The 50,590-nt window shown below is 59.3% G+C and carries 50 protein-coding genes, 1 tRNA gene, 1 pseudogene and 1 riboswitch; of the genes and pseudogenes, 16 read left to right on the top strand and 36 right to left on the bottom strand.

Going from position 1 to position 50,590, the window contains the following annotated elements; all coding sequences use genetic code 11:
* Nucleotides 1-49 precede the first annotated feature (49 nt).
* A tRNA-Val gene (locus tag ACIOWA_RS13910) sits at nucleotides 50-125 on the bottom strand.
* A gap of 159 nt (nucleotides 126-284) precedes the next feature.
* Between ACIOWA_RS13910 and rdgC the strand changes: the two genes are divergently transcribed.
* The 3 genes from rdgC to sugE all read left to right on the top strand — a co-directional run bounded on the left by rdgC (nucleotide 285) and on the right by sugE (nucleotide 2,750).
* Nucleotides 285-1,205 (top strand): recombination-associated protein RdgC, encoded by a 921-nt coding sequence (rdgC, locus tag ACIOWA_RS13905; protein WP_339433677.1) that lies wholly within the window; start codon nucleotides 285-287, stop codon nucleotides 1,203-1,205.
* Nucleotides 1,206-1,350: 145 nt separating this feature from the next.
* Nucleotides 1,351-2,316 (top strand): bile acid:sodium symporter family protein, encoded by a 966-nt coding sequence (locus ACIOWA_RS13900; RefSeq protein WP_339466730.1) that lies wholly within the window; start codon nucleotides 1,351-1,353, stop codon nucleotides 2,314-2,316.
* A gap of 119 nt (nucleotides 2,317-2,435) precedes the next feature.
* Complete coding sequence (sugE, locus tag ACIOWA_RS13895) at nucleotides 2,436-2,750, top strand: quaternary ammonium compound efflux SMR transporter SugE (RefSeq protein ID WP_221732219.1); 315 nt, start codon at nucleotides 2,436-2,438, stop codon at nucleotides 2,748-2,750.
* A gap of 112 nt (nucleotides 2,751-2,862) precedes the next feature.
* Here sugE and ACIOWA_RS13890 read toward each other — a convergent pair whose 3' ends face one another.
* From ACIOWA_RS13890 to ACIOWA_RS13875, 4 genes are all read right to left on the bottom strand, one after another.
* Complete coding sequence (locus ACIOWA_RS13890; RefSeq protein WP_401160302.1) at nucleotides 2,863-4,737, bottom strand: MFS transporter; 1,875 nt, start codon at nucleotides 4,735-4,737, stop codon at nucleotides 2,863-2,865.
* A 97-nt stretch (nucleotides 4,738-4,834) separates the two neighbouring features.
* Nucleotides 4,835-5,986, bottom strand: coding sequence for a TDT family transporter (locus ACIOWA_RS13885; RefSeq protein ID WP_339433680.1), 1,152 nt, complete (start codon nucleotides 5,984-5,986; stop codon nucleotides 4,835-4,837).
* A gap of 105 nt (nucleotides 5,987-6,091) precedes the next feature.
* Nucleotides 6,092-6,403, bottom strand: coding sequence for a cupin (locus tag ACIOWA_RS13880; RefSeq protein ID WP_401160300.1), 312 nt, complete (start codon nucleotides 6,401-6,403; stop codon nucleotides 6,092-6,094).
* 52 nt (nucleotides 6,404-6,455) lie between these two features.
* A complete protein-coding gene (locus ACIOWA_RS13875) occupies nucleotides 6,456-7,643 on the bottom strand; it encodes an MFS transporter (RefSeq protein WP_401160298.1) in 1,188 nt (395 codons plus the stop codon).
* A gap of 91 nt (nucleotides 7,644-7,734) precedes the next feature.
* On the opposite strand from ACIOWA_RS13875, the gene ACIOWA_RS13870 reads away from it, so the two are divergent.
* Together ACIOWA_RS13870 and ACIOWA_RS13865 are read left to right on the top strand one after the other, a co-directional pair.
* The gene (locus ACIOWA_RS13870; protein WP_401160296.1) at nucleotides 7,735-8,277 is read left to right on the top strand and encodes a TetR/AcrR family transcriptional regulator; all 543 of its coding nucleotides are present in this window, start codon (nucleotides 7,735-7,737) and stop codon (nucleotides 8,275-8,277) included.
* A 177-nt stretch (nucleotides 8,278-8,454) separates the two neighbouring features.
* Nucleotides 8,455-11,925, top strand: a complete 3,471-nt coding sequence (locus ACIOWA_RS13865; protein ID WP_339433684.1) for a NahK/ErcS family hybrid sensor histidine kinase/response regulator — start codon at nucleotides 8,455-8,457, stop codon at nucleotides 11,923-11,925.
* Between the two features lie 93 nt (nucleotides 11,926-12,018).
* On the opposite strand, the gene rmuC is transcribed toward ACIOWA_RS13865, so the two are convergent.
* Both rmuC and ACIOWA_RS13855 read right to left on the bottom strand, forming a co-directional pair.
* On the bottom strand, nucleotides 12,019-13,383 hold the full coding sequence (gene rmuC / locus ACIOWA_RS13860) for a DNA recombination protein RmuC (protein WP_339433723.1): 1,365 nt from the start codon (nucleotides 13,381-13,383) through the stop codon (nucleotides 12,019-12,021).
* A 175-nt stretch (nucleotides 13,384-13,558) separates the two neighbouring features.
* Nucleotides 13,559-13,882: a sel1 repeat family protein gene (locus tag ACIOWA_RS13855; RefSeq protein WP_339494959.1), complete on the bottom strand. Its 324-nt coding sequence runs from the start codon at nucleotides 13,880-13,882 to the stop codon at nucleotides 13,559-13,561.
* A 965-nt stretch (nucleotides 13,883-14,847) separates the two neighbouring features.
* Between ACIOWA_RS13855 and ACIOWA_RS13850 the strand changes: the two genes are divergently transcribed.
* The 3 genes from ACIOWA_RS13850 to ACIOWA_RS13840 all read left to right on the top strand — a co-directional run bounded on the left by ACIOWA_RS13850 (nucleotide 14,848) and on the right by ACIOWA_RS13840 (nucleotide 17,249).
* The gene (locus ACIOWA_RS13850; RefSeq protein ID WP_221732211.1) at nucleotides 14,848-15,072 is read left to right on the top strand and encodes a hypothetical protein; all 225 of its coding nucleotides are present in this window, start codon (nucleotides 14,848-14,850) and stop codon (nucleotides 15,070-15,072) included.
* 276 nt (nucleotides 15,073-15,348) lie between these two features.
* Nucleotides 15,349-15,831, top strand: coding sequence for a hypothetical protein (locus ACIOWA_RS13845; protein WP_221732210.1), 483 nt, complete (start codon nucleotides 15,349-15,351; stop codon nucleotides 15,829-15,831).
* A 146-nt stretch (nucleotides 15,832-15,977) separates the two neighbouring features.
* Nucleotides 15,978-17,249, top strand: a complete 1,272-nt coding sequence (locus ACIOWA_RS13840) for an outer membrane protein transport protein (RefSeq protein WP_339433686.1) — start codon at nucleotides 15,978-15,980, stop codon at nucleotides 17,247-17,249.
* Nucleotides 17,250-17,326: 77 nt separating this feature from the next.
* On the opposite strand, the gene ACIOWA_RS13835 is transcribed toward ACIOWA_RS13840, so the two are convergent.
* The 14 genes from ACIOWA_RS13835 to cobO form a co-directional block, all read right to left on the bottom strand.
* Nucleotides 17,327-17,887 carry a glutathione peroxidase gene (locus tag ACIOWA_RS13835; protein WP_339466649.1) on the bottom strand — a complete coding sequence of 187 codons (561 nt, stop codon included), beginning with the start codon at nucleotides 17,885-17,887 and terminating at the stop codon, nucleotides 17,327-17,329.
* Nucleotides 17,888-17,941: 54 nt separating this feature from the next.
* Nucleotides 17,942-18,064 (bottom strand): hypothetical protein, encoded by a 123-nt coding sequence (locus ACIOWA_RS13830; protein WP_339433688.1) that lies wholly within the window; start codon nucleotides 18,062-18,064, stop codon nucleotides 17,942-17,944.
* Nucleotides 18,061-19,269, bottom strand: a complete 1,209-nt coding sequence (locus ACIOWA_RS13825) for an MFS transporter (RefSeq protein WP_401160292.1) — start codon at nucleotides 19,267-19,269, stop codon at nucleotides 18,061-18,063. The genes ACIOWA_RS13830 and ACIOWA_RS13825 overlap by 4 nt, the downstream gene beginning before the upstream one ends.
* A gap of 52 nt (nucleotides 19,270-19,321) precedes the next feature.
* Entirely contained in the window at nucleotides 19,322-19,726 is a 405-nt protein-coding gene (locus ACIOWA_RS13820; RefSeq protein ID WP_221732206.1) for a MarR family winged helix-turn-helix transcriptional regulator, read from the bottom strand.
* Between the two features lie 89 nt (nucleotides 19,727-19,815).
* Nucleotides 19,816-20,547 (bottom strand): adenosylcobinamide-GDP ribazoletransferase, encoded by a 732-nt coding sequence (locus ACIOWA_RS13815; RefSeq protein ID WP_401160290.1) that lies wholly within the window; start codon nucleotides 20,545-20,547, stop codon nucleotides 19,816-19,818.
* A gap of 1 nt (nucleotide 20,548) precedes the next feature.
* The gene (cobC, locus tag ACIOWA_RS13810; protein WP_339466651.1) at nucleotides 20,549-21,124 is read right to left on the bottom strand and encodes an alpha-ribazole phosphatase family protein; all 576 of its coding nucleotides are present in this window, start codon (nucleotides 21,122-21,124) and stop codon (nucleotides 20,549-20,551) included.
* Nucleotides 21,121-22,176, bottom strand: coding sequence for a nicotinate-nucleotide--dimethylbenzimidazole phosphoribosyltransferase (cobT, locus tag ACIOWA_RS13805; RefSeq protein ID WP_401160288.1), 1,056 nt, complete (start codon nucleotides 22,174-22,176; stop codon nucleotides 21,121-21,123). The genes cobC and cobT overlap by 4 nt, the downstream gene beginning before the upstream one ends.
* Nucleotides 22,173-22,694 (bottom strand): bifunctional adenosylcobinamide kinase/adenosylcobinamide-phosphate guanylyltransferase, encoded by a 522-nt coding sequence (cobU, locus tag ACIOWA_RS13800; protein WP_401160286.1) that lies wholly within the window; start codon nucleotides 22,692-22,694, stop codon nucleotides 22,173-22,175. The genes cobT and cobU overlap by 4 nt, the downstream gene beginning before the upstream one ends.
* 87 nt (nucleotides 22,695-22,781) lie before the next feature.
* The gene (locus ACIOWA_RS13795; protein WP_401160284.1) at nucleotides 22,782-24,233 is read right to left on the bottom strand and encodes a cobyric acid synthase; all 1,452 of its coding nucleotides are present in this window, start codon (nucleotides 24,231-24,233) and stop codon (nucleotides 22,782-22,784) included.
* A complete protein-coding gene (gene cobD / locus ACIOWA_RS13790) occupies nucleotides 24,230-25,222 on the bottom strand; it encodes a threonine-phosphate decarboxylase CobD (protein WP_339433696.1) in 993 nt (330 codons plus the stop codon). The genes ACIOWA_RS13795 and cobD overlap by 4 nt, the downstream gene beginning before the upstream one ends.
* The gene (gene cbiB, locus ACIOWA_RS13785) at nucleotides 25,215-26,123 is read right to left on the bottom strand and encodes an adenosylcobinamide-phosphate synthase CbiB (protein WP_401160282.1); all 909 of its coding nucleotides are present in this window, start codon (nucleotides 26,121-26,123) and stop codon (nucleotides 25,215-25,217) included. The genes cobD and cbiB overlap by 8 nt, the downstream gene beginning before the upstream one ends.
* Nucleotides 26,120-26,770, bottom strand: coding sequence for a 5,6-dimethylbenzimidazole synthase (gene bluB, locus ACIOWA_RS13780; protein ID WP_401160280.1), 651 nt, complete (start codon nucleotides 26,768-26,770; stop codon nucleotides 26,120-26,122). The genes cbiB and bluB overlap by 4 nt, the downstream gene beginning before the upstream one ends.
* 47 nt (nucleotides 26,771-26,817) lie before the next feature.
* The gene (locus ACIOWA_RS13775) at nucleotides 26,818-28,167 is read right to left on the bottom strand and encodes a cobyrinate a,c-diamide synthase (protein WP_401160278.1); all 1,350 of its coding nucleotides are present in this window, start codon (nucleotides 28,165-28,167) and stop codon (nucleotides 26,818-26,820) included.
* Nucleotides 28,164-28,775: a cob(I)yrinic acid a,c-diamide adenosyltransferase gene (cobO, locus tag ACIOWA_RS13770; RefSeq protein ID WP_339433700.1), complete on the bottom strand. Its 612-nt coding sequence runs from the start codon at nucleotides 28,773-28,775 to the stop codon at nucleotides 28,164-28,166. The genes ACIOWA_RS13775 and cobO overlap by 4 nt, the downstream gene beginning before the upstream one ends.
* A gap of 81 nt (nucleotides 28,776-28,856) precedes the next feature.
* Nucleotides 28,857-29,083, bottom strand: a riboswitch (cobalamin riboswitch).
* 153 nt (nucleotides 29,084-29,236) lie between these two features.
* Between cobO and ACIOWA_RS13765 the strand changes: the two genes are divergently transcribed.
* Together ACIOWA_RS13765 and ACIOWA_RS13760 are read left to right on the top strand one after the other, a co-directional pair.
* Nucleotides 29,237-29,821 carry a hypothetical protein gene (locus ACIOWA_RS13765; protein ID WP_339466660.1) on the top strand — a complete coding sequence of 195 codons (585 nt, stop codon included), beginning with the start codon at nucleotides 29,237-29,239 and terminating at the stop codon, nucleotides 29,819-29,821.
* A 66-nt stretch (nucleotides 29,822-29,887) separates the two neighbouring features.
* On the top strand, nucleotides 29,888-31,201 hold the full coding sequence (locus ACIOWA_RS13760) for a PQQ-dependent sugar dehydrogenase (protein WP_401160275.1): 1,314 nt from the start codon (nucleotides 29,888-29,890) through the stop codon (nucleotides 31,199-31,201).
* Between the two features lie 66 nt (nucleotides 31,202-31,267).
* Here the strand turns inward: ACIOWA_RS13760 and ACIOWA_RS13755 are convergent, their stop codons facing one another.
* The 5 genes from ACIOWA_RS13755 to ACIOWA_RS13735 form a co-directional block, all read right to left on the bottom strand.
* Complete coding sequence (locus ACIOWA_RS13755; protein WP_339433703.1) at nucleotides 31,268-31,804, bottom strand: C40 family peptidase; 537 nt, start codon at nucleotides 31,802-31,804, stop codon at nucleotides 31,268-31,270.
* Between the two features lie 221 nt (nucleotides 31,805-32,025).
* On the bottom strand, nucleotides 32,026-32,640 hold the full coding sequence (locus tag ACIOWA_RS13750) for an NlpC/P60 family protein (RefSeq protein ID WP_339433704.1): 615 nt from the start codon (nucleotides 32,638-32,640) through the stop codon (nucleotides 32,026-32,028).
* 214 nt (nucleotides 32,641-32,854) lie between these two features.
* Nucleotides 32,855-33,559 (bottom strand): DnaA regulatory inactivator Hda, encoded by a 705-nt coding sequence (gene hda / locus ACIOWA_RS13745; protein ID WP_007919828.1) that lies wholly within the window; start codon nucleotides 33,557-33,559, stop codon nucleotides 32,855-32,857.
* 217 nt (nucleotides 33,560-33,776) lie between these two features.
* Nucleotides 33,777-34,850, bottom strand: coding sequence for an AI-2E family transporter (locus ACIOWA_RS13740; RefSeq protein WP_339433705.1), 1,074 nt, complete (start codon nucleotides 34,848-34,850; stop codon nucleotides 33,777-33,779).
* Nucleotides 34,851-34,884: 34 nt separating this feature from the next.
* Nucleotides 34,885-35,943 (bottom strand): DUF2066 domain-containing protein, encoded by a 1,059-nt coding sequence (locus ACIOWA_RS13735; RefSeq protein ID WP_401160272.1) that lies wholly within the window; start codon nucleotides 35,941-35,943, stop codon nucleotides 34,885-34,887.
* Nucleotides 35,944-36,313: 370 nt separating this feature from the next.
* On the opposite strand from ACIOWA_RS13735, the gene purM reads away from it, so the two are divergent.
* From purM to ACIOWA_RS13720, 3 genes are read left to right on the top strand one after another with little or no spacing between them, the layout of a single operon-like run.
* Nucleotides 36,314-37,372, top strand: coding sequence for a phosphoribosylformylglycinamidine cyclo-ligase (purM, locus tag ACIOWA_RS13730; protein WP_221732188.1), 1,059 nt, complete (start codon nucleotides 36,314-36,316; stop codon nucleotides 37,370-37,372).
* The gene (gene purN / locus ACIOWA_RS13725) at nucleotides 37,372-38,022 is read left to right on the top strand and encodes a phosphoribosylglycinamide formyltransferase (protein ID WP_339433708.1); all 651 of its coding nucleotides are present in this window, start codon (nucleotides 37,372-37,374) and stop codon (nucleotides 38,020-38,022) included. Before purM ends, purN begins: the two co-directional genes overlap by 1 nt.
* Nucleotides 38,023-38,030: 8 nt before the next feature.
* Entirely contained in the window at nucleotides 38,031-38,744 is a 714-nt protein-coding gene (locus tag ACIOWA_RS13720) for a DUF3108 domain-containing protein (protein WP_401160270.1), read from the top strand.
* Between the two features lie 110 nt (nucleotides 38,745-38,854).
* Here the strand turns inward: ACIOWA_RS13720 and ACIOWA_RS13715 are convergent, their stop codons facing one another.
* The gene (locus ACIOWA_RS13715; protein ID WP_401160268.1) at nucleotides 38,855-40,480 is read right to left on the bottom strand and encodes a methyl-accepting chemotaxis protein; all 1,626 of its coding nucleotides are present in this window, start codon (nucleotides 40,478-40,480) and stop codon (nucleotides 38,855-38,857) included.
* A 130-nt stretch (nucleotides 40,481-40,610) separates the two neighbouring features.
* Nucleotides 40,611-41,666: an amidohydrolase family protein gene (locus ACIOWA_RS13710; protein ID WP_401160266.1), complete on the bottom strand. Its 1,056-nt coding sequence runs from the start codon at nucleotides 41,664-41,666 to the stop codon at nucleotides 40,611-40,613.
* Between the two features lie 128 nt (nucleotides 41,667-41,794).
* On the opposite strand from ACIOWA_RS13710, the gene ACIOWA_RS13705 reads away from it, so the two are divergent.
* The gene (locus ACIOWA_RS13705) at nucleotides 41,795-42,211 is read left to right on the top strand and encodes an OsmC family protein (protein ID WP_339433712.1); all 417 of its coding nucleotides are present in this window, start codon (nucleotides 41,795-41,797) and stop codon (nucleotides 42,209-42,211) included.
* A 61-nt stretch (nucleotides 42,212-42,272) separates the two neighbouring features.
* Nucleotides 42,273-43,136 carry a pirin family protein gene (locus tag ACIOWA_RS13700; RefSeq protein ID WP_401160264.1) on the top strand — a complete coding sequence of 288 codons (864 nt, stop codon included), beginning with the start codon at nucleotides 42,273-42,275 and terminating at the stop codon, nucleotides 43,134-43,136.
* 99 nt (nucleotides 43,137-43,235) lie between these two features.
* On the opposite strand, the gene ACIOWA_RS13695 is transcribed toward ACIOWA_RS13700, so the two are convergent.
* The 4 genes from ACIOWA_RS13695 to ACIOWA_RS13680 form a co-directional block, all read right to left on the bottom strand.
* A complete protein-coding gene (locus ACIOWA_RS13695) occupies nucleotides 43,236-43,964 on the bottom strand; it encodes a dienelactone hydrolase family protein (RefSeq protein WP_401160262.1) in 729 nt (242 codons plus the stop codon).
* Nucleotides 43,965-44,033: 69 nt separating this feature from the next.
* Nucleotides 44,034-45,938, bottom strand: a complete 1,905-nt coding sequence (htpG, locus tag ACIOWA_RS13690; RefSeq protein WP_339433715.1) for a molecular chaperone HtpG — start codon at nucleotides 45,936-45,938, stop codon at nucleotides 44,034-44,036.
* Between the two features lie 81 nt (nucleotides 45,939-46,019).
* The gene (locus ACIOWA_RS13685; protein ID WP_221732179.1) at nucleotides 46,020-46,472 is read right to left on the bottom strand and encodes a PaaI family thioesterase; all 453 of its coding nucleotides are present in this window, start codon (nucleotides 46,470-46,472) and stop codon (nucleotides 46,020-46,022) included.
* Complete coding sequence (locus tag ACIOWA_RS13680; RefSeq protein ID WP_339538434.1) at nucleotides 46,469-46,945, bottom strand: PaaI family thioesterase; 477 nt, start codon at nucleotides 46,943-46,945, stop codon at nucleotides 46,469-46,471. The genes ACIOWA_RS13685 and ACIOWA_RS13680 overlap by 4 nt, the downstream gene beginning before the upstream one ends.
* A gap of 158 nt (nucleotides 46,946-47,103) precedes the next feature.
* Here ACIOWA_RS13680 and ACIOWA_RS13675 point away from each other — a divergent pair, with 158 nt between their 5' ends.
* Nucleotides 47,104-47,340, top strand: coding sequence for a hypothetical protein (locus ACIOWA_RS13675; RefSeq protein ID WP_339433718.1), 237 nt, complete (start codon nucleotides 47,104-47,106; stop codon nucleotides 47,338-47,340).
* Nucleotides 47,341-47,417: 77 nt separating this feature from the next.
* Here the strand turns inward: ACIOWA_RS13675 and ACIOWA_RS13670 are convergent, their stop codons facing one another.
* The 4 genes and pseudogenes from ACIOWA_RS13670 to ACIOWA_RS13655 all read right to left on the bottom strand — a co-directional run.
* Nucleotides 47,418-47,819 carry an MAPEG family protein gene (locus ACIOWA_RS13670; protein WP_401160259.1) on the bottom strand — a complete coding sequence of 134 codons (402 nt, stop codon included), beginning with the start codon at nucleotides 47,817-47,819 and terminating at the stop codon, nucleotides 47,418-47,420.
* Nucleotides 47,819-48,556, bottom strand: a complete 738-nt coding sequence (locus ACIOWA_RS13665; protein ID WP_221732175.1) for a DUF599 domain-containing protein — start codon at nucleotides 48,554-48,556, stop codon at nucleotides 47,819-47,821. Before ACIOWA_RS13665 ends, ACIOWA_RS13670 begins: the two co-directional genes overlap by 1 nt.
* Nucleotides 48,557-48,751: 195 nt before the next feature.
* Nucleotides 48,752-50,065, bottom strand: a complete 1,314-nt coding sequence (brnQ, locus tag ACIOWA_RS13660; protein WP_401160257.1) for a branched-chain amino acid transport system II carrier protein — start codon at nucleotides 50,063-50,065, stop codon at nucleotides 48,752-48,754.
* A gap of 330 nt (nucleotides 50,066-50,395) precedes the next feature.
* Nucleotides 50,396-50,590, bottom strand: a pseudogene (locus tag ACIOWA_RS13655) (succinate--CoA ligase subunit alpha); the annotation flags it as partial.

The raw sequence follows: 50,590 nt of genomic DNA, 5'->3' as shown, positions 1-50,590 counted from the left end.
CGTTATTCTAACCGACTCAACCAGAGCTGCTCAAAACATGTGAAACGATTGGTGGGTGATGACGGGATCGAACCGCCGACATTCTGCTTGTAAGGCAGACGCTCTCCCAGCTGAGCTAATCACCCTTCGCTTCGGTGTGGCGCGCATTCTACGGAGCGACCCCACCTCTGGCAAGCACTTTTTTAAATAATTTTCTCAGGCCTTCCAAAGGCTTAGAGAAGGGTTGGCCTATGCCACGGCGAAGACAATAATGCCCCCCTTTGTATAAAGGAGAGACTCACCCCATGTGGTTCAAAAACCTGCTTATCTATCGCCTGACCCAAGACCTGCCTGTCGATGCCGAGGCGCTGGAAACTGCACTGGCCACCAAACTGGCGCGTCCATGTGCAAGCCAGGAGTTGACCACCTACGGTTTCGTCGCGCCATTCGGTAAAGGCGAAGATGCTCCACTGGTGCACGTCAGCGGTGATTTTCTGCTGATCGCTGCCCGTAAAGAAGAACGCATTCTGCCTGGCAGCGTCGTGCGTGACGCGGTCAAGGAAAAGGTCGAAGAGATCGAAGCCGAGCAGATGCGCAAGGTCTATAAGAAGGAACGCGATCAGATCAAGGATGAAATCATCCAGGCCTTCCTGCCGCGTGCCTTCATCCGTCGCTCGTCGACCTTTGCGGCCATTGCGCCGAAAACGGGTCTGATCCTGGTCAACTCGGCCAGCCCGAAACGTGCCGAAGACCTGCTCTCCACCCTGCGTGAAGTGATCGGCACCCTGCCCGTCCGTCCGCTGACCGTGAAGATGGCACCGACCGCTGTGATGACCGATTGGGTCACCACGCAAAAAGCCGCCGACGATTTCTATGTGCTGGACGAGTGCGAACTGCGCGACACCCACGAAGACGGCGGTATCGTGCGCTGCAAGCGCCAGGACCTGACCAGCGAAGAAATCCAGTTGCACCTGAGCACCGGCAAAGTCGTCACTCAGTTGTCGCTGGCCTGGCAGGACAAGTTGTCGTTCATGCTCGACGACAAAATGACCGTCAAGCGCCTGAAGTTCGAAGACCTGTTGCAGGATCAGGCGGAACAGGACGGCGGCGACGAAGCTCTAGGCCAACTGGACGCCAGCTTCACCCTGATGATGCTGACGTTCGGCGACTTCCTGCCGGCGCTGGTTGAAGCGTTGGGGGGTGAAGAGACTCCTCAAGGGATCTAACCCCGGGTGAAATCTCAATGTGGGAGCGGGCTTGCTCGCGAAAGCGGTGTGTCATTCAAATAAATATTGGCTGACCCGACGCCTTCGCGAGCAAGCCCGCTCCCACAATTGGTTTTGTGGTGTGACTAATAATAAGGATCGGGCCATGCGCGCACTGGCTGCACTCAGCCGCTTTGTCGGCAACACCTTCGCTTACTGGGTTCTGATTTTCGCCGTCGCGGCATTCCTGCAACCGGCATGGTTCCTTGGCCTCAAAGGCGCCATCGTGCCGTTGCTCGGACTGGTGATGTTCGGCATGGGCCTGACCCTCAAACTCGACGACTTCGCCGCCGTTGCCCGCCACCCATGGCGTGTGGCGCTGGGCGTGGTCGCGCATTTCGTGATCATGCCGGGCGTGGCGTGGTTGTTGTGCCAAGCGTTTCACCTACCGCCAGAAATTGCTGTCGGTGTGATTCTGGTTGGCTGCTGCCCCAGCGGCACCTCCTCCAACGTGATGACCTGGCTGGCCCGCGGCGACTTGGCGCTGTCGGTGGCCATCGCCGCCGTCACCACCCTCCTCGCCCCGCTGCTGACCCCGGCACTGATCTGGCTGCTGGCCTCGGCGTGGTTGCCGGTGTCGTTCATGGAGCTGTTCTGGTCGATCCTGCAAGTGGTGCTGCTGCCGATCATCCTCGGCGTCGTTGCTCAACGTTTGCTCGGCGATAAGGTTCGCCACGCGGTCGATGTATTGCCTCTGGTGTCGGTGGTCAGCATCGTTATCATCGTCACCGCTGTGGTGGCGGCCAGTCAGGCGAAGATTGCCGAATCCGGCCTGCTGATCATGGCCGTGGTGATGCTGCACAACAGCTTCGGCTACTTGCTGGGTTACTTCACCGGGCGCTTGTTCAAGTTGCCGTTGGCCCAGCGCAAATCACTGGCACTGGAAGTCGGGATGCAGAACTCCGGTTTGGGCGCCGCGCTGGCCAGTGCACATTTCTCGCCATTGGCGGCAGTGCCGAGCGCACTGTTCAGCGTTTGGCACAACATTTCCGGGGCACTGCTTTCGACATACTTCCGGCGAATGAGTGAGAAAGAAGACCGTCAAATGCTGTCACGACAAACAGCGGACTGATTTCAAAACTTGATCCCGGGGTTAATGCTCGTCAGACTATTTCGCAACGCGGGGACGACCCTGCGGCTCGATCGAGTCATTAACCCGGGGACGACCCCATCAATCGATGGAGGTCTCCCATGTCCTGGATCATTCTGTTTTGCGCCGGCCTGTTTGAAGTCGGCTGGGCCGTCGGCCTGAAATACACTGACGGCTTCACCCGCCCGCTCCCCACCGCACTGACCGTTGCGGCCATGGCCATCAGCCTTGGCCTGCTGGGCCTTGCGATGAAGGAGTTGCCGCTGGGCACGGCTTATGCGATCTGGACCGGCGTCGGTGCCGTGGGCACGGTGATTGCCGGAATCATTTTGTTTGGCGAGTCGATGGCGCTGATTCGGTTGGCCAGTGTGGCGTTGATCATTACCGGGTTGATTGGCCTCAAGGTCAGCGCTTAGGCCACTACCGCTTTCGCGAGCAAGCCCGCCTACATTCAGCCGCGTTCTGCCAGAGGAATACGGTCAACTGAGGGAGCGGGCTTGCTCGCGAAGGGGCCCTTGAAGTCAGCGACTATCTGATTGTCCCGCGCAACGCCCCCACCAACTCCTGCAATTTCGCCGGCTGCGCGGCTTCCACAGCCACCGCCGGTCCGGCCACCAACGTCACCCGCGACCACAACCGGCGGAACACGCCCTTGTTCGGATCGCGGCTGAAGAAACTCCCCCACAACCCCTGCAATGCCAGCGGAATCACTGGCACCGGTGTTTCCTCCAGAATCCGCGTCAACCCGCCCTTGAACTCGTTGATCTCGCCATCGGCCGTCAACTTGCCTTCCGGAAAGATACACACCAGCTCACCATCCTTCAGATACTGGGCTATTCGGCTGAAGGCCTTTTCGTAGATCTGAATGTCTTCGTTGCGTCCGGCAATCGGAATTGTCCCCGCCGTGCGAAAGATAAAGTTCAGCACCGGCAAGTTGTAGATCTTGTAGTACATGACAAAGCGAATCGGCCGACGCACCGCGCCACCAATCAGCAAGGCGTCGACAAACGAAACGTGGTTGCACACCAGCAGCGCCGCGCCCTCATCCGGGATCGCTTCCAGATGGCGATGCTCGACGCGGTACATGGAATGGCTGAGCAGCCAGATCATGAAGCGCATGCTGAACTCGGGAACGATCTTGAAGATGTAGGCGTTGACGCCGATATTCAGCAGCGACACCACCAGGAACAGTTGCGGTATCGACAGTTTGACCACGCTCAACAACACGATCGAGACAATCGCCGAGACCACCATAAACAGTGCGTTGAGAATGTTGTTGGCCGCGATCACCCGCGCCCGCTCGTTCTCGGCGGTGCGCGACTGAATCAGTGCGTACAGCGGCACGATGTAGAAACCACCGAAAACGCCAAGACCGAGAATGTCGATCAACACTGCCCAGGTGTGTGCGAAGCCGAGCACTTCGGTCCAGCTATGGCCGGTGACGCTCTGTGGAATTCCGCCGGAATGCCACCACAGCAGAAGGCCAAACACAGTCAGGCCGAACGAGCCAAACGGTACCAGACCAATCTCGACCTTACGCCCGGAAAGCTTTTCACAAAGCATCGAGCCGAGGGCGATACCGACCGAGAACACCGTAAGAATCAGCGTAACCACGGTCTCATCGCCGTGCATCCACTCCTTGGCGTAGGCCGGGATTTGCGTCAGGTAAATCGCCCCGACGAACCAGAACCACGAGTTGCCGACAATCGAACGCGACACCGCTGGCGTCTGACCCAGACCCAGCTTCAAGGTCGCCCAGGACTGGCTGAAGATGTTCCAGTTCAAGCGCATTTGCGGCGATGCAGCCGCCGCACGCGGAATGCTGCGGCTGGCCAGATAGCCCAGCACCGCGATGCCGACGATGGCGGTCGACACCAGTGGCGCGTAATGAGTAGAAGACATGATGACCCCGGCACCGATGGTCCCGGCCAGAATCGCCAGAAACGTGCCCATCTCCACCAGCCCGTTGCCACCCACCAGCTCATCCTCGCGCAATGCCTGGGGCAGGATTGAATACTTCACCGGCCCGAACAAGGCCGAATGCGTGCCCATGGCGAAGAGCGCGACCAGCATCAGTGACAGATGATCGAAGAGGAAACCGACCGATCCCACCGCCATGATGGCGATTTCCGCCAGTTTGATCAGACGGATCAGCGCATCCTTGGCGAACTTCTCACCGAACTGTCCGGCCAGCGCCGAGAACAGGAAGAACGGCAGGATAAACAGCAGCGCGCACAGGTTGACCCAGATGGAGCGGTCACCTTCGATGGTCAGCCGATAAAGAATGGCGAGGATCAACGACTGCTTGAACACGTTGTCGTTGAACGCACCGAGCGACTGCGTGATGAAAAACGGCAAGAAGCGCCGGGTGCGCAGCAGGTTGAACTGTGAGGGGTGGCTCATCTTCCGTGTGTACCTGTTTTTGTAGAGGGAGGCCTGGATACTGTTTATTGGAATCTCGAACCGCGATCCAGGCCACACCTTACCTAAACTTTTCAGGTTATTTCTTCAAACCTGCAATGCACGGCGAGACAAACAGCTCGCCGCGCCAGGCGCCTTGCAGGGTTCGCTTGCCGACAATCAGCCACATCACCGCCAGCAAAGTAACCAACACCGTGCCGAAAATACTGAAAAATGTCAGGTTGAGCGTGCTCGCCAGTTTCAAGGTTGCCAGCGAATACACGCCCAACGGGAAGGTGAATCCCCACCAGCCGAGGTTGAACGGGATGCCGTCACGCAGATAGCGAACGGTGATCAGCAACGCCATCAACATCCACCACAAGCCAAAGCCCCACAAAGTGATCCCCGCCACCAGCCCCAAGCCCGCAGCGATTTCACCGATGCCTGGCAGACCGTTGGCCGCGAAGATCGCCGGCGCATCAGCGCCCAGCAGCAACATGCCCAACGCCCCGGTGCCGATAGGCCCGAGTGCCAGCCAGCTCGACGCTGCCATGTTTTCGTGAGGCAGTTTGTGCAGGGCCATACGCAGCAGCAGGATGGTCAGAATGCTGAACGCTACCGGTAGGGAAAATGCCCAAAGCACGTAACTTGTGGTCAACACCACCAGTTGCGAGTGGGCATCGGTCAGGTGCGGGGCGAGCAAACCACCGCTGGCCGCCGCGACTTCCGCAGCCACGACGGGCAACAGCCAAACGGCGGTCATCTGATCAATGCTGTGTTCCTGGCGCGTGAACATCATGTACGGGATCAACACGCCGCAGGCCAGCGACATCGCCACATCAACCCACCACAGCACTTCAGCAAGCTGAATCACCCCATCGCCCCAGCGCGGCAGACCGAACACCAGGAAGCCGTTGATGATCGTCGCCAGCCCCATGGGAATGGTGCCGAAGAACATCGACACGGTGGAATGGCCGAAAATCCGCCGTGCCTCGTCGAAAAACAGCATCCAGCGGGCGGCGTAAGCAGCGGTAAACAATGCGAACAACAGGATGTTGAACAACCACAACCCTTCGGCCACAGCGTGCATCCCGGGAAGGGTCAACGGCAATTGCGCCAGCGCCAACGCCAGCACGCCGGTGCCCATGGTCGCGGCGAACCAGTTAGGGGTGAATTGACGGATCACTTCACGCGGATGCTGAAGTTGATTGAACGGCTTGATGCCGGGTTTGGCGCTGTTGGGGCAAGTCATCGTGAACTCCTGTCCTCTGGTGAGGTTGAGTCCATGGTAGAACCGAATCGAATATCTATATAACGGGTAATATCTCTAACTGTTATCTGTTTTTCCAATAAGCAGTCAAACGCTACCTTCGCTCTCGATCACCAGAATCCGCGCCGCGCCTTGCGGATGGGCGACATGCTCGGTGCCAACCGAGGCGTAGAAGATGTCGCCAACGTCAAGCTGCACCTGTTTTTCTTCGCCCTCCTCGCGGTAATGCATCGACACTTGCTCATCGAGCACCACGAACACTTCCTCGCCATCATTGACGTGCCATTTATAGGGCTGATCGGTCCAATGCAGGCGTGTGGTGATGCCGTTCATGTTGGCGATGTCCAGCGCACCCCAGGCTCGGTCAGCAGTGAAAGTTTTGCTGCGAATAATCTTCATGAGTCGATCCGTGAGAAGAATGGCCGGGCAAGGCTAACCGAAACCGCGCCGGTTATGGAGCGTTGCACACCTTGGCCGGTTGAGCACGCAGACTGAGCAACAAAGCGCCTAGCGCCAACACGATCAGCACCGCACCATAGCCATCGGTGGTCGCGAGCAAACCAAAGCGGCGCGCCAGGTAGCCGGCGAGCAACGCTGGCAGGCAGAACGCCAAATAACTCAGCGCGTAGTACGCCGACATCAACCCGGCGCGCTCATGAGCCAAGGCCAGTGGCACCAGACTGCGCACGGCGCCGAGGAACCCGGCGCCAAAGCCGCAGCCTGCCACCAGCGTGCCGAGGAAAAACAGCGACAGACTGGCGCTGTGCACGCCAAGCAGAATCAGCACCAGCCCCATCGGCAGCAGACTCGCACCCAACTGCAAGGCCCGTTTGGCGCTGCGACTGCGCAGGGTGAAGATCATCAGTGCGCCGGTCACGGTCAATGCCGCCACGGTTGCGCCGCCGACCAGGTTGGAAGTGGAACCGGTGGCGGCGCGCACCAGCGATGGCGCGAGGGAGGCATAGAAACCGCCGAGCGCCCAGGTTGCGGTGTTCAGCGGCAACACTCGCCACAACGTTGCACGGGCCTGAATCGGTACATGCAACGTCGGCCGCAATGACGCCCACGCCCCGTCTTGCGGCGTTACACTTTCCGGCAAACGCCAGACGTACAGCGCCTGCACCACAAACAGCGCCAGCAGCAGCCAGTAAGTCAGTTGCAACGGCGCTGGGGCGAACTCGGCCAGCAACCCGCAGCCCATGCCGCCCAGCGCCATGCCCAGCAGCGGTGCAACGCTGTTGATCAACGGCCCTTGCTGGCGGTCGGTGTCCAGCAACGTGGCGCTTAAAACCGCGGTGGCCATGCCGGTGGCGAAGCCTTGCAGAACCCGCGCTGCAATCAACCCACTGACGCTGTCGGCATAAATGAACAGCAACATCGCCAGCGCATTGAGCAGCACAGCCGTGAAGATCACCGGTTTGCGCCCCAGGTGATCGGAGAGCAAACCGACGGTTAATAACGCCGCCAGCAGACTCAGTGCATAGACACCGAAAATCAGGGTCAGCACTGCTGCCGAGAAATGCAGCTTATCCTGATACAGGTGATACAACGGCGTCGGCGCAGTGGAAGCGGCGAGAAAACTGAGTAAGGTGATCGCCAGAAACCACAAGTTCGAACGATGGGAAACGGGACTATTCATGGGCACACTCCGCTAAAGCTAATTTTTTGCTTTTGCGGAGTGTGCTACCGCCCAACGCTTAAAGCAAATTCTTTGTGTTAAGGTCTGCCGCATGGCTATTAAAGAAGGTTTACGCCCCGGCGGTCGCAGCGCCCGGGTGCAAGAGTCGATTCACTCGGCTGTTCACGCACTCCTGCAAGAACAGGAGCGCTCGAGCGTGACCGTCCCGCAAATCGCGGCGCGCGCAGGCGTTACGCCGTCGACGATCTATCGGCGCTGGGGTGATTTGGCTGCGTTGCTGGCCGACGTCGCCCTCGCCCGCATGCGCCCCGACAGCGCGCCGGCTGAAACCGGTAGCCTGCGCAGCGATATTCGCGCGTGGGCCGAGCAGTATCTCGATGAAATGAGTTCCGAACCTGGGCGCAACATGATGCGCGACGTGCAAGCGAGCGCCACGCCAGGCTATTGCGTGACGATTATCGGGGCGCAGTTACAGACCATCATCGAGCGCCATCCTGACGAGCCGGCACCGAGCGTTGATCGGCTGATCAATCTGGTGGTGTCGCCCGTGGTGTTTCGCATCCTGTTTTCGGCGTCGGCGCTTGAGGTGGAAGAGTTGCATCGGTTGATCGATATTGCGCTGAAACAGGACTGATGCTGTCGCTGGCTTGCCAGCGATGAAGCCAGCCCAGTCACCATGAAAAACACCCGGTTCCCTACCCGCGACACCCCGCCACGCCAAGACCTTGGTCGACACTGACTAACCGCCACACTCATGCGAGACTGTCCGCCCGGGCAGGAGTGCCAGGGAGTCTTCTGTCGGGAGTGTTGCATGTCGTTGTCCACCGGGCTGATCGCCGCCGTCGCCCTGGCCTATATGGCCATCATGTTCGCCATCGCCTTCTACGGCGACCGTCGCAGCACACCGCTGCCACCGCGAATGCGTGCCTGGGTGTACAGCCTGTCGCTGGCCGTTTACTGCACCAGTTGGACATTCTTCGGCGCAGTCGGCCAGGCCGCCGAGCAATTGTGGGCATTTCTGCCGATTTACCTCGGGCCAATCCTGCTTTTAGTGGGCGCGCCGTGGGTTCTGCAAAAAATGGTGATGATCAGCAAACAGGAGAACATCACCTCCATCGCCGACTTCATCGCGGCGCGCTACGGCAAATCACAATCGCTGGCGGTGGTCGTGGCGCTGATCTGCCTGGTTGGCGTCCTGCCCTATATCGCCCTGCAACTCAAAGGCATCGTCCTGGGCGTGAACCTGTTGATTGGCGCCGGCGTCGACGCCATGGGCACTCGCGGCCAGGACACGGCGCTGATCGTGTCACTGGTGCTGGCGCTGTTCACTATCGTCTTCGGCACCCGCAACCTCGACGCCACGGAACACCACCGTGGCATGGTGTTGGCCATTGCGTTCGAATCGCTGGTCAAGCTGTTCGCGTTTCTGGCCGTCGGTGCCTTCGTGACCTACGGCCTCTACGACGGTTTCGACGACCTGTTCAACCAGGCGATGCTCGCGCCGCGCCTTGAGCAATACTGGAAAGAGACCATTAACTGGCCTTCGATGGTGGTGCAGACCGGCGTGGCGATGATGGCGATCATCTGCCTGCCCCGGCAGTTCCACGTCACGGTGGTCGAGAACATTGATCCGCAGGATCTGCGCCTGGCCAAATGGGTCTTCCCGGCGTACCTCGCCTTGGCCGCGCTGTTTGTCGTCCCGATCGCCCTCGCCGGTCAGATGTTGCTACCCAGCGACGTGCTGCCCGACTCGTTCGTGATCAGCCTGCCACTGGCGCAGGCCCATCCGGCACTGGCGTTACTGGCATTTATCGGCGGCGCATCGGCAGCCACCGGCATGGTGATTGTCGCCAGTGTGGCGCTGTCGACCATGGTCTCCAACGACATGCTGTTGCCGTGGTTGCTGCGGCGCAAAAACGCCGAGCGCCCGTTCGAAGTGTTCCGTCAGTGGATGCTCTCGGTGCGCAGGGTCACCATCGTGGTGATCTTGCTGCTGGCTTACGTCAGCTATCGCTTGCTGGGCTCGACGGCGAGCCTGGCGACCATCGGCCAGATCGCTTTCGCCGCGGTCACCCAACTCGCTCCGGCCATGCTCGGCGCCTTGTACTGGAAACAGGCGAACCGCCGTGGCGTCTTTGCCGGCCTCGCCGCCGGCACGTTCCTGTGGTTTTACACGCTGGTTCTGCCCATTGCCGCCCACAGTCTGGGTTGGTCGCTGAGCAGTTTCCCGGGGTTGGCGTGGCTGCACGGCAACCCATTGAACCTGCCGATCTCGCCCCTGACTCAGGGCGTAGTGCTGTCACTGGCGGGTAACTTCACCCTGTTTGCGTGGGTCTCGGTGTTATCCCGCACACGGGTGTCGGAGCACTGGCAGGCCGGGCGTTTCATCGGCCAGGAAATCAGCGCCCGCCCGAGTGCGCGCTCGATGCTGGCGGTGCAAATTGACGACCTGCTGCAACTGGCGGCGCGGTTTGTCGGGGAGGAACGCGCACGGCAGAGCTTCATTCGTTTCGCTTACCGTCAGGGCAAAGGCTACAACCCGAACCAGAACGCTGACGGCGAATGGATCGCCCACACCGAGCGCTTGCTGGCCGGCGTACTCGGCGCGTCTTCGACGCGCGCGGTAGTAAAAGCCGCTATCGAAGGTCGGGAGATGCAACTGGAGGACGTCGTGCGTATCGCTGACGAAGCTTCCGAGGTCCTGCAATTCAATCGTGCGCTGCTGCAAGGTGCGATTGAAAACATCACCCAAGGCATCAGCGTGGTCGACCAGTCACTGAAACTGGTGGCCTGGAACCGTCGTTATCTGGAACTGTTCAACTACCCGGAAGGCTTGATCAGCGTCGGCCGGCCGATTGCCGACATCATTCGCTACAACGCCGAGCGCGGTTTGTGTGGCCCGGGTGAAGCGCAAGTGCATGTTGCCCGACGCCTGCACTGGATGCGCCAGGGCCGAGCGCACACCTCTGAACGCTTGTTCCCCAATGGTCGGGTGATCGAGTTGATCGGCAACCCGATGCCCGGCGGCGGTTTCGTCATGAGTTTCACCGACATCACCGCATTCCGCGAAGCCGAGCAGGCTCTGACCGAAGCCAATGAAGGATTGGAGCAACGGGTCAGCGAACGGACGCAGGAATTGTCGCAACTCAACGTCGCATTGACCGACGCCAAGGGCACCGCCGAGGCGGCAAACCAATCGAAAACCCGTTTCCTCGCCGCCGTCAGTCATGACTTGATGCAGCCATTGAACGCCGCACGGTTGTTCTCTGCCGCCCTCTCCCATCAGGACGACGGCTTGAGCAGCGAGGCGCAGAAACTGGTCCAGCACCTCGACAGTTCGTTGCGCTCGGCTGAAGACCTGATCAGTGATCTGCTGGACATTTCCCGTCTGGAAAACGGCAAGATCAATCCCGATCGCAAGCCGTTTGCCGTCAATGAGCTGTTCGACACGCTGGGGGCGGAGTTCAAGGCGCTGGCCCAGGAACAAGGTTTGACGTTCCGCGTGCGCGGCAGTCAGTTGCGCATCGACAGCGACATCAAGTTACTGCGACGAATTTTGCAGAACTTCCTCACCAACGCTTACCGTTACGCAAAAGGCCCGGTTTTACTGGGTGTGCGGCGACGCGCCGGGGAATTGTGTCTGGAGGTCTGGGATCGCGGGCCTGGTATTCCGGAAGACAAGCAGCACGTTATTTTCGAGGAGTTCAAACGCCTTGACAGCCACCAGACGCGCGCCGAAAAGGGCCTCGGCCTTGGGTTGGCGATCGCCGACGGTTTGTGTCGCGTGCTCGGTCATACGCTGCGGGTGCGCTCTTGGCCGGGGCGCGGCAGTGTGTTCAGTGTCAGTGTGCCGTTGGCTCGCACGCAAACCACACCGGTGGGCGTCGTTGCCGAGATCAATGGCAAGTTGCCGAGCGGCGCGCAGGTGCTGTGCATCGACAACGAAGACAGCATTCTGATCGGCATGAACAGCTTGTTGAGCCGCTGGGGCTGCCAAGTGTGGACGGCGCGCAATCGTGAGGAATGCGCCGCGCTGCTCAGCGAGGGGGTGCGGCCGCAATTGGCGCTGGTCGACTATCACCTTGATCACGGCGACACCGGGACGGAGCTGATGGCGTGGTTGCGCACGACTCTGGGCGAGCCGGTACCGGGCGTGGTGATCAGCGCCGATGGGCGCCCCGAGATGGTCGCGCAGGTACACGCGGCGGGCCTGGATTATCTGGCCAAACCGGTGAAGCCGGCGGCGTTGCGGGCATTGCTGAGTCGGTATTTGCCGCTGTAAATCTCGGGTTTGCAGCGAAACGACTGATGCCTTCGCGAGCAAGCCCGCGCCCACCGGGTTGGGGTGCCCCTTGCAGGCGCGGGCTTGTGGTGATTATTCGGGTAGCTCGACCAGCCCATCGACGTCCGTCATCGCCCGCTCGAGCAAATCTGCCGGCAAGCTCTTGCTGGCCCGCGCGCCCAGCAGCTTGAGCTGTTCACTGCGACTGACCAGATTGCCGCGCCCTTCTGTCAGTTTGTTACGCGCCGAACTGTAGGCTTTGTCCAATTGCTGCAGGCGATTGCCAACCTCGTCCAGATCCTGAATGAACAGCACGAACTTGTCGTACAGCCATCCGGCGCGCTCGGCGATTTCCCGGGCGTTCTGGCTCTGGCGTTCCTGCTTCCACAGGCTGTCGATCACCCGCAGAGTCGCCAGCAACGTGGTCGGGCTGACGATGACGATATTGCGGTCAAATGCGTCTTGAAACAGGCTGGGCTCAGCCTGCAATGCAGCGGAAAACGCCGCTTCGATCGGCACGAACAGCAAGACGAAATCCAGGCTGTGCAAGCCCTCCAGGCGCTTGTAATCCTTGCCGGCCAAGCCTTTGACGTGATTGCGCAGGGACAGCACATGTTGCTTGATTGCCACCTGCCCCAGCGTGTCGTCATCCGCCGCCACATATTGTTGATAGGCCGTGAGGCTGACCTTGGAGTCGACCACCACTTGCTTGTCGCCCGGCAGGTAAATGATCACGTCGGGCTGGAAGCGCTCACCGTCCGGGCCTTTGAGGTTGACTTGGGTCTGATATTCGCGGCCCTTTTCCAGACCTGCGTGTTCCAGCACGCGCTCAAGAATCAGCTCGCCCCAGTTACCTTGGGTTTTCTGGCCTTTCAGGGCGCGGGTCAGGTTGGTCGCCTCGTCGCTCAAACGCAGGTTGAGCGCTTGCAGACGCTCCAGCTCCTTGGCCAGCGAGAAACGCTCACGGGCCTCGGCCTGATAGCTTTCTTCCACGCGTTTTTCGAAGGATTGAATACGTTCCTTCAGCGGATCGAGCAACTGGCCGAGACGCTGCTGGCTGGTTTCGGCGAAACGTTGTTCACGCTCATCGAAGATCTTGCCCGCCAGCTCGGCGAACTGCGCACGCAACTCATCGCGCGAGCCTTGCAGGTCGTTGAGGCGTTGTTGATGGCTTTCCTGCTGCTCACGCAGTTCGGCATTCAGCGAAGCCGCCTGAGCGTCGAGGCGGCGCAGTTCAGCCTCTTTGTTGGCACGCTCGATGTTCCAGGCATGGGAGGCGTCACGGGCGTCATCGCGCTCGATTTGCAGCAGTTCGACTTCGCGGCGCAGTGCCGCCAGATCGGCCTGTTTGGTCGCGTTGGCCTGACCGAGGTCAGCGACTTCGTCGCGGCTGGCATCAAGCTGAGCGCTGAGCCCGTCCTGCGCCAATTGCGCCATGGCCAGCCGCTCTTCGAGCAAGGCCACCTCGGCTTGTCCGGTACTCGCCCGGCGTTGCAGTTGCCAGGCCAACGCCAACAATGGCAGCCCAGCGCCTGCGAGACCGAGCAATACGCTGGTCAAGTCCATAGCCATAGCGACTCCTGCCGATCCGATAAAGCCTGAAGGGTAACGAAGGTGTCAGAACTTGGACAGCTCAGTCTTCGATGAGGCCAAGTTCCTGTTGCGCACGACGGTCGCCGGCGCGGGCGGCCTGACGCAGCAGATCCTGACCAATGCGACGGTCCCGGGCATTACCGCACTCGCGGCACATCAACTGACCGAGACGACTTTGTGCGGCGACCACGCCTTCACGCGCCGGTTGCTTGAGCAGGCGGCCAGCCAAGTGTTTGGCGTTATGGCTGTCACTCAGGCGCGGACTGTCGAGCAACCATTCGGCCACACGCACGGAAAATCGCTTGGGAGAGGTAACACGGAGATGTTCTGACGTAACAGAGTCTGGTACTGAGCGAAACTTCATAAAGCACTGTGGGACAGATCGGAAGGCGCGCCACTTTACTCTCTTTTTCTTACAGGTAAAGTCGAAAAACAACCCGGCACGCCCGTGCTAGAGCAAGCGCTCGGGACAATCCACAGAAGCTGTGGATAACTCAGTGGACAACCGCTCTCCAACCCTCGCAAAGCCTTGTGGAATGGGGCCCGCAGTCAAACTGACGATTTTTTCACCAACAAAAAAAAGCGATGTTTTTCATTGACTTAAACTTTCGATACAGGCAGCCACCGGAGTCAGGATTGATGTGACAGCGTCGTTACAGCTTGCGCAACTAATGTGCACAAGTGCCTGTTACCCGGTTATATCAATGCGCTTTTTCGGTTCGTTTTGGCACCCTGACTAACGAAAGAGGCCTCTGAGGCGCCGTTTCACGGATACGTCTTCGCCGACCGACGGTCGAGATGTGAGCCAATCCGGGGCGCCCCAGCGAGGTCGTTTCGCGAACTCCGCTCGCTACTGCAATCTTTTTCAACGCAGGGTTTGCTTTGTCCAATTCGATCCGTTAGTATCCGCGGCGTTAGTACCAAGCTGAAAGTCAATTCCGGTCGAACACATCCCCACGGTCAACCTTCTTCCAAGAAGCCACTACCGAAAAAAGCGGGATCGACCCCTCGATGGTTTCCAGGTAAATCTTGCGACAACACAGCCTTTGAATGAATGCAAAGGGTGTTGCGAAGGCCACTTACTCTGACCGAACCAACCTGCAAATTGATCAGGATCTTCACCCCGGGCCCAGAACCTTTGCCCTTGATGTGTTGCCTGCCCTCCTAAGTACCTACCTGCCAGCCCAAGCGCGCCAACTTAATAGCGCTTCAAACTGGCTGCTTTGTTCCAGTCGGGTTCTTCGTTCGACCAATGGTGGTCGACGTTACTGGAACGTTTTAACGTTGCACGGTTCTTATCCGTGTCATTTGTAGGAACACCTAATAACTATGTCTGCTCAAATTCATACTCAGGATGCCATTCGCACCCTAACCAACGCTTTTGCACCAATGAACTGCCTGATCATGGCCGCTCGCAAAGGCTGCTTCAGCTTCACCGTGGTCAATGAACACGGGATCGCCCGCCACAGCGAGCGTCTGTACCCCGATCAATACTCCAGCGCCGAACCGCTGCAGGCCGTGATCGATCGTACACGTCAGGCCCTGATTGCCTGAGAGCCGAAAAGGCTGCAAAAAGCAAAAGCCCTGCTTAAAACGCAGGGCTTTTTATTGCCTGATGTTTCACTTTTTACCCTCGACGCCTAAGCACTATCGGATATAACGGTTATAACTCACTGCCGGAAATATTTTAAAAACAGGCCTTTACGTCGCAAATATGACACTACACTTCAACTCAAGCGGCGTGATCCGCTTCCGGCGAGCCTGAGTCGATCCACCGCTGCCAAGGCCACCTTCAGGTATCGCCGCCCAATAACAAGATCCGAGGGCTTTATGGGTATCGCTGCCAGCGAACTGTGTCGCTACGTGATCCGTCCTACGCTGATTTATCTGGGACGCCATTGCGCAACCGCCGAATCCCTTTTGCTGGGCATTGCAGCCAGCCAGTCCGACCTCGGGTCCGCCCTGCATGACCGCCGAGGCCACGGCCTCTACCGCATCGCCGAGCATCGCCATCAGGCACTCTGGGATGACTATCTGGCGCTCGATCCGGAACGCGCCAGCCTGGTTCGCGGACTGGCCAGCCAGCATGCCTTTCTCAGCAGCCCGCACCTGGAATTGACCGTCAACCTGCGTTACGCCACGGCCATCGCCTGGCTGCTGGTGGAAGAACAAAACCCCACCCTTCCCGCCCCCAATGATCTGCTCGGCATGGCGCGGATCTGGCGTCAGACTTTTCAGCCCCAGGGTCGCCTGCGGGACTTCACTTATGCATGGCAAACCTGTGTTTCACCACTGAATCAGGTCGCTTGCTGACTGACCAGTTTTTCAAGATCGCCCATCATGTCGCCATTCTGGTCGGATTGTCCTACAAAACCGCTCTAACTCAACGCATACGGACTATAGCGCCGGAACGAAAATGTTGGTAATTTTCGCCCCGGTGATCACCAGGAGTTCTAATAATGAAAAAAGTAATGCTCAAAACCACCCTTAGCCTCGCCGTTGCCATGGCATCCACGCAGATTTTCGCCGCTGGCTTTGCCATCAACGAACACAGCATTAGCGGGATGGGGACGGGTTACGCCGGGCGATCTTCTTCTGCCGACGACGCAAGCACTGTTTATGGCAACCCTGCCGGCATGTCGCGCCTCAAGCGCGAACAAGTCACTGGCGGTGTTGCATTCCTCGATGCCAAGACCGATATCAGCGACGGTAGCTCCAGCCCTAACGGCGGCAGCAACAAAGGCGACATGGTGCCCTTCACCTCCGTACCTATGGGCTTCTACGTCAAACCGATCGATGAGCATTGGGCATTTGGTCTGGGGGTTTATGTACCGTTCGGCCTGATTACCGACTATGAAAAAGGGTTTGCCGGTCGTTACTTCGGCAGCAAGTCCGAAGTACAGGTCATCACCTTTCAGCCAACTGTCAGCTACGCCTTCAACGACAAGGTGTCGATCGGTTTCGGCCCGACCATCAACCGCATCGACGGCACGCTGGAATCCAACCTGTCGATCACTCAGGCCCTGCCGGATGGCAAGGTCAAGATCAAGGGCGACGACACCGCACTGGGCTACAACATCGGCGTGCTGGTACAAGCCACCGACACCACCCGACTGGGTCTGACGTATCACTCCAAAGTCGACTACAAGCTTGAAGGCAACACCAAGGTCAACTACGGCGCACTGGCGCTGGCCGGTCTTAGCGCCAGCCAGAAGTACGATGCTTCGCTGAAGATCACCACGCCTGAGTCCATCGACTTCTCGGTCACCCAAGCGATCAACGACCGCTGGAACGTCTATGCCGGTTCCACCTGGACCCGTTGGAGCCAACTGGAAAAAATCACCGTCAAGAACTCCGGCGTACAGCCTGCATTGGCCGGTCAGTTCGGTGAAATCACCGAAGACCAGAACTGGCACGACTCCTGGGCTTACGCCGTGGGCACGTCGTACCAGTTGAACAAGGAGTGGGTACTGCGTACCGGCCTGACGTTCGACCAGTCGCCGACCAACAACGTCGACCGTTCGCCACGCATTCCTACCGGCGACCGGACGATCTTCAGCATCGGCGCTGGCTGGAGCCCGACCGAAGACCTGACGATCGATGTCGCTTATTCGTACCTGAAGGAAGAGTCGGTCAAGATCCGCAACGAAAACGATCGCGGCCAGAGCTACAACTCCAAGTATGAAAACTCGGCAAACGGTTTCGGTCTCGGCGCAACCTACCGCTTCTGATGCTGTCAGGCGAGGCTAACCCCTCGCCCACTAAAAAGCCCCGCCTCGGTAAAGAGCGCGGGGCTTTTTCATTTAGATCAGGGTTTCAGCGGCTTTGAGGCAATGGCTTTCTCGATCGCGGCGAGAAACTGCGGATCATCCGGCTTGGTCAGGCTGGAGAAATTGGCGATCACTTTGCCCTGGCGATCCACCACGTATTTGTAGAAATTCCACTTCGGCGCACTGCTCTGCGCAGCCAACACCTGAAACATATGCGTGGCGTCATCACCCCGAACCTTCTGCGGCTCGGTCATGGCGAATGTCACGCCGTAGTTGGCATAGCAAACCTTGGCAGTCTCAGCGCTGTCCCTGGACTCCTGTTTGAAGTCGTTGGAGGGCACACCGAGCATTTCCAGACCTTGCGCCTTGTAGCGCTGATTGAGTGCCTCGAGGCCTTCGAACTGTGGCGCGAAACCACAGAAACTGGCGGTGTTGATCACCACCAGCGGTTTGTCGGCGTACTGCTTGCACAGATCAATGGAATCCTTGGCACGCAATTTCGGCAATGAGCCTTGCAACAATTCCGGACAGTCAGCGGCCTGGGCCAGGCCAGTCAACGCCATCAGCAACGCGGGAACCGCACACCAGCGCATCAGCATTTCGAGCCTCCTTGAGCAGTCGTCAGAGGTCGACGTTACTCGCCACGCCTGCTTCTAGCAAATACTCGTGCCCAACTGCATCAAAGCCAGGCCGCCCTGATGCCAGCCCCACCACACCAGCGCCAGCAAGGCGACGCCGAGCGCGGTGAGGGCAATTCGTGACCACAAACGACTCATGCAGCGCCCGCACTGGTTTGCAGGCGTGCGACAGGACGCTCGCGCACCGGCCAGTTCAACGCCGCCGCCAACAGGCTCAGAAGTATCGCCACTTGCCAGATCAAGTCATAACTCCCGGTACGGTCATACACCACCCCGCCCAGCCAGCCACCGAGGAACGCACCAAGCTGATGGAACAGAAACACGATGCCACCAAGCATGGACAGGTTTCGCACGCCGAACAAGGAAGCTACCGTACCGTTGGTCAACGGCACCGTCGACAGCCACAGAAAACCCATGGCCATGCCAAACACATACGCCGATGTCGTTGTCACCGGCAGCCACAGGAACAACGCGATCACCACCGCTCGCAGCAAATACAACGCTGTCAGCAACCGTGGTTTGGACATGCGGCCACCGAGCCAACCGGCGGTGTAGGTGCCGAAGATATTGAACAGTCCGATCAGCGCCAGCACCGTGGTGCCAACCGTGGCCGGCAAGTGCTGATCAACCAGATAGGCCGGTAGATGCACGCCGATAAACACCACCTGAAAACCACAGACGAAAAAGCCGAAGGCCAACAGCCAGAATCCAGAGTGCGAACAGGCTTCACGCAGGGCTTGCGAGAGTGTCTGTTCATGACCGAGTACTGGGAGCGGGTTGTCTTTGAGCATGCTCACCAGCGGCACAATAAGCGCCACCAACAGACCCAACACCAGCAGCGCAGCCGACCAACCGAGCCAGCCGATCAGACCCAGCGTGCCTGGCAACATGGCGAACTGGCCGAAGGAGCCGGCAGCGCTGGCAATGCCCATGCCCATGCTGCGTTTCTGCGGGGGTACCGCGCGACCGACGACGCCCAGGATCACCGAGAACGAGGTGCCAGAAAGGCCAATGCCAATCAACAGGCCCGCACTCAGGGACAACGTCAACGCCGAATCCGACAGGGCCATGCACACCAGCCCCGCGGCGTAGAGCACGCCACCGATCAGCACCACTTTCGCCGCGCCGAAGCGGTCCGCCAGTGCGCCGGTGAACGGCTGGGCGAGCCCCCAAATCAGGTTCTGCAAAGCGATGGCAAAGGCGAACACCTCACGCCCCCAGCCAAACTGCGCACTCATCGGCGACAGGAACAAGCCAAAACCGTGTCTTATGCCCAATGACAACGCCAAAATCAGCGCACTCCCCAGCAACACCCAACCGCACGTACGCCACATCGATGTCATTGTTGTTCTCCATTCGCGGGTATATACCCGCTTGAGCCCGAAAAAACCGGCGCTACGCCAGTTCGTCGAGCAATCTGAGCAAGGTTTCACGCTTCTCGGCGCCCAAACGATCAATCAATCGCTGCTGCGCCGCTTCCCAGGCTGGCAATGCCGCTGCCAGTCGCTGTACACCGGCCTCGGTGAGCCGGACGATGCGGTTACGCATGTCCTCGCCTTCGGCCAGCGCGACCAATCCCTCGCCCTCCAGCACGCGAACATTGCGTCCCAGGGTGCTGCGGTCCAGGCCCATGGCTTCGGCCAGTTCCGAGATGCTCGGTTGTTCCAGACGCTGCAGATTGCACAGCAAAGAATACTGGGCAACGTTGATCCCGAAGCCGTCGAGAGCGCCGTCGTAATGCCTGCTGACGCCACGCGCGGCGCGACGCAGGTTGGTGCACAAACACTGAGAAGGAAGCATGGTGCGTGTATATACCCGTGACTGTGTTAAATCAAGTTACACATCAGTTTATCAATACGGTTTGTGGCAAGTGATAAGCCAGCCATCCGTCAGACCAAGACCACCCCCACCAACACCGCCATCTCCAGCAATTCAAGCAACGCCCCCGCCGTATCCCCGGTCGTCCCGCCCAGCCGTCGCATCATCACTTGCCGCAGCCAGAAAAACACAACGAGCGCTACAACCAAAGCAACCATCGCTTTGAATCCGGCGATCAGCAAACACGCCGCCGCGCTCAACCCCAGCACCCGCCACCCCGTCTTGCGCGGCAGATGATCGGCCAGCGCTTGCCCCAAGCCACCGGCGCGCACATAGGGGGTGGTCAGAAACAGCCCGAGCAACGCCGCCCGCCCAAGCAACGGCACAATGATCAACGCCATCGCTTGCTGCTGCTCAATCAGCGCCAGCAAAGCCGCGAATTTCAGCAGCAACACCAGCACCAGCGTCACCACAGCGATCGGCCCGCTGCGCGGGTCTTTCATGATCGTTAACGTACGTTCGCGATCACCAAAGCCACCCAGCCAGGCATCGGCACTGTCGGCCAGACCATCAAGGTGCAACGCACCGCTGAGCAACACCCAAACCGTTAACAACAGCGCCGCGTGCAGCAGCAACGGCGCACCCGCCAGCGCCAGGTTCAGCGCCCAAAGGATCACGCCGAACAGCAACCCCACCAGCGGATAAAACAACAGCGAACGCCCAAGCTGTTCCGGCTCAGGCATGCCCGGCAAACGAATCGGCAGGCTGCTGAGAAATTGCAGGGCGATCCACAGCGCCAGCATGTCAGTGACCTTCCTTGAGCAAACCGTCAACCTCGACCGTCAGCGAGAAGAGCGCGCCGTGACCGACTTCAACATTGAGCAACTGTTCACGCGGCAATCCTCGCGCCTGCGCCAGCAACAGGCGCATCACGCCGCCATGACTGATCAGCAGCACCCGCTCACCCGCATACGCCGCTTGCAGCCGCGCCACCGCCGCCAATACCCGCGCAGAAAAATCACTGACCGGCTCGCCCTGCGGTGGCGTAAACCCATACGGGTCAGCCCAGAACAGCCCTAGCGCCTCGGCATCCGTCTCCATCAGCGCCGCCGCGCTCTGCCCTTCCCAAGCGCCGAAATGCAGTTCTTGCAGATCCTTGTCCAGTTGCACCGGCAGATTCAGTTGTTCACCGAGTTCAGCGGCAAACCGCGCGCACCGCTGCAATGGCGAGCTGACCAAACGATCCCACGGCCCGCCCGCGACGACAGCCGCACGCATCTGCGCCCAGCCCTTTTCGGTGAGCGCGTCATCGAGACTGCCGCGCAAGCCACCACCGAGTTCGGTCTCACCGTGTCGCAGCAGATCCAGACGCAACGTCATGCCGGACGATCCGCCACCGCAGCCTCAGCGAACGTCGCCATCTGTCCGTGCAGGTCGCAGGCCAGACGCAGCAGTGGCACCGCCAGCGCGGCGCCACTGCCCTCGCCAAGACGCAGGCCGAGTTCCAGCAACGGTTCGGCGCTCAGGGTTTCCAGCACATGCCGATGGCCCGGCTCAGCACCGCGATGTCCGAACAGCAACCACTCACGGCAAGCCGGATTCAAGCGCACCGCGACGAGCGCGGCGACGGTGCAGATAAAGCCGTCGACCAGCACGGCTACGCCTTCCTGCGCACAGGCCAGATACGCGCCGACCAGCGCGGCAATCTCGAACCCCCCAAGGTTGAACAGTGTCTGCAACGCGTCACCACGCTGCGCGGCGTGCAACGCCAATGCGCGCTCGATCACTTGCGCTTTATGGCTGACACCTTCGGCATTCAAACCGGTGCCGGGGCCGGTCAGGTGCGCCACCGGGCAATCGAGCAAAGCACAGGCGAGCGCACTGGCAGCGGTGGTATTACCGATGCCCATTTCGCCACCGATGAACAACTGCGTACCCGCCGCTTTGGCGCGCAACACGCTGTCGCGACCGGCCAGCAACGCGAGTTCGCCTTGCGATTGAGTCATCGCCGAACCCTGAACGAAATTCGCCGTGCCTGCGCCGATATTCAAGTGACGCACTCCCGGCAGATTCAGCGTCGGCGTTACCGTGCCCAGGTCCACCACTTCCAGTTGTGCACCGAGCGTGCGTGCCAGCACGCTGATCGCCGCGCCGCCGCTGACGAAGTTGAGCAGCATCTGCCCGGTCACTTCCTGCGCAAATGCCGACACACCTTCAGCCACAACACCGTGATCACCGGCAAAAATCGCAATCCAGACCTGTTCAAGCGTCGGCTTCACCTGCCCTTGCAGACCGGCCAACTGCACCGCCACCGACTCGAGCCGCCCCAGAGAGCCGGCTGGTTTGGTCAATTGCTGTTGCCGTGCTGCCGCTTGTTCAACGATATCGGCGTTCACCGGTTTGCACGGGTTCAACCACCAGGCTTGGGTCATAAGGCAGGTCCTTTCAGGGTCAGGGGCAGGCCGGCGACGGTCAGGACGACACGCTGACAGCGCTCAGCCAGAGCTTGATGCAGCCAACCGGCTTCATCGACGTAGCGGCGAGTCAATTCGCCCAGCGGCACGACACCCATTCCGGTCTCGTTGCTGACAAAAATGATTTCACCCGGCAAGGACGCCAGGCATTCGAGCAGGGCGTCGCGTTCAGCGACGAGACGCTCAACGTCATCGAGCATCAACAGGTTGGTCAGCCACAGGGTCAGGCAATCGACCAGCAGGCAACGCTCGGCATTGGCGTTTTCGCGCAGGACGCGGGCCAGTTCCAGCGGTTCTTCGATGAGCGACCATTGGGCAGGACGACGAGCGCGATGATGAGCGACGCGGTCATTCATTTCGCCGTCCAGCGGCTGGCTGGTGGCGATGTAGGTGACTGACAGGTTGCTGTCGGTGGCGAGCGTTTCCGCCAGGCGACTTTTGCCGGAGCGGGCGCCGCCGAGGATCAATTGGAGCATGGGAACATCCTGAAAATTATGCATTGAGGCCACCGGCCTCTACGCGAGCAAGCCCGCTCCCACAGAGACCGCGGTAGCCGAAACACCCTAGATCCCACAGAGCTGACGCAACAAATCGGTATCCAGATGCTTCTCCACCAGATCCGCCAACCGTTCGATATCGCGCTCGCGCAACCCGTGATAATCCACGTCCTGCACATCGCTCAGCCCCGCCCAGCGCAGCAACGCCGCACTGGCCGCCGGCGATTCGAACACGCCATGCAGATACGTACCGAACACCTGCCCATCAACACTCTGCGCGCCATCGCAACGACCGTCATCGAGCCGCACCGCTGCGTTTTCCAGCGCAGGGCCAGTGGTCACGCCAGCATGAATCTCATAACCGCTGACTTCGGCATCTTCCAGCGTCAGACGCCCGCGCACATTGCGTAATTGCTTCTCGGCCTCAAGCTGCGTTTCAAACGCCAGCAAACCGAAACCGGCACTGGACCCCGGCGAGCCTTCCAGCCCCAGCGGGTCATGCACCTGCTGACCGAGCATTTGCAGGCCACCACATATCCCCAGCACTTTGCCGCCGTAACGCAAGTGACGGTTGATCGCCGTGTCCCAGCCGTTGGCGCGCAGATAGGCCAGATCACTGCGCACGCTTTTCGAGCCCGGCAAGATGATCAGGTCCGCTGCCGGAATCGCCTGCCCCGGCCCCACAAATTGCAGATCAACCTGTGGATGCAAACGCAGCGGATCGAAATCGGTGTGGTTGCTGATGCGCGGCAGCACCGGCACCACCACTTTGAGCACTTGATCGGCCTTGTCGGTCTGGCGCTGGTCGATGCCGTCTTCCGCCTCCAGATGCAGATCCATCACATATGGCAACACGCCGACCACCGGCTTGCCGGTGCGCTGCTCAAGCCAGTCGAGGCCTGGCTGCAGCAAGGCGATGTCACCGCGAAAACGGTTGATGATGAAGCCTTTTACCCGCGCCTGCTCGCTCGGCGACAGCAACTCCAGCGTGCCAACCAAATGAGCAAAAACACCACCGCGATTGATGTCGGCAATCAGCAGCACCGGGCAATCGACCGCCTCGGCGAACCCCATGTTGGCGATGTCGCCAGCGCGCAGATTGATCTCCGCCGGCGAGCCGGCGCCCTCGACCATAACCAACGGGTACGTCGCGCTCAATCGTTCGTGCGAGGCCAGCACAGCCTTCATGGCGATGGCTTTGTAGTCGTGATAGGCCACGGCGTTCATGCTGGTGACGGCGCGCCCATGAATGATCACTTGCGCGCCGGTGTCGCTATTGGGTTTGAGCAGTACCGGGTTCATGTCGGTGTGCGGCTCAAGAAACGCCGCTTGTGCCTGCACAGCCTGCGCCCTGCCGATTTCGCCGCCGTCAGCGGTCACCGCGCTGTTGAGCGCCATGTTCTGCGGTTTGAACGGCACGACGGCGACACCCTGACGGGTCGCCCAGCGGCACAGCGCCGTCACCAACGTACTTTTGCCCGCGTCGGAGGTGGTGCCCTGCACCATCAGGGTTGTCATTTCAATTCCTTGGTAAAGGCCTGCAGCGCCTGTTCGAGACGCGCTTGCTCAGCCGCGTCGGCAGGCAAGCCGAAACGCAGGCTGCTGTTGTGGGTGAAGAGGCGCAGAAGGATGCCGCGACGGGCCATGAATTCGTATAGCGCGGCGGCATGCTCAGTGATCAGCCACTGGAACAAGGCGCAACCGCCGTGGGGTTTGAAGCCGTAACGCTCCAGCACAAGGGCAAGCCTTTCACTCGCCTCGTCACTGCGAATGCGTTGCCGGGTGTGACCTTCAGTATCGCGCAGACAGGCCCGACCCAACACCCGCGTCGGCCCGCTTACAGCCCACGGCCCGACTTGCTCGGCGAGCAATTTAAGCAACTTGCGCTCGGCCAGGACAAAACCCAGTCGCACCCCGGCCAGACCAAAAAACTTGCCGAATGAACGCAACACAATCAAACCGACCTGATGGGTATGTGCAGCCAGGCTCAACTGCGGGGTGTTGTCCATGAACGCTTCGTCGACCACCAGCCAACCACCGCGCTGGGCCAGCCGTGCATGCCAGTCGAGCAGCCGCGCCGGGCTCAGACTCAGGCCGGTGGGGTTGTTCGGATTGACCACCACCAGCACGTCAAGGTTGTCGATAAAGAAGTCGACTTCCTGTTCGAGCATTTCACGCACGATGTAGCCGCTGCGGCGCCAGGCTTCGGCGTGCTCGGCATAACACGGCGACAACACACCGACTTTGCCAGCCCGACGCAAGCGCGGCAGCAACTGGATGGCCATCTGCGAACCGGCCACCGGCAACACCTGCGAAGCGCCGTAATAATCGCACGCGGCTTGTTCCAGACCGTCGTCGGTCTCCGGCAATCGCGCCCAGGCTCGCAGCGGTATGTCGGGGATCGGAAACGGCCACGGCGCCAGACCGCTGGACAGGTCGAGCCAGTCGGCTTCGGCAATACCGTAATCGAGAGCAGCCTTGCGCAGCCGGCCACCGTGCTCAAGCATAGAATTCTGCCCCCAGGCAAAGAATCAGCAGCCATAACCATACGCCGCGCTGGACCAATTGCGAGCCACGGTCGATCGAATCGGCATCGGCCTGAGCGCCTTCGCCCAGTTGCGGACGCTCATGCAGTTCGCCGTGGTAAATCGCCGGGCCGCCAAGCTCGACACCGAGCGCACCGGCCCCTGCCGCCATCACCGGGCCGGCGTTGGGGCTGTCCCATTTCGGCGCCTGGGTGCGCCAGCATTTCAACGCCAGCCGGGTTTTACCGAGCAGTGCGTAGGTCAACGCCACCAGGCGTGCAGGAACGTAGTTGAGTACGTCGTCGATTTTGGCCGCGCACCAGCCAAAACGCTCAAAACGTTCGTTGCGATAGCCCCACATCGCATCGAGCGTATTACTCAAACGGTAGAGGACAACGCCCGGCGCACCCGCCACAGCAAACCAGAACAGCGCGGCGAACACCGCATCGCTGCCGTTCTCCAGTACTGACTCGGTGGCCGCGCGGGCGACGGCGGTGCTGTCCAGTTCATGGGTCTGGCGGCTGACCAGATAACCGACACGCTTACGCGCCTCTTCCAGATCATCGGCGCGCAACGCCTGGGCCACCGGCTCGACGTGTTCGCCGAGGCTGCGCATGCCAAGGGCGCAATACAACGCAAGGATCTCGACAACCCAGCCCACATACGGCGCCCAGGACAATGCAGTGGCCAGCAAGGTCAGCGGCAGCACCGCGATCACCCACGCGGTCACGCCGTGGCTTCGCCAGCCCCGGCCACCGGCGTTGAACCGTTGCTCGATGCGCCCGGCAAAATTGCCGAACGCTACCAGCGGATGCCAGCGTTTCGGTTCACCCAGCAGCGCATCCAGCGCGACCGCGGCGACACTCAACAACGCCACACTCATTGACTCACTCCCCAATAATTTTCATACAGCAACTCATTGAGCGGACGCGCCTGCGCCCACCCTTCGAGTACCAGCATCGGCGCCGGATAGAATTCCTTGACCGGGCCCAGGCACAAAACGGCCAAAGGCTTGGCCCCGGCCGGCAGTTTCAGCAGATCGGCGAGCGCTTGCGGCTCGAACAACGAGACCCAGCCCATGCCCAATCCTTCGGCACGGGACGCCAGCCACAGATTCTGAATCGCACAGGACAACGAAGCCATGTCCATTTCCGGCAGCGTGCGGCGCCCGAAAATGTGTTTCTCGCGATCATCCATCAGCGCCGCGACCAGCACTTCGGCGCAGTCGTTGATGCCTTCGACCTTGAGCTTCATGAACTCGTCACTGCGCTCACCGAGGGCCTCGGCGGTGCGGATGCGTTCTTCTTCTACGAGATTGCGGATCTGCCCGCGCAGTGCACGATCGCTGACGCGGATGAAACGCCAAGGCTGCATCAAGCCGACACTTGGTGCTTGATGTGCGGCGTCCAATAAACGGCGCAGCAACTGGGGCTCGACGGCGCCGCCAGTGAAGTGGCGCATGTCGCGGCGTTCGGCGATGGCTTTGTAGACCGCTGCGCGTTCGGCTTCGGAAAATGCGTTGTCCGTCACGGCCTCTTCGCGAGCAAGCTCGCTCCCACATGGGTCGGGGTGCTTGCTCAAGAAACGCGATCCCCTTTGGGCGCGAACTTGCTCGCGAAGGCGGCCTCGCGGTCAGGCAGCAATAGTGCAGCAATAGCCGCAGGATTCGACGGGAAGTAAAAATGCACATACGACGCCGTCATCCGCCCGTCCCGATAAACCGCCTCCGCACCACGCCCGCCATTCGGGCTCAGGCCTCGGGCAATCGGCGTCAATTCAGTCGTCGTCAGGGAATGGTGATAGGTGTGGCCGCGCAACGTGCCTTCCGGCAGATCAACCGCTTGCAGCGCCAATGCCGCCAGGCGTTTCTGCATCACCGCATCGCCTGCGAGCAAGCCGACCAGTTCGGCGCGACTGCCCTCAACATCCGTCAACGAGTCGAGCAGATACAGCATGCCGCCACATTCAGCGAGCAACGGTTTTCCGGCCGCATGATGGGCGCGGATGGCATCGAGCATTGCGCTGTTCTGCGATAACGCAACGTGGTGCAGTTCCGGGTAACCACCGGGCAGATAGAGGCTGTCGGCCTCTGGCAACTGCGTATCGCGGATCGGCGAGAAGAAACTCAACACAGCGCCCATCGCCCGCAACAGGTCGAGGCTGGCGCCATAGGTGAAGGCAAACGCTTCATCGTGGGCGACGGCGATTCGCACACCTTTTAACAAGGGCTCTACATTGATGACTTCAGGCGCGGCAAATTCCACGGCCGGTGGCAGCGCTACCTCGCAACTGCTGGCAAGCGCCTGTGCAGCGGCGTCCAGGCGCACATCGAGGTCATTGAGCTCACCGGCCTGAACCAGACCAAGATGACGGCTCGGCAATTCGATGCCGGTCTCGCGGGACAATGCGCCATACCAGCGCAAGCCTTCGGTCAGGCTGCCTTCGAGCAATTGTGCGTGACGCAACGTACCGACCCGGTTGGCCAGCACGCCAGCGAACGGCAGATCCGGCTGATATTTCGCCAAGCCCAGCGCCAACGCACCAAAGGTCTGCGCCATCGCCGTTCCATCAATCACACCCAGCACCGGCACGCCGAAATGCCGGGCCAGATCAGCGCTCGACGGCGTGCCGTCAAACAACCCCATCACGCCTTCGATCAGAATCAGATCGGCCTCGGCTGCGGCCTCCCACAGCAGACGACGGCTTTCCTGCTCACCGACCATCCACATGTCCAATTGATAGACCGGCGCACCGCTGGCGCGTTCGAGAATCATCGGATCGAGAAAGTCCGGGCCGCACTTGAACACGCGCACCTTGCGCCCTTGATTGCGGTGCAAACGGGCCAGCGCGGCCGTGACGGTGGTCTTGCCCTGACCGGAAGCCGGCGCGGCAATCAGTACCGCCGGGCAATGACGTGACTGATTCAAAGTTCGACGCCTTTCTGCGCTTTGATACCGGCCTGGAAGGCGTGTTTGATCATGCCCATTTCAGTGACGGTGTCGCCCATCTCGACCATTTCCGGCTTGGCGCCGCGCCCTGTGACAATCACATGCTGCATCGGCGCACGCGCCTGCAAGTCGCTGAGCACCTGATCGAGATCGAGGTAGCCGTGCTTGAGGGCGATATTCAGCTCATCCAGCACCACCAGGCCAATCGACGGATCGCGCAAAAGCTCGCGGGACACTTCCCAAGCGGCTTCGGCGGCGGCGATATCGCGCTGACGGTCCTGGGTTTCCCAGGTGAAGCCCTCGCCCATCACATGAAAGCGCACCTGCTCGGGGAAACGCCGAAAAAACAGCTCTTCGCCGGTGCTGTTGCGCCCCTTGATAAATTGCACCACGCCGCAGCGCATGCCGTGCCCCATGGCGCGGGCGAGCATGCCGAACGCCGAACTGCTTTTGCCTTTGCCATTGCCGGTGAGCACCAGCACCAGGCCGCACTCATCAGGCGAATTGGCGATACGTTCATCGATCACGGCTTTTTTGCGCTGCATACGCGCCAGATGGCGTTCGTCACGCTCAGGGGAATCAGTCATGGGGGAGCTCTCCGTTGAGGCTGGATAACGGCGGGCAGGCACAAGAATAGAAGGCAAAAAAGCCTGACATCGCCCACCGTGATGCCGTTGGATGAATCAGGCCGGTCTCCGGGCTCATGAGCGGCGAATCGCCTGGCTGCGCGCCTTCCCGCTTTGAGCAGTGGCATTCGACGCAGTTTTCACTCATTTACCGTTGCGGGGGCAGCGCCGGGATCGTGGTTGCTCTTCGTTTGAAGACGACCCTCACCGGCTTCCCTGTTTCACTCTGTCGACAGGGGTCACAGAGCACCTGAAACAAGCCGCGAAGGTTAGAGGGTTGGGGGTGGAGCGTCAATTAAAGAGGAGGCTGTCGGGCGAATAACTGCCGTCGATCAATGATCTGACGCCAATCTTGTGCCACACTCTCAAGAGTGATATCAAAGAGCCACAATCTCACATCACACAAGAATAAGGTGAGCCACATGCAAGGCATGATCATCAGCAACCCGCGCCTGGAATTTCTGCGCCCGGTACTGGAACGCTGGTTTGACTGTATCGACCGCTACAACGCCGTGCGCGGCGACAGCGACACACCCTACTGGCATGACGAGAAAGCCAATCTCGGATTGCTTTCCGCTGCGGCCTGGATGGCCGAGCTGGTGACGCTAGAGCAGACCGCTACCCGCAAGCAAAACGAGGATGGCGAGCGCAATGCCCGCGCCGACCTGTTCCTGGCCGGCGCCGAAGATCGCGCGTTCATTCAAGCCACCCAGCGCTGGCCACGCGTTAACAACCTCAACCTGACCCAAGCCCTGCTGGAGATCACCAGCGACGCCAAACGCATCAGTTTCGCCAGCGACCTCAAGCTCGGCTGCCTGTTTGTCGCCCCGCAAAAAGCCCAGCACAGCGCCACCCCCGAAGAACTGCAGGACATGGTCGACGACCTGCAAAAAGAACACACCTGCGCCGTGGCCTGGTATTTCCCTTACGCCTATCGCAAATTGCGCAGCGATGCCGGCAACTATCACCCGGGCATTGCCGTGCTCTTCAAGGAGGCCCGCGGCTAAGCGGTTGAACCATCGGGCTTGCGCGTGCCTCTATGATTACGAATGCATTCATAGGGAAGATCAGCAATGCGCAAGACCCAGCTCGCTCTCGTTATCGCGCTCGCCGGGGGGCTCACCGCCTGTGGTGAATCCTCAAGCCTTCAAGTCTCCGACGGCACCGGCCCGTCACCGAAACTACCCGAACCCAACAAAACCCTGATCCCAACCGTGAATATCGCCCCGGCGGTCGGCTGGCCAGATGGCGCAAAACCGACTGCCGCGGCAGGCACGCAAGTGGCGGCATTCGCCGAAGGTCTAGACCATCCGCGCTGGCTTTACGTGCTGCCCAACGGCGACGTGCTGGTGGCGGAAACCAATGCTCCGCCCAAACCTGACGACAGCAGCGGCATTCGTGGCTGGATCATGAAGAAAGTCATGGGCAAGGCTGGCGCCGGCGTACCGAGCGCAAATCGCATCACCCTGCTACGTGATGCCGATCACGATGGCGTGGCTGAGACGCGTACGGTGTTTGTGCAAAATCTCAACTCACCGTTCGGCATGACCCTGGTCGGCAATGACCTGTACATCGCGGACACCGATCGCCTGCTGCGCTTGCACTACGAAACGGGCGCGACAGAAATCAAAACGCAGCCGATCAAGGTCACCGACCTGCCGGGCGGCACGCTGAATCATCACTGGACCAAAAACGTCATTGCCAGCAAGGACGGCAGCAAGCTGTATGTCACTGTCGGTTCGAACAGCAACGTCGGCGAGAACGGACTGGATAAAGAAGAAGGTCGCGCAGCGATCTGGGAAGTGGATCGGGCCACCGGCGATCACCGGATCTTCGCTTCAGGCATCCGCAATCCCAACGGCCTGGCTTGGGAGCCAAGCAGCGGCGCATTGTGGACCGCAGTCAATGAGCGCGACGAGATTGGCAGCGACCTGGTGCCGGACTACATCACCTCGGTCAAGGATGGCGGTTTTTATGGCTGGCCGTTCAGCTATTACGGGCAGCATGTCGATGTGCGCGTCAGCCCGCAGAATCTCGACCTGGTGGCCAAGGCCATCGTCCCGGATTACGCCGTCGGCCCGCACACCGCCTCACTGGGCCTGACTTTCGCCGAAGGCAACACACTGCCCGCGCAATTCAAGGAAGGGGCGTTCATCGGCCAGCACGGCTCTTGGAACCGCAAGCCGCACAGTGGTTACAAAGTGATTTTCGTACCGTTTACCGGCGGCAAGCCGAATGGCAAACCGGTGGATGTGCTGACCGGTTTCCTCGACAAGGACGAAAACGCTCTGGGTCGCCCGGTAGGCGTGGTGATCGACCAGCAAGGTGGCTTGCTGGTGGCCGATGATGTGGGAAACAAAGTTTGGCGGGTGTCTTCCGCTCAATAAATCAGGGGCCGACACATAACAAATGTGGGAGCGGGCTTGCCCGCACCCACGTCTCTTTTCCCAGCGCTACGGGTTATGCGCCAGATGCTCAGGCTGCAACACCCGCTTGGCACTCAGGTACGCCTTCTGCCAATACGCTTTCGACAGGCTATCGAGCTTCACCGTACCGCCGGTAGCCGGCGCATGCACGAAACGCCCTTCCCCGACATAAATCCCCGCATGACTGACCTGCGAGCCGCCATTGGTGGCGAAGAAAATCAGATCGCCCGTCTGCAAGCCTTCTTTACTGACATTCGGCGCCTGCATGACGATCAGTTCGCGGGTAGAGCGCGGCAGAGAAATACCCGCAGCATCACGATAAACAAAACCGATCAAGCCACTGCAATCAAACCCCGAATCCGGGGTATTGCCGCCCCAGCGATAAGGCGTGCCGACCAGGCCAAGCGCGCGGAACAACACGTCGTCGGCAGCAGGTGAATAAGACTGAGAAGGGCCGAACGCTACCGGAGCGCGAACAACCGGCGCAGGTGGTGGCGTGCGACTGGCGCAGGCGCTGAGCAGCGCTGCGAAAAACATCATTGCAAGGCGGGCCGACATGGTCATAAGCAGAACATCCTGATCTGGCTGCGGCTTTCTCTGCCGGATGGACAGAAAACAAAACCGCCTGCGTGAGCACGCAGGCGGTTTGCCATCAATATAGGATCAGATTCTAGCGGCTACACGACAAACTTCAAGTAAGACTTTAACTTCACCTTGTAAAGTTTAGGTCTACTGCGTTGCCGAGGGCCGGATTGTCGCCGCGAATGCAGCGACAAAGGGCGGTATTACTTGCGAGCGGTGACCACGGTCGGCGCCATCGCGAGCGCACGCTTGGCCTCGATGAAGGTCTTGCTCCAGTAGCTGTCACCCAGGTTATCGATACGAACACCACCGCTACGACGACTGCTGGAATGAATGAACTGGTTGTCACCCAGGTAGATCCCGGCGTGACTGACACGACCGCGACGACCACTGGTGGCGAAGAACAGCAGATCACCCGGTTCGAGGTTGCTGCGCGATACCAGCGGTGCGTCAACGTTGATCATTTCGCGGGTGGAGCGAGGCAGATTCATGCCAGCTTCTTCGCGAAACAGATAACCGATGAAACCACTGCAGTCGAAACCAGCCTCCGAGGTACCGCCAAAACGGTAACGGGTACCGATCAGGGACATGCCGCGCTCAAGGATGCTGTCGGCCAGAACTGGCAACTCATAGGGCTTCTTGTTGAAGTCAGAGAGTTCTTTTTCGGTATCCAGCTCTTCCTGGTAAATAACGGAAGACTGGGCAGTAGCAGAATTTTTAACCTGTTGTGACTGCTCTTGAACTGGAGAATGAGCAGCGCAACCGTACAACAGGGTGACGAGTGCGAGAGGCACGAGGGGTGCGAAGCGCTTTAGCATGGGCACGACCGTGGCTGGTAGTTGTAAAGAAGCCGAGACTATGCCCGCTATCGACTTCATTTGCAAATTCAATCGATCTTTTTGTGACTTCCCGGTTTCTCGTTTACATCTAAGCGCTTAAGCCCATTTGAAACGAAACGCGGCCTGCACAGCCTGCAGGAAAGCGGATTTTCTGGCGCCTGAAATATGCCGAGCCCCAATGAAACCCAAAGCTTTACCAGCCCAAGGTTTCCTTGAGGAAAGGAATGGTCAGCTTGCGTTGAGCCTGCAATGAGGCCTGATCGAGTTGCTCGAGCAGATCAAACAGCGCGCTCATGCTGCGAGTGCCGCGAGTCAAAATAAAATGTCCGACCTCATCCGTCAGGTGCAGACCGCGACGCGACGCACGCAATTGCAGCGCACGCAACTTGTCTTCATCGGAGAGAGGACGCATCTGGAAAATCAGCGCCAGGGTCAGGCGTGATTTCAAGTCAGCCAGTTTCACTGGCAGCTCACGCGGAGAGGTTGAAGCGGCAATCAGCAAGCGCCGACCGCTGTCACGCAGACGGTTGAACAGATGAAACATCGCCTCTTCCCAGTCAGCCTTGCCGGCAATGACCTGCAAGTCATCCAGGCAGACCAGTTCGTACTGCTCAAGGTTGTCGAGGATTTCGACGCCACGATCCATCAACTCGGCCAACGGCAGGTACACCGCAGGTTCACCCATCTGCTCGAATCGCAAGCAAGCGGCCTGCAACAGATGCGTACGCCCTACGCCGTGTTTACCCCACAGGTAGATCAGGCTTTCTGTCCAGCCGGCGTCGGCTTCGCATAGGCGCTCGACATAGCCGAGTGCAGCGGCATTGGCGCCTGGGTAGTAGTTGATGAAGGTGGCGTCGTCGCGCAGACGCACACCTAGGGGCAGCTGAATCGGTTTCATGCTGACTGAACAGTTCTCAAGGAACCGTTAGTGGCCTCTGTGTAAAGTTTGCGAAGTTTATACCCGTGAAGCTGAGCGCACAATGCGACAGAGTCCAAGCAAAATCAAAGGTTTGCGTTAACGCATTGGTTTTATGACAGATTCTCTGACGCGGTCAGACCCGTATCACCCGCAAGACACGGGCCAACCCGGCGATCTGCCGGGTCGCCCGTCTCGATCACAGCTCGAGTTCGTCCACGCCACTATAAATGTCGGAATCCTTGTACAGATCGTGCACATGTCGCACCAGCACCATGATCACGGCCGCTACCGGCAACGCCAGCAGTACCCCGGTGAAACCAAACAACTCGCCGCCGGCCAGAATCGCAAAGATCACTGCCACCGGGTGCAATCCGATCCGGTCGCCCACCAGCAGCGGCGTCAGCACCATGCCTTCCAGCGCCTGACCAATCATGAATACCGCGACGATCCCGACCATCGGGTACAGATCCCCTCCGAACTGGAACAACCCGGCAATCAGCGCCGCACCAATGCCAATCACGAAACCCATGTACGGCACGATCGCCGCCAGACCCGCAATCAGACCGATCAACAGCCCCAACTCCAGACCGACGATCATCAGCCCAGCCGCGTAAATCACGCCCAGCGCCAGCATCACCAGCAACTGACCGCGCATGAATGCCCCTAGCACCTCATGGCATTCGCCAGCCAGCGTTACCACGCGCTCCTCACGATCACGCGGCAGCAGGCTGCGAATCTTGGCCATCATCAAGTCCCAGTCTCGCAGCAGATAGAAACCCACCACCGGGATCAGCACCAGATTGGCCAACCACCCAATCAGCGCGAGCCCCGAAGCCGTCGCCTGACTGAGCACCACACCGACAATGTCACTGGTCTGGCCCATGTGCTCGCTGATGGCCGCCTTGACCTTGTCGAATTTCCAGAAGCCATCCGCCAACCCCAGCTTCGACTGCGCCCATGGCACCGCCGTGTGCTGCAACCAGTCCAGCATTTGGGGGGTCAACTCATACAACCGCAGCATCTGTTTGGCCAGCATCGGCACCAACACCAACAACAGCGCCGTCACGATGAGCGAGAACAAGGCAAACACGGTGATTACGCCCCAGGTTCGGGACAGCCCGAGCTTTTCCAGTCGATCTACCAGCGGATCGAACAGATAAGCGAGCAGCAGCGCCACCAGAAACGGCGTGAGGATCGGGTGCAGCAACCACACAAACGCGCAAAGCAGGACCACCCCACCGAGCCAGAACCAACGCCGCGTATCGGCCATTTACCACTCCTGCTTCTTCTATATAAGGAAAGACTTACCAGCGAAACCGCAGAGACGGCGCCGCAGGTGTCGGGGCCGGAGCAGCAACCGGCGCTGCACCCTGGACCGACGCTTGCGGCGCAGCCACAGGCACCGGCGCTTCGGCCGGCAACTCCTGCAACTTCGCCAGCGACAACTGAGCACGCAACTGATCGGCACTGCCATTGACCCGATAGACGATACGATCGCCATCAACACTCTGCAGACGCACCCCATACGGCTCGAGCACCCGCAACAACGTCGCATAGCGCTCCAGATTCATGCCCTGCACCTCCAGCGTCTGCTGACCTGAAGTGCCGGGCTTGACCACATAACGCGGCGCCAGTCGCTCGGCAACCGCCAGCATCACGGCATCGGCCACGGAGGCCTGATCGGCACCCTGCACGCTCCCCACGTCTTTTTGATCGCCCAGCCACAAGTGCCATTTGGCCTGCCACTGCCCGCCCTCTTCACGGGCATGTACTGCCAGCAAGGCGTCAGCATTGTAGCGTTCCGAAGCGTCCTGCAATGGCGCCGGATCAGAGCCCTCCAGTACTGGCGCGCTAGCAACCAATTGTTCGCTGAGGTCCGCCAGCGGCAAACGCAATGGCAAACCGCGATGCTGAGCGGCTGCACGCAGCGGCGCAGCAGCGGCCTGACCATCACCGACCAGACTCGAACCCTCGGTCGAGTCACTCAGCCACCAACCCAGAATCGACGGCCGACTGGCCCCCCACAGGGATAACCCGGCGCGGCGCAAGGCCTGCTCGGTGGTATTGGGGTCGAAATCGACTTTCAGCACCTCAGGTGGACCGGCATCAAAGCCGAACCGGGTGATGATCTGCTGCGGATCTTTCCTGATCGGCGCCAACCCGGGATTTTGCGGGGCTTTAGGATCACCGGTCAGGCGCAACACCAGGGTGTCCAGCGCGGCCTGGGTCGCGCGATCACGCTCTTGCGGCGCTTGGCCGCTGACCGGCTCACGCACTTGATAAAGGCCTTTGAGGTTTTCGGCATGACTCGCCAGGCTGACCACAGACAAACAGGACACAAACAACAATTTACAAAAACGCATGGAAAATTCCCGTCGACAGGAGCGGCTGGAACAGGCCGCGTGAACCGATTGAGCAAGGCTGTGACCACCGGCCGTTGCAAAACATTCACACAGCGGCGGTAAGTTTTTGCACAGTGATAACGATAGACGGTTAATTGCAACACCTTATACAGGCACCCGGACGGCTCAATTGCAAAAAATTTCGGCCGATATGCCCCTGCCCGTCGGTGCGAGGATGGCCGCTGCCCCTCAAGCCTGATAAAATCGCGCGCCTTCGCAGACCGGCAACAGCCGGGCACCTCGAAACTCGCGTGAGGCAATCGCCCCATCGACTTCGGCGTTCCCGCTGAACTCGGTCGTTACCCCTGAATCCCCCCTAAAGGCCTGGATCATGAGCAAGCAACCCTCCCTGAGCTACAAGGACGCCGGTGTAGACATCGACGCCGGTGAAGCATTGGTCGAACGCATCAAGAGCGTCGCCAAGCGCACTGCGCGCCCGGAAGTCATGGGCGGCCTGGGCGGTTTCGGCGCCCTCTGCGAAATCCCGGCCGGCTACAAGCAGCCTGTGCTGGTCTCCGGCACTGACGGCGTCGGCACCAAGTTGCGTCTGGCACTGAACCTGAACAAGCACGACAGCATCGGCATCGACCTCGTTGCCATGTGCGTGAACGATCTGGTGGTGTGCGGCGCCGAGCCACTGTTCTTCCTCGACTACTACGCCACCGGCAAACTCAACGTCGAAACTGCAACCCAGGTCGTTACCGGCATCGGCGCTGGCTGCGAACTGTCCGGTTGCTCGCTGGTGGGCGGCGAAACCGCAGAAATGCCTGGCATGTATGAAGGCGAAGACTACGACCTGGCCGGTTTCTGCGTCGGTGTCGTGGAAAAAGCCGAAATCATCGACGGCTCGAAAGTCGCCACCGGTGACGCCCTGATCGCCCTGCCATCGTCCGGCCCGCACTCCAACGGCTACTCGCTGATCCGCAAGATCATCGAAGTGTCCGGCGCCGACATCGAAAACATCCAGCTCGACGGCAAACCGCTGACCGACCTGCTGATGGCGCCAACCCGCATCTACGTCAAGCCGCTGCTCAAGCTGATCAAAGACACCGGCGCCGTCAAAGCCATGGCCCACATCACCGGCGGCGGCCTGCTCGACAACATCCCGCGCGTTCTGCCAAAAGGCGCCCAGGCCGTTGTTGACGTGGCCAGCTGGACTCGCCCGGCCGTCTTCGACTGGCTGCAAGAAAAAGGCAACGTTGACGAAACCGAGATGCACCGCGTACTGAACTGCGGCGTAGGCATGGTCATCTGCGTGGCTCAGGAGCACGTTGAAGTGGCCCTGAACACCCTGCGTGAAGCGGGTGAGCAGCCTTGGGTCATCGGTCAGATCGCTGCCGCCGCCGAAGGCGCAGCTCAGGTTGATCTGAAGAACCTTAAGGCTCATTAATGTCCGCAACCTGTGATGTCGTGGTGCTGTTGTCCGGCACCGGCAGTAACTTGCAGGCCTTGATCGACAGCTCGCGGACCGGCGACAGCCCGGTTCGCATCGCTGCGGTGATTTCAAACCGCGCCGACGCTTACGGCCTGCAACGCGCCAGTGACGCGGGTATCGCCACCCGCTCGCTGGATCACAAGGCATTCGAAGGTCGCGAGGCCTTCGATGCTGCCCTGATCAAACTGATTGACGAATTCAATCCCAAACTCGTGGTACTGGCCGGTTTCATGCGCATTCTCAGCGCTGATTTCGTTCGCCACTATCAGGGTCGCCTGCTCAATATCCATCCGTCGCTGCTGCCCAAATACAAAGGGTTACACACTCATCAGCGCGCGCTGGAAGCCGGCGACACCGAGCACGGCTGCTCCGTACACTTCGTCACCGAGGAACTCGATGGCGGACCACTGGTCGTACAGGCAGTATTACCGGTAGAGTTGCACGACACGCCGCAGAGTCTGGCGCAACGGGTTCACGTTCAGGAGCACCTGATCTATCCGATGGCGGTACGCTGGTTTGCCGAAGGCAGGCTGACGCTCGGAGAACAAGGTGCTTTACTGGATAGCCAGCTACTCGCGGCCAGCGGCCACTTGATTCGAAACTAGGAGATATTATGCGTCGCGCCCTGCTCTTCGCTTGCGCTCTGCTCGCCCTGCCTTTAGCGCAGGCAGCAGACCTTCAACCGTTCTCCGCCAGCTATACCGCCGACTGGAAACAGTTGCCCATGAGCGGCACCGCCGAACGCAGCCTGACCAAGGATGCCAACGGCGTCTGGACGCTCAGCTTCAAGGCATCGATGATGATTGCCAGCCTGAGTGAAAAAAGCACCCTGACCCTGGACAAGGACACCTTGCTGCCGCAGTCCTACCACTTCGAACGGGGTGGCCTGGGCAAAGCCAAGAAGGCTGACCTGGATTTCGACTGGAACAGCAAAATGGTTACCGGCACTGACCGTGGCGACGCGGTGAAGATCCCGCTCAACCGTGGCATGGTCGACAAATCCACTTATCAGCTGGCGCTGCAACATGACGTAGCTGCCGGCAAAAAGACCATGAGCTACCAAGTGGTCGATGATGGCGAAGTCGACACCTATGACTTCCGCGTGCTGGGCTCGGAAAAGGTCGACACCAAGGCTGGCAAGATCGATTCGATCAAAGTCGAGCGCGTGCGCGACCCGACACAAAGCAAGCGCATCACCGTCCTGTGGTTCGCCAAGGATTGGGACTATCTGCTGGTTCGCCTGCAACAGGTTGAAACCGACGGCAAGGAGTACAACATCATGCTCCAGGACGGCACGGTCAACGGCAAGGTTGTCAAAGGCAACTGATCCAGCGCGATATTGAGGAGCCCCGCAAAGCGGGGCTTTTTCATGCCTGCAATTTGCGCAACAACACACAACCACTGTGAGCGGGTTCACCGTTGCGATCGGCTATCGAGTCATACCGAGAATTTGGCCACCATGGTGTTCAGATCCACCGCCAACCGCGATAACTCCTGACTCGCTGCACTGGTTTGATTAGCCCCCGCCGACGACTGCATCGCCAGATCGCGGATGTTCATCAGATTGCGATCCACCTCCCGCGCTACCGCGGCCTGCTCTTCCGAAGCGCTGGCGATCACCAGATTGCGCTCGTTGATCAGCGTAAACGCCGACGCAATCTCCTCCAACGCCACTCCCGCAGCTTTGGCCAACTCCAGTGTTGAACCCGCTCGCCCATTGCTCTGCTGCATCGAATTGACCGCCGAATCGGTGCCCTGCTGAATACCGCCAATCATCTGCTCGATTTCCTGCGTCGACTGCTGGGTACGATGGGCCAACGCCCGCACTTCATCGGCCACCACTGCAAACCCACGCCCGGCATCGCCGGCCCGCGCCGCCTCTATCGCAGCGTTAAGGGCCAGTAGATTGGTCTGCTCGGCAATTGAACGAATGACATCCAGTACCTTGCTGATGCCATGAACCTTCTGCGCCAAATCCTCTACCTGACTCGCATTATTGGTAACGTCCTGGGCGAGACACTCAATCGACGTCACGGTCTGGCGCACCTGTTCACGACCATGCTGGGCAATACGATCGGATTCGCGCGAGGCTTCGGACGTCGCCACCGCGTTGCTGGCCACCTCCTCCACCGCTGCCGTCATCTGATTGACCGCCGTGGCCGCCTGCTCGATTTCGAGACTCTGCTGATGCAGTCCGCGCGTAGCGTCTTCCGTGACACAACTGAGTTCTTCCGACGCCGAAGCCAACTGGCTGGATGACTGGGAGATATGCCGAATCGTGTCACGCAGATTGTGCTGCATGCTTTGCAGCGCTTGCAGGAGTCGCGCCGGCTCGTCCTTGCCTGCAATGTCGATCTCTCCAGTCAGATCACCTCCGGCCACCACTTGCGCCACGCCCAACGACTGCGCCAACGGCATCACGATGCTGCGGGTCAGTAACAACGCTAGGCCTATGGTGATCAACGCCGTGACGGCGATCATCACACCGACCCACACCCGCGAATTGATGAACACTAACCGTGCAGCTTCGGTAGCAAGATTGGCGTTGTGCTTGTTCAGTTCGACCAGTTCACGCAGGGTGACCGTGATGTCATCGGCCAACGGGCTCATCTGAGTGTTGAGAATCGCCGCCGCTTCCTCTACCCGACTCTGTGCGGACAACTGCATCACCTGCGCCTGAAACTCCAGGTACTTGTGCTCGGCAACTTTGAAACGATCAAACAACTGACGCTCCTGGGGCAGCACGATCAGCACGTCATATCGTTGCTGAGCTTCACTGAGCACGCCGCGCAACTCATTGAGTTTGGCTACATTCTGCTCAAGCGCCTGCCGATCACGGTCGATCAACAGGCGCATGGTCAACGCCCGCAGGCGAAGCATGTCCTGACTCATCTCGCCGACGACCATCACGCTCGGCAACCAGTTTTTATCGACCTCATCAGACTGGGCACGCATGTTGGACATTTGCAGCAAGGCGAACGCCCCCAGGGCAAACACCATGAGGGCCAACAGGCCAAAACCCAATCCGGCGCGCGGGGCAATATTGAGACTACGGATACTCATTGCTCTGGTTCCTTCCAAAAGCGCTGCATCAACCCTGCAGCTGGTTGCTCTAGAAGGTATCGGCCCGGCGGAAATTTGCGTAAGACCAAAACGTGATATCAAAACGCCTTAATACTCCGAACACGCGGCATTATCGATTCAGCGTGGTTTTAGCGGATTTGAGCTCCGTTCGTGGCAAGATCGCCAGGAAGTTGTCCTTTGCGACTTTATGGGCGACGTCTTCCGGTAGCGCATCGAGAAACGGTTTGAAGCTGTGCATTTCCTGACCGAGCCTGTTGAATCGCCCGACCACGTCCGAACCGAGCATGAAGCGCTCCGGATAACGCTCTACCAGTGCCAGCCATACCGGGCGAGGCTTCCCCTGCGCATCCAGCAGATACGGAGTGAGCATGGTCCAGGACAGATCGATGTAGAGATTCGGATAGGCCTCAAGCATCCGCGTCAGGGTCGCAAGCAGGAATTTCAACTGTGTCTGATGCCGATGAATCTCGGCGCTTGTCCCCGCGTGCGCCCAGATAAATCGGGTGTGCGGATGATTACGCAGCGGCTCTTCGATTTCCCTCAGATAAAGCGGATTTTTCTCACGTTTGGAGGTGATGTTGGAGTGCAGCATCACCGGCAGATCGTTTTCCGCCGCCAGATGATAGATCCTGGTCATCGCTTCGTTATTGGCGCGTGGCGTGTCACCAGACGTCAGCGCCGTCAGATCGTCATGGCGGGTGAACACCTCGCCGATGCCCTGCCATAGCCCCGGGTACAGATCGAGCATGCGCTGGATGTGCGCAGCAGAGTTTTTGTCGTTGGGGTTGAAACCTGAAAGGAAGGGATGGAAAAAGGGGCGTTGTTCAGGCGTTAGTTTTTGCACCGCATCTGCAACGATCACGTCGGTGGCGCTGTACCAATACGCATCGGCATCATCGCCGGCGTAATAACGCGGGCGTTTGGGTTCGTCTTCGTGCCACTTTTTGGCCACGGGAATACCGGAAATCATCACATGCTCGACGAAGTTGTCCTTCATGGCTGTCAGCAGTTTCGACATGCCAGCCGTTTCCTGGAAAAAATCCACGTAGTGCAGGTGCGCGTCGCTGTAGGTGTATTCGCGGGCACTGGCCGAACTGGCAAAGGCCAGAAGGCAGGCAAGACTCAAACGATACAGGGACACAATTAATCTCCAACAAGTAGGCATAACCTAGACCCCGCCCTGACGACAAGGGTTCATCCCGCAGGAAAGTGGAACGCGTGCCGGTGGGAATGCTCTATAACTGCAAGGTCTTTTTTGATCGAACGACTTTTCCTACTGCCAGTGAGGTTCCCATGACCGTTACCGTCAATACCGTCTCCGCTGAAGGCTTTCGTCACACCGTAAGGATCGATGACCACGAACTGTTTGCCGACGCACCGAAATCTGCCGGTGGCGAAGGCTCGGCCCCCGAGCCGCATGATTACTTTGACGCGGCTCTGGGCGCCTGCAAGGCAATAACCCTGAAGATGTACGCAAAGAAGAAAGACATCCCGCTGACGGGCGTAGGTGTCGACGTCAAACGCGACAACAGCGAAGAACAAAAAGGCAAATACGTCTTGCACGTCACACTCACCCTCAAAGGTGTATTGACTGACGCCCAGCGTGAAGAACTGCTGCGCGTTGCCGACCGCTGCCCAATCCACAAGCTGATGACCACCACCGACGTGACGATCGAAACCCACGCGCCACAAGGCTTCGACAGCCAATAATCAACACGCGCGCTGCGGCGGGTTATGCTCTGCACATCACCCGCTCAGCCTGGAATGCACCATGGACACGCAACCTCTGATCATCCGCGCGCGCGCCGAAGACGTCGAAGGCCAGCCGATTCTGCGCCCACTGCCGTCAGCCAAATGCCGCAGCGTCGGGCCTTTCGTGTTTTTTGATCACATGCTCGAGACGATTTATCCGACGGGCAAAGGCATGAACATCCGACAGCATCCGCACATCGGCCTGTCGACCCTGACCTATCTGTTTGAAGGGCAAATCCAGCACAAGGACAGCCTCGGCTCCGATCAGGTGGTCAGCGCTGGCGATGTCAGCTGGATGACCGCTGGCAGCGCCATCGCTCACGTCGAGCGCACACCCGAGCCGTTGTGGGAGCAAAGCTTCACCATGCACGGTTTGCAGATCTGGCTGGCCTCGCCCAAGGATCATGAGCAAGGCCCTGGGCATTACAGCCATCACCCGGCGGCGACGCTCCCCGTCAGCGATAACCTCGGCGTGCAGATAAGGATGATTGCCGGGTCAGGCTTTTGTCTTGAATCGCCGGTACCGGTGCTTTCTCCTACGCTGTACGCCGAAGTGAAAATGCAAACGGCAACCACACTGCTGATCCCGACCGAGCATCAAGAACGGGCGGTGTATGTGTTGAGTGGTGATGCGCAATTGAATGGCGAAACGATCGCCCCCCATCTATTGGTCGTGCTCCCGCCCGGGGAAGAGATGAGCTTGTTTGCCGAGAGTGATTGTCATGCTGTGGTGTTCGGCGGTGCCCCGCTGGACGGACCTCGGCGGATCAACTGGAATTTTGTCGCGAGCGATCCGGCAGCCATTGATGAGGCACGGCGCAAATGGGCGGCCGGGGATTGGCCGACAGTGCCCGGGGAAAGTGAGCGGATTGAATTGCCCTGAATCTTGTGTCGCTGATTAACCCTCTTCGCGAGCAAGCCTGTTCCCGCACTGGAACGCGTTCCAATGCGGGAAAAGAGGCCAGAACAGGCGCCGCCTGAATCAGCCCCTGAACACTTCATCCAATAAGTCATGCATCGACTTGAAGGCGCGCGCAGCGGTCTTCGCGTCGTACATCATCTTGCCCGGCACATTGGCGTGCGGATCGGTAAACGAGTGCACTGCACCGCCGTAGCTCAGCAATTGCCAGTCCACGCTCGCCGCGTTCATCTCATCTTCGAAAGCCGGCAATTGCTCTTTCGGCACCAAGGGGTCGGAAGCACCATGCAACACCAGCACCGAGCCCTTGATGTTCTTCGCCTCCGCCGGGTTTGGCGAATCCAGCGCACCGTGGAACGACACCACTGCCTTCACCGGCGCACCGGTACGCGCCAGATCCAGCGCACAACAACCGCCAAAACAGAAGCCGAACACCGCCAGCCTGGAAATATCGACCGCGGCTTCACCCTGCGTGTGCAACTGCTCGAACGCCGCTTGCATGCGCTTGCGCAGCAAGGCCCGATCATTTTTCAGCGGCATCATCGCCGCACCAGCCTGATCGGCGTTCTGCGGACGCACCGCCTGACCGTAAACGTCAGCGATCAACACCACGTAGCCTTTGGCTGCGACCGATTTGGCGACCTCTTCGGCGCCGGCACTGACGCCCATCCAGTTCGGCGCCATCAACAGACCCGGACGCGCGCCCTTATGATCGGCATCGAAGGCTAACCGGCCTTCAAAAGGCTGGCCATCAATCTGATAGACCACGGAACGTACAGTGACTTGGCTCATTTCTGACTCCTGATTTGTTAAACACCAGAATGAAAAAACCCGCCGAAGCGGGTTTTTTTTGCAACGTGATTAAACCGACAGTTCAACCAGCAGCTTGTTCAGACGGGTCACGTACGCGGCCGGGTCTTTCAAGCTTTCGCCAGCCGCCAAAGCGGCCTGATCGAAGAGGATGTGCGACAGGTCGCCAAAACGTCCTTCGTTCTGCTCGCCGTCGAGTTTCTCGATCAGCGGGTGGCTCGGGTTGAATTCGAAGATCGGCTTTGATTCCGGCACTTTCTGCCCGCTGGCTTCGAGGATCTGGCGCATTTGCAGGCCCAGGTCCTGTTCACCGATGGCCAGAATGGCTGGCGAATCGGTCAGACGATGGGACACGCGAACCTCGGCAACGGAATCGCCCAGCGCGGTCTTCAGACGCTCGACCAGACCTTCTTTGGACTTGGCGACTTCTTCTGCGGCCTTCTTGTCCTCTTCCGAGTCCAGGTTGCCCAGATCGAGATCACCGCGTGCCACGTCGACAAACGTCTTGCCGTCGAAATCGCTGAGGTAGCTCATCAGCCACTCGTCGATACGGTCGGTCAGCAGCAGCACTTCGATGCCTTTCTTGCGGAAGACTTCCAGGTGCGGGCTGTTCTTGACCTGCGCGTAGGTTTCGCCGGTGAGGTAATAGATCTTGTCCTGACCTTCCTTGGCGCGCGCCAGGTAGTCAGCCAGACCGACAACTTGCTCGCCGTCTTCGTCATGGGTCGATGCGAAACGCAGCAGCCCGGCGATTTTTTCCTTGTTGGCGAAATCCTCGGCCGGGCCTTCTTTCATGACCTGACCGAAGTTTTTCCAGAAGCCTTTGTATTGCTCAGGCTCGTTCTTCGCCAGTTTTTCCAGCATGTCGAGTACGCGCTTGGTCAGCGCCGACTTCATCGAGTCGATGATCGGGTCTTTCTGCAGGATTTCCCGCGACACGTTCAGCGACAGATCGTTGGAGTCGACCACACCCTTGATGAAGCGCAGGTACAACGGCAGGAACGACTCGGCCTGATCCATCACGAACACACGCTGCACGTACAGCTTCAGGCCTTTCGGCGCCTCACGCTGGTACAGGTCGAACGGTGCGCGGGCCGGTACGTACAGCAGCGAGCTGTATTCGAGCTTGCCTTCGACTTTGTTGTGGCTCCAGGCCAACGGGTTTTCAAAGTCATGGGCGATGTGCTTGTAGAACTCCTGGTATTCCTCATCCTTCACTTCGGTGCGAGGACGGGTCCACAGGGCACTGGCGCGGTTGACGGTTTCCCACTCAACGGCTGGCGGCTCTTCGCCTTCGGCTGCGGTGACTTCTTTCGGCAGTTCGATCGGCAGGGCAATGTGATCGGAGTACTTCTTGATGATGTTGCGCAGACGCCAACCATCGGCGAACTCGTCTTCCGCCGCTTTCAGGTGCAGGACAATGCGAGTGCCGCGCTCAGGTTTTTCGATCGTGGCAACTTCGAACTCACCCTCGCCTTTCGACGACCAGTGCACGCCTTCGCTGGCAGGTGTGCCGGCGCGACGGCTGTACACGTCAACCTGGTCTGCAACGATGAAGGCCGAGTAGAAACCGACGCCGAACTGACCGATCAGGTGAGAATCCTTCTTCTGATCGCCCGAGAGGTTTTTCATGAAATCGGCAGTGCCCGACTTGGCGATGGTGCCCAGGTGGGTGATCACATCGTCACGGTTCATGCCGATACCGTTGTCTTCGAGGGTGACGGTTTTGGCGTCTTTGTCGAAGCTCACACGGATTTTCAGGTCTGCGCCACCTTCGAGCAACTCAGGCTTGGCCAAGGCTTCGAAGCGTAGCTTGTCTACAGCGTCAGAGGCGTTCGAGATCAATTCGCGAAGGAAGATTTCCTTGTTGGAATACAGCGAATGGATCATGAGGTGCAGCAGTTGCTTCACCTCGGTCTGGAAGCCCAGGGTTTCCTTTTGAGTTTCCACACTCATGGTCATCAAACTCCAATCAGATGGCATTGGCCGCGACCCGAATGGTCTGCGGCGGGTTGTCATCAGAGTTTGGGGCAGTGTTCAGGATTTCAAGGGGTCATCGATTTTGAAGTGCGCACGGGCAGTGGCAATCGGTTCGTTTTCGGTGCTTTGCCATGCTGTGACCGCGACATTAGCGACTCGCCGCCCCTGCCGGCAGACCTCGCACTTGGCCCAAGTGTCGCGAAATTGCCCGGCTCGCAGGTAATCGAGGGAAAAGTCGATGATCTTCGGCACGCCCGGCGCACCGGTAAAAATCAATAAATGCAGGGCAGCGGCCAGCTCCATGAACCCGGCAATAACGCCGCCGTGGATCGCCGGCAATAAAGGGTTACCAATGTTGTCCTTGTTCGCCGGGAGCTTGAAAAGCAACTCATCACCAACCCGTGAGCATTCGATGCCGATCAGCCCGGCGTAGGGGATCAACTTCAGCAGCGGCGCGTAGTCACCCTGTTCGTGGGCCTGTTGCAGTTGATCCTTCAATTCATCACTCATTGACCTTCCCCCTTGATCGCACCGCCGAAACCTTTGGTGCCCCTGAGCCCCTTACCCATACGCATGAACGTGCCAACGACATGGGCGATCGGCTGTTCGGGATCATCCTGATAAGCAAAGCCGCGAGCGAAGATCACATCGGTCGTTACCCGGTAGCACTGAGCGAAGCCATAAACATCTTTGCCGGGTTCAGCGGCGTGCATGTAGTCGATGCGCAGATCAAGAGTCGGGCAAACCTCGAACTCCGGTAGTACACACAAAGTGGACATCCCGCAGGCCGTGTCCATCAACGAGGTGATTGCGCCGCCATGAATCACCCCGGTTTGCGGATTGCCCACGATTTTCGGGCTGTACGGCAGGATAACCGTGAGCCCTTCGGTGGAGGCGCTGTGCACCTGCAAACCAAGAACCTGACAGTGACGCAACGCCGACAGAAATCGTGTCGCACGCTCAAAAACGGGGTGGTCAGCCATTTGATAATTACTCTCGTTAAATCCATTTGCCAGTAGTAGGAAACACAGCAAAAGTTCCGCAGCAAAACAAACTTATATATCTGAAACAAATGAGGAACTTAACCCTCAGGCGTGAGCTCTTAAGGCCAGTAGTTATTTTCCATAAGGAGAAACACCCCATGCGTAAGACTTTAGCTATTGCCTTGATGTTGACCGCGTCCCTCGGTCTCGCTGCCTGCGATAAAAAATCCGAGGACAAAGCTCAAGATGCCAAAGAACATGCTGAACAAGCTCAACAAGACATGAGCAAAGCTCAGGATAAAGTGAACGACGCAGCAAAAGAAAACGCCGAAGCCGCCAAAGATCAGGCGGAATCGAACGAAGCTGCGAAAGACGAAGCTGCCAAGACGCAATAAATCGCCTCTTGATGCAGAAAAAGAAAACCCGCCAAGTGCGGGTTTTCTTTTGCCTGTTACTTTTCGGTAATGCGCTGTTAAAGCAACACCGTTCTAAAAGTCGGACTAATCATCAATAACAACGAACACAATAAACCGATTCCCCAGACCAGACTGCGCAGTCGCGGCAGGTCAGCCAGGTAAAACCACAGGTAGATGATCCGGGCTATTACAAAAATGATTGCCAATGTATCGATCAACCACCCCGCCGTTTGCGTGGTATGCGCCATCAGCACGCCTACCGAAAACAACATGAACGCTTCAATACTGTTCTGGTGAGCCGCCAGCGCCCTGGCGCCGTAACCGGTGAGCTGCGCCTGCTGTTGGCGCGGCAGGTGACTGTTGTAACCACCCTGCTCTTTCATGGCCTTGGCCACCGGCATACGCGCGATGTAAATCAACAGCGCACTGATAAACACACACCAGAATGGAATACTCATCAAGCAGCTTCCTTGTTCGCCTCGGGGATGGGCGCCTCTGTAGGGGTATACACCATTACATCGAGGACGTCGGAATGAAATTCGCGGCGGTATAACACCACCACGACCCCGGCGCTCATCATCATGAACAGCCAGGGGCTGACGAACCACGCCAGCATGCTCATGCCGAAGTAATAGGAGCGCAGGCCAAAGTTGAACTGGTTGGCCGCCATCGAAATCACCCGCGCCGCCCGCAAAGCGAAGGCCTTGCGCTCCTGCTCCGAGACTTGTCGCTCACCGATCATGGGCGCCGAGCCCACCAGAATCGCTGCAAAGTTGTACTGACGCATGCACCAACTGAACGTGAAGAACGCATAGACGAACACCAGGGCCAGACACAGCAACTTGATCTCTGACATGCCTTGCGACGCCTGCTGCACCATCGGAATATCCGCCAGCAACGACACCGCCCGCTCGGAAGCACCAAGCACGGTGAGAATACCGGCGAGAATAATCAGGGTACTGGAGGCGAAGAACGAGGCGTTGCGCTCCAGATTGCCGATCACGCTAGCGTCCGCGATGCGGTTGTCGCGCAGCAACATGCGGCGCATCCAGTCTTCACGATACAGGTGCAGCACGCTGGCCAGGCAAGCGGTGTCGCGAGCCTTCCAACTGGCGTATCGGGTGTAACCGCCCCAGCAGATGACAAACCAGAGTGCGGCGAGCAAATGGATCAGGTTAGCTTGGATGAACGACATGCAATTCCTTGTCAAATATGAGCACTTTATCGGGGGGAGCGGGTTTGCTCGCTCCCACCAGAATCGATGTAATCGTTCGACGTTAGCTCAGGAAAAAAGACACTGCCTGATGTTCATAAAAAATGCCCCGTATCGATTGATACGGGGCATTTCTGTTTAATCGCCCAAGACCCGCTTGTGGCGGGTCAGGAAACGTCAGGCAATGGCTTCACTACGCTTGCCCAGCACGCGATCGCAGATCACTGCAACCACCAGGGTCATCACACACGGCACCAGCCACGCCAGGCCCTGTTCACTCAGTGGCAGATGCGACAGTTGCGATGGCAGCCAGTCGGCCAGACCGGCGCCTTTCAGAGCGTCGATGCTGCCAAACACGAAGGACACCAGCATCACTGGGCCGATGATACGGCCGTGCTCATGCCAGAAATCTTTGCAGAAGCTCAGCGCTACCAAAACGATGCATGGCGGGTAGATCGCGGTCAGCACCGGAATGGAGAAGGCGATCAATTTGGTCAGGCCCAGGTTGGACACCAGCAGCGAGAACGCCGCCAGAATGATCACCAGCGTCTTGTAGGACAGTGGCAGCACTCGGCTGAAGTATTCGGCACACGCGCAGGTCAGGCCCACGGCCGTCACCAGACACGCCAACGAGATCAGCACCGCAAGGAAACCGCTGCCCAGGGAGCCAAAGGTGTGTTGCACATAAGCGTGCAGTACCGCAGCGCCATTGGTGGCACCAACGGCTACTTCGTGGCTGCCGGAACCAAGACGGAACAGGCTGATATACACCAGCGCCAGACCGACACCGGCAATGAGTCCGGCGATGATCGCATAACGGGTGATCAGCGCAGGCGACTCGACACCACGGGAGCGGATCGCGTTAACGATGACGATGCCGAACACCAGCGCACCGAGGGTATCCATGGTCAGGTAACCATTGATGAAACCCTGGGAGAACGGTGCAGCCACATATTCCGGAGTACCGCTACCGATATCTCCCGCGGGCAAGGCGAATGCAGCGATGCCCAGTACCGCCAGTGCAATGATCTTCAACGGCGCGAGGAAGCGACCTACGGTGTCGAGCAGACGGCCCGGATACAGCGAGATGAAGAACACCAGCAGGAAGTACACGGAACTGTAGAGGAACAGCGCCAGCGGGCTCTCGCCAGTCAGTGGCGCCAGACCCACCTCGAACGACACGGTCGCGGTCCGCGGTGTGGCGAACAATGGACCGACCGCCAGGTAGCAAGCGGCCGCCAGCACACCGCCGGCAATCTTGCCGATCGGGCTGCTCAACGTGTCCATTGCGCCGCCGACCTTGGCCAGCGCAATGACGGTGACCACCGGCAAACCGACCGCCGTGATCAGGAAGCCCAGTGCCGCCATCCAGACGTGAGGTCCGGCCTGCAAGCCGACGATCGGCGGAAAAATGATATTGCCAGCCCCAACGAACAGGGCAAATGTCATAAAACCAAGTGCCAGGATGTCCTGACCTTTCAAAACTTTCATTAAGGAAATACCACACTACTGAATCGGAATTTAGAGGGGGATTGCCCTGTGGGATTAGGGAAATGCTGTCGATCCGTATGGGACTGACCCGTATAGCGCGTTGCATGCCTTGTGGGCGGCAGACGCAAAAATGGCGGCTAGCCTAACGAATTTGGCTTACAAACGCACTGTTTGAGGGCGAACTATCCGATACGCGACGTTTCCGCGTCGCGTTTTTGCATGTAATTGGGTGGATGCCTATAAATAGCCACCATCGACTCAAATGCCAGAAACGACAAAGGCCACCCGGAGGTGGCCTTTGTTTGGTGAAGCGTCAGCTAAGCGCGAGGCTTACTTGACAGCCCAACCAGTCAGCTCGGCCAGGGCCTTGCCGATGTCTGCCAGCGAACGCACGGTTTTAACGCCTGCGTCTTGCAGAGCAGCGAATTTCTCTTCTGCAGTGCCTTTGCCGCCAGAGATGATTGCGCCAGCATGGCCCATGCGCTTGCCCGGAGGAGCAGTCACTCCAGCGTTGTAGGATACAAC

The organism is Pseudomonas sp. NPDC087614 (assembly GCF_044743485.1).
Lineage (GTDB): Bacteria > Pseudomonadota > Gammaproteobacteria > Pseudomonadales > Pseudomonadaceae > Aquipseudomonas > Aquipseudomonas baetica_A.
This window is presented reverse-complemented; position numbering and strand designations above follow the sequence as displayed.

Bases quoted from the DNA above. Each gene is read 5' to 3' on its own strand.
- rdgC (WP_339433677.1), top strand. From the start codon at position 285: ATGTGGTTCAAAAACCTGCTTATCTATCGCCTGACCCAAGACCTGCCT.
- ACIOWA_RS13900 (WP_339466730.1), top strand. From the start codon at position 1,351: ATGCGCGCACTGGCTGCACTCAGCCGCTTTGTCGGCAACACCTTCGCT.
- sugE (WP_221732219.1), top strand. From the start codon at position 2,436: ATGTCCTGGATCATTCTGTTTTGCGCCGGCCTGTTTGAAGTCGGCTGG.
- ACIOWA_RS13890 (WP_401160302.1), bottom strand. From the start codon at position 4,737: ATGAGCCACCCCTCACAGTTCAACCTGCTGCGCACCCGGCGCTTCTTG.
- ACIOWA_RS13885 (WP_339433680.1), bottom strand. From the start codon at position 5,986: ATGACTTGCCCCAACAGCGCCAAACCCGGCATCAAGCCGTTCAATCAA.
- ACIOWA_RS13880 (WP_401160300.1), bottom strand. From the start codon at position 6,403: ATGAAGATTATTCGCAGCAAAACTTTCACTGCTGACCGAGCCTGGGGT.
- ACIOWA_RS13875 (WP_401160298.1), bottom strand. From the start codon at position 7,643: ATGAATAGTCCCGTTTCCCATCGTTCGAACTTGTGGTTTCTGGCGATC.
- ACIOWA_RS13870 (WP_401160296.1), top strand. From the start codon at position 7,735: ATGGCTATTAAAGAAGGTTTACGCCCCGGCGGTCGCAGCGCCCGGGTG.
- ACIOWA_RS13865 (WP_339433684.1), top strand. From the start codon at position 8,455: ATGTCGTTGTCCACCGGGCTGATCGCCGCCGTCGCCCTGGCCTATATG.
- ACIOWA_RS13855 (WP_339494959.1), bottom strand. From the start codon at position 13,882: ATGAAGTTTCGCTCAGTACCAGACTCTGTTACGTCAGAACATCTCCGT.
- ACIOWA_RS13850 (WP_221732211.1), top strand. From the start codon at position 14,848: ATGTCTGCTCAAATTCATACTCAGGATGCCATTCGCACCCTAACCAAC.
- ACIOWA_RS13845 (WP_221732210.1), top strand. From the start codon at position 15,349: ATGGGTATCGCTGCCAGCGAACTGTGTCGCTACGTGATCCGTCCTACG.
- ACIOWA_RS13840 (WP_339433686.1), top strand. From the start codon at position 15,978: ATGAAAAAAGTAATGCTCAAAACCACCCTTAGCCTCGCCGTTGCCATG.
- ACIOWA_RS13835 (WP_339466649.1), bottom strand. From the start codon at position 17,887: ATGCTGATGCGCTGGTGTGCGGTTCCCGCGTTGCTGATGGCGTTGACT.
- ACIOWA_RS13830 (WP_339433688.1), bottom strand. From the start codon at position 18,064: ATGAGTCGTTTGTGGTCACGAATTGCCCTCACCGCGCTCGGCGTCGCC.
- ACIOWA_RS13825 (WP_401160292.1), bottom strand. From the start codon at position 19,269: ATGACATCGATGTGGCGTACGTGCGGTTGGGTGTTGCTGGGGAGTGCG.
- ACIOWA_RS13820 (WP_221732206.1), bottom strand. From the start codon at position 19,726: ATGCTTCCTTCTCAGTGTTTGTGCACCAACCTGCGTCGCGCCGCGCGT.
- ACIOWA_RS13815 (WP_401160290.1), bottom strand. From the start codon at position 20,547: ATGCTGGCGCTGTGGATCGCCCTGCAATTTCTCAGCAGCCTGCCGATT.
- cobC (WP_339466651.1), bottom strand. From the start codon at position 21,124: ATGACGTTGCGTCTGGATCTGCTGCGACACGGTGAGACCGAACTCGGT.
- cobT (WP_401160288.1), bottom strand. From the start codon at position 22,176: ATGACCCAAGCCTGGTGGTTGAACCCGTGCAAACCGGTGAACGCCGAT.
- cobU (WP_401160286.1), bottom strand. From the start codon at position 22,694: ATGCTCCAATTGATCCTCGGCGGCGCCCGCTCCGGCAAAAGTCGCCTG.
- ACIOWA_RS13795 (WP_401160284.1), bottom strand. From the start codon at position 24,233: ATGACAACCCTGATGGTGCAGGGCACCACCTCCGACGCGGGCAAAAGT.
- cobD (WP_339433696.1), bottom strand. From the start codon at position 25,222: ATGCTTGAGCACGGTGGCCGGCTGCGCAAGGCTGCTCTCGATTACGGT.
- cbiB (WP_401160282.1), bottom strand. From the start codon at position 26,123: ATGAGTGTGGCGTTGTTGAGTGTCGCCGCGGTCGCGCTGGATGCGCTG.
- cobO (WP_339433700.1), bottom strand. From the start codon at position 28,775: ATGACTGATTCCCCTGAGCGTGACGAACGCCATCTGGCGCGTATGCAG.
- ACIOWA_RS13765 (WP_339466660.1), top strand. From the start codon at position 29,237: ATGCAAGGCATGATCATCAGCAACCCGCGCCTGGAATTTCTGCGCCCG.
- ACIOWA_RS13760 (WP_401160275.1), top strand. From the start codon at position 29,888: ATGCGCAAGACCCAGCTCGCTCTCGTTATCGCGCTCGCCGGGGGGCTC.
- ACIOWA_RS13755 (WP_339433703.1), bottom strand. From the start codon at position 31,804: ATGACCATGTCGGCCCGCCTTGCAATGATGTTTTTCGCAGCGCTGCTC.
- ACIOWA_RS13750 (WP_339433704.1), bottom strand. From the start codon at position 32,640: ATGCTAAAGCGCTTCGCACCCCTCGTGCCTCTCGCACTCGTCACCCTG.
- hda (WP_007919828.1), bottom strand. From the start codon at position 33,559: ATGAAACCGATTCAGCTGCCCCTAGGTGTGCGTCTGCGCGACGACGCC.
- ACIOWA_RS13740 (WP_339433705.1), bottom strand. From the start codon at position 34,850: ATGGCCGATACGCGGCGTTGGTTCTGGCTCGGTGGGGTGGTCCTGCTT.
- ACIOWA_RS13735 (WP_401160272.1), bottom strand. From the start codon at position 35,943: ATGCGTTTTTGTAAATTGTTGTTTGTGTCCTGTTTGTCTGTGGTCAGC.
- purM (WP_221732188.1), top strand. From the start codon at position 36,314: ATGAGCAAGCAACCCTCCCTGAGCTACAAGGACGCCGGTGTAGACATC.
- purN (WP_339433708.1), top strand. From the start codon at position 37,372: ATGTCCGCAACCTGTGATGTCGTGGTGCTGTTGTCCGGCACCGGCAGT.
- ACIOWA_RS13720 (WP_401160270.1), top strand. From the start codon at position 38,031: ATGCGTCGCGCCCTGCTCTTCGCTTGCGCTCTGCTCGCCCTGCCTTTA.
- ACIOWA_RS13715 (WP_401160268.1), bottom strand. From the start codon at position 40,480: ATGAGTATCCGTAGTCTCAATATTGCCCCGCGCGCCGGATTGGGTTTT.
- ACIOWA_RS13710 (WP_401160266.1), bottom strand. From the start codon at position 41,666: ATGCCTACTTGTTGGAGATTAATTGTGTCCCTGTATCGTTTGAGTCTT.
- ACIOWA_RS13705 (WP_339433712.1), top strand. From the start codon at position 41,795: ATGACCGTTACCGTCAATACCGTCTCCGCTGAAGGCTTTCGTCACACC.
- ACIOWA_RS13700 (WP_401160264.1), top strand. From the start codon at position 42,273: ATGGACACGCAACCTCTGATCATCCGCGCGCGCGCCGAAGACGTCGAA.
- ACIOWA_RS13695 (WP_401160262.1), bottom strand. From the start codon at position 43,964: ATGAGCCAAGTCACTGTACGTTCCGTGGTCTATCAGATTGATGGCCAG.
- htpG (WP_339433715.1), bottom strand. From the start codon at position 45,938: ATGAGTGTGGAAACTCAAAAGGAAACCCTGGGCTTCCAGACCGAGGTG.
- ACIOWA_RS13685 (WP_221732179.1), bottom strand. From the start codon at position 46,472: ATGAGTGATGAATTGAAGGATCAACTGCAACAGGCCCACGAACAGGGT.
- ACIOWA_RS13680 (WP_339538434.1), bottom strand. From the start codon at position 46,945: ATGGCTGACCACCCCGTTTTTGAGCGTGCGACACGATTTCTGTCGGCG.
- ACIOWA_RS13675 (WP_339433718.1), top strand. From the start codon at position 47,104: ATGCGTAAGACTTTAGCTATTGCCTTGATGTTGACCGCGTCCCTCGGT.
- ACIOWA_RS13670 (WP_401160259.1), bottom strand. From the start codon at position 47,819: ATGAGTATTCCATTCTGGTGTGTGTTTATCAGTGCGCTGTTGATTTAC.
- ACIOWA_RS13665 (WP_221732175.1), bottom strand. From the start codon at position 48,556: ATGTCGTTCATCCAAGCTAACCTGATCCATTTGCTCGCCGCACTCTGG.
- brnQ (WP_401160257.1), bottom strand. From the start codon at position 50,065: ATGAAAGTTTTGAAAGGTCAGGACATCCTGGCACTTGGTTTTATGACA.